The sequence below is a fragment of the Kitasatospora sp. NPDC034035 genome (assembly GCF_055575755.1).
Genome location: NZ_JBVISA010000052.1, coordinates 1 through 41,616, shown reverse-complemented (window position 1 = coordinate 41,616; position 41,616 = coordinate 1). Strand labels below are relative to the sequence as shown.

At 73.4% G+C, this 41,616-nt stretch carries 32 protein-coding genes and 2 pseudogenes; 9 read left to right on the top strand and 25 right to left on the bottom strand.

Annotation, left to right across the window (positions count from 1 at the left end):
* The coding region (locus ACZ52J_RS40100) for a hypothetical protein (protein ID WP_465626072.1) at positions 1–180 on the top strand (180 nt) is incomplete at its 5' end.
* On the opposite strand, the pseudogene ACZ52J_RS40095 reads toward ACZ52J_RS40100, so the two are convergent.
* The 24 genes and pseudogenes from ACZ52J_RS40095 to ACZ52J_RS39980 form a co-directional block, all read right to left on the bottom strand.
* A pseudogene (locus tag ACZ52J_RS40095) lies at positions 175–995 on the bottom strand (IS5 family transposase); the annotation flags it as partial. The gene ACZ52J_RS40100 and the pseudogene ACZ52J_RS40095 overlap by 6 nt on opposite strands.
* Positions 985–1,086, bottom strand: a pseudogene (locus ACZ52J_RS40090) (aminotransferase class I/II-fold pyridoxal phosphate-dependent enzyme); the annotation flags it as partial. The pseudogenes ACZ52J_RS40090 and ACZ52J_RS40095, both read right to left, overlap by 11 nt.
* Positions 1,087–1,191: 105 nt before the next feature.
* Entirely contained in the window at positions 1,192–2,607 is a 1,416-nt protein-coding gene (locus tag ACZ52J_RS40085; RefSeq protein ID WP_465626070.1) for a DUF6519 domain-containing protein, read from the bottom strand.
* Between the two features lie 56 nt (positions 2,608–2,663).
* Positions 2,664–4,883: a hypothetical protein gene (locus ACZ52J_RS40080; RefSeq protein ID WP_465626068.1), complete on the bottom strand. Its 2,220-nt coding sequence runs from the start codon at positions 4,881–4,883 to the stop codon at positions 2,664–2,666.
* Between the two features lie 100 nt (positions 4,884–4,983).
* A complete protein-coding gene (locus ACZ52J_RS40075; protein ID WP_465626066.1) occupies positions 4,984–8,757 on the bottom strand; it encodes a putative baseplate assembly protein in 3,774 nt (1,257 codons plus the stop codon).
* Complete coding sequence (locus ACZ52J_RS40070) at positions 8,754–11,963, bottom strand: putative baseplate assembly protein (protein ID WP_465626064.1); 3,210 nt, start codon at positions 11,961–11,963, stop codon at positions 8,754–8,756. Before ACZ52J_RS40070 ends, ACZ52J_RS40075 begins: the two co-directional genes overlap by 4 nt.
* Entirely contained in the window at positions 11,960–12,433 is a 474-nt protein-coding gene (locus ACZ52J_RS40065; protein ID WP_465626062.1) for a GPW/gp25 family protein, read from the bottom strand. The genes ACZ52J_RS40070 and ACZ52J_RS40065 overlap by 4 nt, the downstream gene beginning before the upstream one ends.
* Positions 12,434–12,444: 11 nt before the next feature.
* Positions 12,445–12,777, bottom strand: coding sequence for a hypothetical protein (locus ACZ52J_RS40060; protein WP_465626060.1), 333 nt, complete (start codon positions 12,775–12,777; stop codon positions 12,445–12,447).
* A gap of 14 nt (positions 12,778–12,791) precedes the next feature.
* Positions 12,792–13,301 carry a phage baseplate assembly protein V gene (locus ACZ52J_RS40055; protein WP_360262629.1) on the bottom strand — a complete coding sequence of 170 codons (510 nt, stop codon included), beginning with the start codon at positions 13,299–13,301 and terminating at the stop codon, positions 12,792–12,794.
* 22 nt (positions 13,302–13,323) lie between these two features.
* Entirely contained in the window at positions 13,324–14,481 is a 1,158-nt protein-coding gene (locus ACZ52J_RS40050; protein WP_465626058.1) for a hypothetical protein, read from the bottom strand.
* Positions 14,474–14,827: a LysM peptidoglycan-binding domain-containing protein gene (locus ACZ52J_RS40045; RefSeq protein WP_465626056.1), complete on the bottom strand. Its 354-nt coding sequence runs from the start codon at positions 14,825–14,827 to the stop codon at positions 14,474–14,476. The genes ACZ52J_RS40050 and ACZ52J_RS40045 overlap by 8 nt, the downstream gene beginning before the upstream one ends.
* Positions 14,824–15,471, bottom strand: a complete 648-nt coding sequence (locus tag ACZ52J_RS40040) for a CIS tube protein (RefSeq protein ID WP_465626074.1) — start codon at positions 15,469–15,471, stop codon at positions 14,824–14,826. The genes ACZ52J_RS40045 and ACZ52J_RS40040 overlap by 4 nt, the downstream gene beginning before the upstream one ends.
* A complete protein-coding gene (locus ACZ52J_RS40035; RefSeq protein WP_465626054.1) occupies positions 15,468–16,040 on the bottom strand; it encodes a HEAT repeat domain-containing protein in 573 nt (190 codons plus the stop codon). The genes ACZ52J_RS40040 and ACZ52J_RS40035 overlap by 4 nt, the downstream gene beginning before the upstream one ends.
* Positions 16,041–16,053: 13 nt before the next feature.
* Complete coding sequence (locus ACZ52J_RS40030) at positions 16,054–22,185, bottom strand: eCIS core domain-containing protein (protein ID WP_465626052.1); 6,132 nt, start codon at positions 22,183–22,185, stop codon at positions 16,054–16,056.
* Positions 22,182–22,517, bottom strand: coding sequence for a hypothetical protein (locus ACZ52J_RS40025; RefSeq protein ID WP_465626050.1), 336 nt, complete (start codon positions 22,515–22,517; stop codon positions 22,182–22,184). The genes ACZ52J_RS40030 and ACZ52J_RS40025 overlap by 4 nt, the downstream gene beginning before the upstream one ends.
* Positions 22,508–24,529 (bottom strand): ATP-binding protein, encoded by a 2,022-nt coding sequence (locus tag ACZ52J_RS40020; RefSeq protein ID WP_465626048.1) that lies wholly within the window; start codon positions 24,527–24,529, stop codon positions 22,508–22,510. The genes ACZ52J_RS40025 and ACZ52J_RS40020 overlap by 10 nt, the downstream gene beginning before the upstream one ends.
* Before the next feature lie 21 nt (positions 24,530–24,550).
* Positions 24,551–25,819 (bottom strand): Pvc16 family protein, encoded by a 1,269-nt coding sequence (locus ACZ52J_RS40015; protein ID WP_465626046.1) that lies wholly within the window; start codon positions 25,817–25,819, stop codon positions 24,551–24,553.
* Between the two features lie 27 nt (positions 25,820–25,846).
* The gene (locus tag ACZ52J_RS40010) at positions 25,847–26,539 is read right to left on the bottom strand and encodes a hypothetical protein (protein WP_465626044.1); all 693 of its coding nucleotides are present in this window, start codon (positions 26,537–26,539) and stop codon (positions 25,847–25,849) included.
* Positions 26,532–27,263: a T4 family baseplate hub assembly chaperone gene (locus ACZ52J_RS40005; protein WP_465626042.1), complete on the bottom strand. Its 732-nt coding sequence runs from the start codon at positions 27,261–27,263 to the stop codon at positions 26,532–26,534. Before ACZ52J_RS40005 ends, ACZ52J_RS40010 begins: the two co-directional genes overlap by 8 nt.
* Positions 27,264–27,274: 11 nt before the next feature.
* Positions 27,275–27,799 carry a phage tail protein gene (locus tag ACZ52J_RS40000; protein ID WP_465626040.1) on the bottom strand — a complete coding sequence of 175 codons (525 nt, stop codon included), beginning with the start codon at positions 27,797–27,799 and terminating at the stop codon, positions 27,275–27,277.
* 7 nt (positions 27,800–27,806) lie between these two features.
* Complete coding sequence (locus ACZ52J_RS39995) at positions 27,807–29,666, bottom strand: phage tail sheath C-terminal domain-containing protein (RefSeq protein ID WP_465626038.1); 1,860 nt, start codon at positions 29,664–29,666, stop codon at positions 27,807–27,809.
* A gap of 175 nt (positions 29,667–29,841) precedes the next feature.
* Entirely contained in the window at positions 29,842–30,294 is a 453-nt protein-coding gene (locus ACZ52J_RS39990) for a hypothetical protein (RefSeq protein ID WP_465626036.1), read from the bottom strand.
* Positions 30,295–30,313: 19 nt separating this feature from the next.
* Complete coding sequence (locus ACZ52J_RS39985; RefSeq protein WP_465626034.1) at positions 30,314–32,053, bottom strand: peptidoglycan-binding protein; 1,740 nt, start codon at positions 32,051–32,053, stop codon at positions 30,314–30,316.
* Positions 32,054–32,999: 946 nt separating this feature from the next.
* A complete protein-coding gene (locus ACZ52J_RS39980; RefSeq protein ID WP_465626032.1) occupies positions 33,000–33,362 on the bottom strand; it encodes a hypothetical protein in 363 nt (120 codons plus the stop codon).
* 81 nt (positions 33,363–33,443) lie between these two features.
* On the opposite strand from ACZ52J_RS39980, the gene ACZ52J_RS39975 reads away from it, so the two are divergent.
* From ACZ52J_RS39975 to ACZ52J_RS39940, 8 genes are all read left to right on the top strand, one after another.
* Positions 33,444–33,947, top strand: coding sequence for a hypothetical protein (locus ACZ52J_RS39975; RefSeq protein WP_465626030.1), 504 nt, complete (start codon positions 33,444–33,446; stop codon positions 33,945–33,947).
* Between the two features lie 127 nt (positions 33,948–34,074).
* A complete protein-coding gene (locus ACZ52J_RS39970) occupies positions 34,075–34,356 on the top strand; it encodes a hypothetical protein (RefSeq protein ID WP_465626028.1) in 282 nt (93 codons plus the stop codon).
* Positions 34,310–34,837 (top strand): DUF6879 family protein, encoded by a 528-nt coding sequence (locus tag ACZ52J_RS39965; protein ID WP_465626027.1) that lies wholly within the window; start codon positions 34,310–34,312, stop codon positions 34,835–34,837. The genes ACZ52J_RS39970 and ACZ52J_RS39965 overlap by 47 nt, the downstream gene beginning before the upstream one ends.
* A 40-nt stretch (positions 34,838–34,877) precedes the next feature.
* On the top strand, positions 34,878–35,726 hold the full coding sequence (locus tag ACZ52J_RS39960) for a helix-turn-helix domain-containing protein (protein WP_465626026.1): 849 nt from the start codon (positions 34,878–34,880) through the stop codon (positions 35,724–35,726).
* A 153-nt stretch (positions 35,727–35,879) separates the two neighbouring features.
* Complete coding sequence (locus ACZ52J_RS39955; RefSeq protein ID WP_465626024.1) at positions 35,880–36,029, top strand: hypothetical protein; 150 nt, start codon at positions 35,880–35,882, stop codon at positions 36,027–36,029.
* Positions 36,030–36,907: 878 nt separating this feature from the next.
* Entirely contained in the window at positions 36,908–38,545 is a 1,638-nt protein-coding gene (locus ACZ52J_RS39950; protein WP_465626022.1) for a restriction endonuclease fold toxin-2 domain-containing protein, read from the top strand.
* A gap of 1 nt (position 38,546) precedes the next feature.
* Positions 38,547–38,936, top strand: a complete 390-nt coding sequence (locus ACZ52J_RS39945) for a hypothetical protein (protein WP_465626020.1) — start codon at positions 38,547–38,549, stop codon at positions 38,934–38,936.
* A gap of 484 nt (positions 38,937–39,420) precedes the next feature.
* Positions 39,421–39,918: a hypothetical protein gene (locus ACZ52J_RS39940; RefSeq protein ID WP_465626018.1), complete on the top strand. Its 498-nt coding sequence runs from the start codon at positions 39,421–39,423 to the stop codon at positions 39,916–39,918.
* Here the strand turns inward: ACZ52J_RS39940 and ACZ52J_RS39935 are convergent.
* On the bottom strand, positions 39,876–40,826 hold the full coding sequence (locus ACZ52J_RS39935; RefSeq protein ID WP_465626016.1) for a phosphotransferase family protein: 951 nt from the start codon (positions 40,824–40,826) through the stop codon (positions 39,876–39,878). The genes ACZ52J_RS39940 and ACZ52J_RS39935 overlap by 43 nt on opposite strands.
* Positions 40,827–41,616 lie beyond the last annotated feature (790 nt).

The window sequence follows — 41,616 nt, the reverse complement described above, 5'->3', positions numbered from 1 at the left end:
GGCAGGATCGCCAGCAGCATGCGGACATTTGAGACCAGATCCGGGAAGATCATGCCTCAGGGTCCTGTGCTGTACGACGTGCTTCCGCAGTACACCGACGACAAGAGCACCATTCCGAATGGGTGGGGGATGGGGTTTTACGGCTGGGACGCTAGGGAGTGTTCTGAGTTTGGATCATGATGTGGGTCTCAGGCTGCGGAGCCAGATGACGGCACCGCACAGGTGCAGGCCGGCTTCGTAGCTGGTCGGGGTCTTGTCGTAGCGGGTCGCCGGACCCCGCCAGTTCTTGATCTTGTTGATGGCGCGCTCGACGGTGTTGCGGTCGCGGTAGAGGTCCACGTCGTGGCTGACGGGCCGTCCGCCGCTACTGCCCTTCTTCTTGCGGTTGGCGGCCTGGTCGTCCTTCTCCGGGATCACCGCCTTGATGCGGCGTCTGCGCAGGTAGGCGCGGGTACCGCGGGCGGAGTACGCCTTGTCTGCGGCGACCGCGTCGGGGCGGGTGCGGGGCCGGCCGACCGGGCCGCGGACCTTGATCTTGTCCATGACGGCGGTGAACTGCGGATTGTCCGCGCTCTGGCCCGGCGTGACCACGAAGGACAGCGGACGGCAGCGCCGCTCGGCCGCCAGATGGGTCTTCGTGGTCAGCCCGCCCCGCGAACGCCCCAGCGCGGCTGCCTTGAGCCGCGCCCGGCGGCGCCGACGCATGCGGCGCTTTCCTTCTCGTGCGGCCTCGTCCGCAGCACTGCCCTGGTCGGCTACCGGCCCGGTTTGTCCCTTCGCAGGATCCCCTTTTCCTCTGCGACCGCCTTCTCCAACTCCTCCAGTAGCTCGGCGTCCACGACCATCCCGGCCGCGTGGTGGTGTGCTCGGGCGACGGTGGAGTCGACGCTGACCAGCGACAAGTCAACCTGGCCGCGCGCGGCGGCCTCAGCGATCATCCCGTCCATCAAGACCTGGAAGACGCCCTTGAGCGCCCAGGAGTAGCTGGGGCTCCACCCGGACCGGCCGGACGCCGGCGAGGACGAGGCCGGCGATGACGGACGTGTGCGCGTCCCGACCAACGAGCAGTTCCTCGTGCGGCCCGGTCGTAGGAGCGCTCGCCCTTTGGCGGGGTGTCCGGTGACGGCCTCGGCCAGGCCTGGGGCGGGGTCTGGCCGATGAGGTACTCGATGCGCGGGCCGTGGACACGCCCTACTGCGGGGTGGGGGCGGTCAGCGGGGCGAAGGTCTGCCGGAGGTCGACGACCGTGGTGGGGCCCTTCACCCAGGCGAGCGGGGCATGGTGCACCCGGACTCCGGCCGGTTCCCGGAGCAGCGCTTCGCCGGCCGCGTTCTGCGGCCACTCCACCGAGCCGGTGGCGGTCCGCGCGGGGATGAGCCAGTAGTCGCCCCGGGTGTATTCGCCGCCCGGCCGGAAGTACACCTGGACGCCGTCCTCCAGGTCGAGCCAGGCGCCCTCCTGGAGCTGCAGGGCGCCGCCGGCCAGCGGCAGGGCGTCCCGGCCGCGGGGCGCCCGGTGGTCCCAGCGGCGCAGGAACGGGTGGCGCTCGGCCAGCCGCCCGACCTCCGGCACCGGTTCGGCGGACAGCCGCACCCGGCGCCCCGGCAGGTCGGTCTCCTCCACCTGGAGCAGGTTCGCCGCCTCGCCCCGGCTGACGTACGCGCTGTCCGCGACCTCGACCCAGTCGCCGACCGAGAGGCTGAGCTTGTCGTCGTCGCCCAGTGTGGTGAGGTCGGCCCAGACGCCCTCGATCGAGGCGATCGGCAGGACGACCGAGCCGTTCTCCCGGGACCACTTGAACGTGGCGCAGCCCTCCGCCGAGCCGCCGTGGTGGACCTCCACCCGGTACAGCTGGTTCTCCGGGCCCCGGTAGCCGGCCTCGGGGTGGGCCAGGCACGGGTCCTCGCTCGCCCGCTCCGGCCGCCGGGCGCGCGCGGCCAGCAGCCCGCCCGGCCGCTCGTGCGCCTCGGCCCACGCGTCGAAGGCCTCCCGCACCCGGGACGCCCCGCCGTCCGGAACACTCAACTCCGAGGCGGGCAGGGCGAGTACCTGCCAGACGAGCTTGGCCCGGGCCGCCGTGTCGGGCATCGCCGCACCGAGCGCGACCTCGCGGATCTCCGGGTCCTCGACGGCGGTGACGCTGCGCTCCCAGACCTTCAGGTAGACCAGGAACGGGAATTCGCCGGGCAGCCGGTCGCCGTCGCGCTCCTGGTCCCGGTAGGCGTCCGGCTGGTCCCAGTACGTCCAGCCGGCGGGTGCCTCCCGGGCGTCGCCGCCGTCGCCCTGGCCGCCGTCGTGGGGCACGGCGATGCCGGGCTCGGGCCGGTCGGCCTCGCACAGGATGCCGTCCACGTAGTAGCGGCCGCCGCCGATGGTGAGGTCGTCCACGTCGTGGTTGCCCGGCAGGTAGCCGATCGCGAATCCGGCCGCCGCGGCCGGTCCGCCGCGGCGGCCGATCAGGTCGGCGGCGAGCGTGCGCAGTTGGTACCGCTCGATTGCGGCCTGCTCGTTGGCGTCGGCGTCGAGCTGGACCCGGCCCTGCTGGGTCAGCACCGCGGAGTAGTGCTTGCCGGGCCGGAAGGTCAGGCGCGAGAAGTCTGCGTGCACGGTTTCCCTTTCGGATTCACTCGGGGCGGGTCGTCGGGGCGGGTCGTCGGAGCGGGTCAGGAGGCGTGGAAGATCCCGGCGTCGGTGCCGGCCGGGGTGTACTCGGCCAGCCGGGCCCGCAGGTTGTCCTCGCGCTGGGGCTGGAACAGGTCGTGGAAGGCCCCGAGTTCGGAGCGGTCCTCGGCGCCGCGGGTGATCTCTGGCGCGCACCCGGCGGCCAACTGGCCGTAGCCGGGCGTGCCGTACCGCAGGCTGGTGAACAGCGGGCGGACCCGCTCGGCCTCCAGCTCGCGCAGCCGGGCGGCCTGCGCCGGGTCCAGCTCGCCGCGCTCGACCAGCTCGGTCACCGCCGAGCGCACCAGGTCCGGCTGGCACTCGTACCGGCGCGGGGTGCGCGAGCACGGCGGGACGTAGCAGAACCGCAGGCAGCCGAGCGAGCGGCGGGCCACCCGCAGCCGCCCGGTGAACACGCAGTCCTCGGCGATCGGCACCGCGTGGGTGTGCACCTCGCCGACCACCGTGGACCGGTGGGCGTGCAGCAGGGCGTAGGCGTGCTCGCAGTCGGGCCCGGAGAGCGCCGGGCGCTCGGGCCCGGTGGCGTCCAGGATGCTGTCGGCGAGGTGGATCTCCAGCGGGTCGGTGTCGACCTCGTCGCCGACGACCTGGATCGTGCCCAGGATGCTGCGCTCGATCGTCACGCAGGCGGTGGTGTGGTCCAGCACGAGGCTGGGCTCCTGCGGCGAGTGCGGTTCGCAGTGCGGCTCCAGCGACCAGCCCGGCACCAGGGTGCAGTGCCGCAGGGTGACGGAGGCCAGCGGTCCGGTGACGTTGACGCCGCGACCGGTGATCAGCAGCCCGTCCAGGACCAGCCGCCCGCCCGGGCGGACGCCCCGGACGTTGAGCGCGTCCGGCCGGTTGCTGTACCAGTCGAGCAGCCGGATCACCGGCCGGGTGCCCTCGGCGGCGCGCAGTTCGAGGCGGTCGTCGGCCGTCAGGTCGAAGTCCAGCTGTTCCTGGTAGGCGCCGCTGTGGGTGATCTCGATGATGGCGGCGCCGCCCGCGCTGCCGGACTCCTGGTCGGCGCGCCACTTCTCGTAGGCGTCGTTGATCCGCTCGTACGGCCCGCCGGGGCCGACCCGGTAGACCGTCCGGTGCCGGGCCTCCGGGCGGTCGCGCGGGTACTCCCCGCCGCCGGTGTCGTCGCCGGACGCGTAGTGGTAGTCGACCCAGACGCCGCGGCGCGGGGCGGAGCGGGCGCCGAATGCGATCCGGCCGAGCAGCGGGTCGACGGCGACCTGCCCGCGCTTGGGCCGGTACGTCCAGCCGCTCAGGTCGGCCACCGTGATCTCGGCGGGCGGGACCGGCTCCTGGGCGCCGTCGCGCCAGATGGCGAAGCTCTTGCCCGGCCCGTAGTAGTCGGCCAGGCGCTCGGAGAGCTGCCGGCGCCGGATCGGGGCCGGCACGTTGTCGATCGTCGCGAGGTGGGTGGTCGACGGCTCCGGCTCGGGTTCGGTGACCAGCTGGGCGTCGTTGCCGAGGACCGAGAAGGTGAAGAGGTTCCTGGCCCGGTCGATGCAGTACGCGGGCGCCCGGGTGACCGGGTACGGCTTCAGCCGCCAGACGTACAGGGCGACACCGGCCGGCGTGTAGCCGCCCTGGCGGCGGGTGGAGGCGGCCCGGCGGACGTCGGCGGTGTGCGCCTGCCCGTCGAAGGGCCCGCCGAGCAGGTCCAGCTCGGCGCCGCGCCGCACGTCGACCAGCCGGCCCCGGCTCAGCCGCTGACGGTCGGCCGGCTCCTCGTCCGGGCGCAGCAGCCGCACCGGCTGGGTGCCGCCGAGCAGCCGGGAGAGCTCCACGGCCCGGGCCGGCCAGTCGGCGACCGAGGCGGACAGTTCCTCCAGCAGGGCGAGCGTGCCCTTGCGCCGGCGGTTGGCGACGGTGTTCGCGACGTCGTGCCGCGGCGCCAGCCGGGCGGCGAGCCGGTCGCGGGCCGCGGCCCGCTCCGGGGAGGCCCCGCCGTGCAGGCCGGTGGCGAGCACCTCCTCGTAGCCGGGCAGGATCCGGTAGCCGACCAGGTCGCCGAGGTAGGCGACGGCCCAGTCGGCGGCGGTCTCCACGAACCAGTCCTGGTAGCCCTGTTCGACGCCGCTGCGGACGACGTCGACCTGCTCGGCGATGACGGCCAGCAGGGCGCGCAGCGGCTCGCCGGCCTCGGCGTCCCGCAGCCGGTGCCACTGCGGCAGCAGCTCCACCAGTTCGTCCGGATCACGACTCATGCGCCCACCTCGCTTCGCTCGGCAGGGGCATTCGCCCACACGCGCCTCTTGACGGTTCGCTCTCCCCCGGCCTCCGGCCGGGGGGACCCCCACCGCTCGCTCATCGGAGCACCTCCTTGAGGATCAACGTGTCGGGCAGGTTCGGTGACAGCAGGGCGAGTTGGGCCGGGCGGATGCCGCGGAACACCGTCACCACGCGGCCGGGCGGCAGCGGCCGGGTGTCGGTGACGGACGGGTTGAGGCGCAGCAGCTCGGCGACCGAGACGCCGTTGCGGGCGGCGATCTCGGTGAGGGTCTCCGCTTCGGGGCCCCGCACCCGGTACCGCTGTTCGTCGAAGCGGGCGAGTCGGGCCGGGACGGTCGGCTGCGGCTGGGCGAGCCGCTCGGACAGGTGTTCCAGGCCCTCCGGGGTGAGGCTGCCGGGCACGCCCGTGAAGGCGTCGGCCTCGACCCAGTCCACGCCGGGGACGGCCTGGGCGGCGGTGAGCACCTCGGACAGGTGGGCGCTCTGGCCGAGTCGGCGCCCGGCGTAGCCGAGCCGGTCGAGCAGGGCGCGGCGCAGCGCCGGTTCGACCAGGTCCCAGGAGTGGTCCGGGTCGACCTTGACGCTCAGGGCGACGACCAGCAGGACGAGTTCGCGCGGCGCGACCTCGACCGGCAGCTTCGGGTCGCCGTAGGTGGTGAGCGAGGACCGCAGGGTGCGGATCAGGTCGGAGTCGGCGGTGAGCGGGATGTCGTCCACCCCGGCCACTGTGACGTGGACGAGCTCCCGCCTGCCGTCCGAGAGCCGGGTGGCGCTCGCGCGCCCGATGCCGGCCCGCGAGCGGGTGAAGTCCTCGTAGTCGGGCACCGAGACCAGCCGGTCCAGGGCGGTGACGGCGAGCGGGATGGTGCGCCTGGCCAGGCCCGGGCCGTCCGGTCCGGCGCCGCCGGTGGCGGGCAGCGGGTTGACGACGGCGGAGACGCCGAGCGGGCGGGTGGTGAGCTGGGTGATCCGTCCGGCGCCGACGTTGCCGCTCTCGCCGATGCCGATCCGGTAGCGGGCGCGGACGTTCTCCCGGCCGGTGGGCAGGCGTGAACCGTGCACGCCGTCGCCGAAGGTGACGGTGGTGCGGCCGTCGGTCGTGGTCGCGCTGACGTAGACCTGTTCGTCCGGGCCGCGCCCGGCGAGGCTGTCGACCTCGTGCCAGCGCACCCCGTCGACCCGGACCTCCAGGGTGCTGCGCGCGCCCCTGGGGGTGTCGGCGGCGAGCCAGGTGAGCGGCGACTGCCAGAGCGTGAAGCGCTGGCCGGGGATGCCGGCGTCGCCGCTGCCGATGGCCTCGTCGCGGGTGGCGCCCTGGGTGGCGCGGACCACGTTGCCGAGGACCTGGACGGTGTCGCGCCGGTAGCGGAAGGCGAGGCGGGCGCTGAGCGTGATGGCGGTGCGGACGGTGTCCCCGGGCAGGCGCGGGTCGACGCTCTGCCCGACGCCGGCGATCATGGCGAGTTCGGTGCCCCGGACCCCGGTGGTGTTCGGGATGTCGGTCCGCTCGCCGCTGACCGCGATCCACCGGCCGGGGGTCAGCCCGTCGTAGAGCCGGGCGAGTTCGATCCGGTCGCCGTGGACCTCCTCGGTGACGGGCTCGTCGGCGAGTCGCAGCGACTCGCCGCGGGCGTAGACGGTGGCGTCCCGGATGTCCGAGAGCTGGGTGTCCTTCTCGTCCAACCACGGCTGCTGCAGGGACAGTTCGGTCACCTTTCCGGTGATGCCGAAGTCGGCGCGGGAGATCACGCGTACGTCGGTCACCCGGGTGATGACCTCGGCGAGGTCGCGGCTGCCCGGGATGCCGCCGTCGATCCCCTTGCGCGGGCGCTGGATGACCACCCAGCTGCCGGGCGCGATCTGGTCGTACACGGCGTCGAGGGCGAGGACCGTGCCGGAGACCGGCTGCAGCTTGGTGGTGAACACCACCTCGACCGCGGGCGGCGACTCGTCGGTCGCGGTGTAGCGGTGGACCCGGACGTTCAGCTCGCCGGACTCGCCGGTCTTCTCCTGGCCCGGGTCGAGCTGGTAGTCGAGCGCGGCGCCGGGCCCGCCGTCGACCTTCACGTGGATGCGGCCGTCGGCCTGCGGGCGGGACACGACGACGGTGCGCTCGGGCAGCTTGGCCAGGAACTTGGCGCTGACCCCGGCCTCCTGGTCGGGAGCGGGCACGGCGGCGCGCACGGCGGCGGCGTGCGGATTCGGCGCCGGCGGCTCGGTGGTGACCACCTTGACCTGTCCGGGCCCGAAGGGGAAGGTGTGGTCCCACGGCAGCGAGAAGGCGTTGTGCGTCAGGCTGCCGGCTTCGACGTACGTGAAGTCGGCGGTCTTCGGGACGGTGCCGGCGGTGTCGAAGCCGACCCGGACGCCGATCAGCGTGCTGCCGGAGAGCGGCCAGTCCACGTAGCGGTCGATCCGGCCGTCGTTGCCGTAGACGGGCTTGAGCGGCGCGGTGGCGCCGAACGGGGTGGCGACCACCCGCATCGCCTGGATCTCGTGCACGGCGAGCGGCGCCGTCAGGTCGACCCGCCGCCAGGCGGGGTAGAGGCCGTCGCGCAGCCGGGGGTCGAGCGCGGACAGCAGCTGCACGCCGAGGTCCGAGCCGGGCGCGAACAGGCGCTGCGGGTCGCGGGCGAGGTCCCGGGCGCTCAGCGGGGGCCGGGTGGGGGCGGTGCGCAGCGCCGCCAGCACCGAGCCGAGTCCGCGGACGGCCGGGTCGGCGGTGCCGATGCCGGGAGGGTGCGGTCCGGGCTTGTCGGGAGCCTGCGGCGGCTCCAGCTGGTGGGCGCGGTCGCGCAGGCCGGACAGCTCCTCGCCGAGGCGTCCGAACCAGTCGGCCACCGGCTGCTGGGAGCGCGCCAGTTCGGCGGCCTCGGCCGACCGGGAGATCACCGGGGCGAGCCGCTCGGCGAAGTCCGCGGGGGTGCTCAGCGGGCCGGACGGCCGGTCGAGGTCGGCGCGCAGCGGGGCCAGCACCTGGTCGTCGAAGTCCCGGACGATCCGGCTGTGCCCGGGCCTGGGGTTCGGAGCGTTCTCGGTGACGGTGATCCAGTCCGCCAGCTCGGCGCGCAGGTCCTTGAGGGTGCGCAGGTCCCGGGGCAGCCCGATCACCGTGACGTCGTTCTCGCGGTCGAGCCGCACCTCGGGCACCAGCCGCAGCACCCGGTGGACCGGGTCGGCTGCCTTGTCGGCGCTGAACACGAACAGCAGCCGGTCGCCGGGCTTGATGTTGTTGGCGGTGCCGGCGGCGAACAGCTCGGCCCGGCCGCCGGGGTTCAGCTGTCCGGGCGTCAGCTGGTACGGGCGGCGGCGCAGCACCGCCAGTTCGTTCCAGGCGGAGCGGGCGGCGAGGTCCTCGGCGGTCTCGAAGGACTGCGGGTCCTCGCCGGGGCCGGGGACGCTCTGGCTGCGGGCGCCGCGCGGGATGGTCACGGTCGGGTCCTCGGCGGCCCGCGGGTCGTGGTCGAGCGTGTAGGCGAGGTAGGTGTCGGCGGCGACGCCGGGCCGGGGCCGGTGCCCGACCAGCCGGCCGAGCAGGGTGAGCGAGCCCTCCTCGGTGGCGGTGCGCAGGTAGCCCTCGTTGGCGATCCGCTCCGAGTAGAAGGTGAGCACGTCGGCGAGCACGGCCCAGGAGTCCAGCAGCGCGATCGCCGGGTCGTCCGGGGTGCGGACGGTCAGGTCGCGCAGCGCCGGGTAGGCGGGTCCGGACAGCCGGGCGAGCAGGCTGTCGAGGAACTCCCCGTAGCCGCCGACCCGGTAGCCGATGGCGTCGAGCCCGGGCGGGTTGAACAGCGGTACCGGCGTCGCGGTGGCGGTGCCCGCGCAGCCGCAGGTGCACTGGCCGCTCATCGGCCACCTCCGATCACGATCGAGAGCCGGCCGTTCTCCGGCCAGTCGGAGTCGTTGTCGCAGCCGGCGATCTCCAGCCCGCCGAGCCGCAGCAGCCCTTCGGCCAGCTCGCCGTCGTCCCGCCCGAACTGCCGCCGCAGCCGGGTGACCCGGGCACTGACCACGCCCGGTACGGCGGCGGCCGCGGCCACCAGCCGGGAGACCCGCACCGGCTCGCCGAAGCCCAGCGCGTCCGGGTGGAAGAAGCCGAGGCGGCCGTCCGGCAGGGCGCGGTTGCTCAAGCCCCGCCGCAACTCGGCGAGCACGTGGCCGCGTTGGTAGCCCGGGGCGGCGCAGACCTGCAGTTCGAGGTCGAGCGGCACCACCAGGGCGGGGCGGACGACCAGGTCGTGGCCGATCCGGCGGTACGCCTCCAGGCCGTGTCCGACCGCTTCGAGCAGGGCGGTGTCCGCGGTGGCGTGCCCGTACGGCTCGACGGCGACGTGGACCTCCTGGACGCTGCCGGTCCAGCGGAGTTCGGCGGCGGCCCGCCGGACGCCCGGCAGGGTTGCGGCCAGCTCCGCGTAGTCGGCGGCGGTGACGGCGCGCAGCCGGGTGCGGCTCAGCGCGAGCGGGGCCGACTGCCGTACCTGGTCGAGCGGTTCGGGATCGGTGCCGCCGCTCGCGGGCATCGGGTTGCGGACCCGGAGCAGCGCGTCCTGCGGCGGTACGACGGTGCTGCGCCCCCTCGGGTGGGGCGGCTGGTCCTGGCAGACCACCAGGTGGTTGATGGCCTCCGCGCCGACGTTGCCGGCCGTGCCGTTGCCGATCCGGTAGGCGACCCGCAACTCCGCGCCGGGCCGGGGCGGCTGACCGTGCCGCCCGTCGCCGAACCGCAGCGCGAGGTGGCCGTCGTCCTCCGGCTCGCCGACGAAGTGCCGGTCGCGCGGGCCGTCGGCGAGCAGGTCCCGGCGGGGCGTCCACTCCTGGCCCCCGGCGGTGGCCCGGACGGCCGGCAGTGCGGCACGAGGGTCCTGGACGGCGATCCCGGACGCCGGGCCGGCCAGCGCGGGGGAGTCGGGGTCGAGCCCGGAGGCGTACCGGCCGCCCCAGCTCTGCGCCACCTCCCAGACGCCGGGCCGCCGGAGCACCCCGCCGGAGCGGGCCCGGGCGGTGAGCACCTCGAGGCGGCGCAGTTTGGCGGCGAGCAGGCGGGTGCGGCGGGCCAGCAGTTCACGCAGCCCGGCGGCGGGCCGTTCGGCGAGGTGCAGCTCATGGACCACCTGGGCCCCGAACAGCAGGGTCAGTTCGGCGAGTTCGGCGCGGGAGAGGGGGTGGCCGCAGTCCGCCCGGTGCCACAGCTCCTCCAGCCGCCGGCGGACCCGTTCGGGGATGCCGGCGAGCAGGGCGGCCTGCCGGGCGCAGACGTGCGCCCGGTCGGGGTAGGCGGCCGCCTGGGTGACCGGCGCGTAGCGCAGCACCGGCCGGAAAGGCTGCGGCAGGACGGGGTAGCGGGTCTGGTCGAGCAGCGTCTCCAGCGTCGCCGCCTGGGCGTCGGCCGTGGGCGGCTCGACCACGCTGCCCTGGCCGTCCTCGCCCTCCGCGCTCGCGCCCGGCGCGAGCTGGATGCTCAGCCCGGCCCGCCGGACCGCCGCCTCGCCGAGCAGCGCGTACAGCTCGCGGACCTGCTGCGGGCCGAGCTGGCGGCCGGTCCTGGTCCGGTCGAGCAGTTCGTGGATCGCCTCCGCGGCGGGGCTGCCCCCGGTGCGGTCCGCGCAGCCGGATCCGTCCGGCCCGCAGGGTGCCACCCGGACCGGCTCCGGCGGCACCGCGAAGGTCTCCGGGGCTCCGCCGCAGAAGGTGAGCGAGCGGCCGTGGTCGACCAGGACGACGTTGCCGCGGGCGACGCTCACGTCGGTGATCGGGCCGCAGTCGCTCCCGCCGTGTGCGGACAGGCAGACCGGGAAGGAGAGGGCGTCCTCCGGTGCCCACTCGACCTCGACCACGGGCTGCCGGTACAGCTCGTCGACCAGGTGGGTGACCGAGGTGAGCCGGACGGCCTGGCGGTGCGCGGGGTCGGCGTCGGCGGCGGCGCCGGTGCGCGGGCCGAGCACCTCCTCGACGACCAGCAGGTCGCCGGGGCGCAGCGCCAGGTGCCGGGTGCGGTCCTCGGGCCGGTCGGCCTCGTGCCAGTCGTCGCGCAGGGTGGCGGAGGTCGCGCCCTTCGGCAGGACGCAGTCCTGGTCGCCCCAGGTCCAGAACCGGATGGTGTTGTGCTCGGGGCGCAGCACCAGGTCCGTTCCGCCGAGCGGCTCGAACACCTCGACCGCCGCGGTCCGGCTGAGCGCGTCCAGTTGCTCGTCGGGGATCACCGTGGACAGCTCCGGGCGTTCCTGCGGGCCGAGCCGGCTGACGTCGACGGCGGCGAAGCGGAAGCCGCCGGGGTGGAGGGTGAGCGGGCGGTCCGTCGCCAGGGCGACGAACGCCCGGGCGTTGCAGCCGTCGTGCACGGCGTAGTCGATCAGCCGGACGTGCCGGCGTACCGAGACCCGGCGTCGGGCGGTGTCGAGGTACGCCTCGGTGGCCACCGCGTCCTGCTGGTAGGAGAGCTGGTCGGCGGTGTGGGCGAGCAGCTCGACCAGGGTGATGCCGAGGTCGGGCAGGTGCCGCTCGGTCCAGCCGGGGGTGGTCAGGCTCATCCGGTCCAGCACGAGCCGGCGCAGGCTCTCGTAGTCGCGGGCGGTGTAGTCGATGACGGCGGACGCCGGGGCGGAGGGCGGGCAGCTCTCCTCGGTGCGGCAGTCGTAGGGCGAGGGGCAGTCGGCGCCGAAGGAGAACCCGGTGCTCGCGTACCTCGGGTCGAAGCCCGGGTACGGTCGGGTGCCCGGCCGGCCGTAGGCGTCCGCCTCGACCACGGTCAGCCGGTAGCGGGAGGTGTCGCCGGCCCGGTCGAGGGTGACGTGCATCCGGTCGTCCAGCTCCGGGTCGTCCGCGCGCTCGATATCGACCGCGAGGGCGCGCAGTCCGGTGATCCGGCGGCCGCCGTCGACGCGGATGTTCTCCAGGCCGAGCTCGCCCGGCGCCCGGCCGAGGAAGGTCACGGTCAGCGTGCGTCCGTCGTCCTCCGGCTCGGCGCCGTCCAGGCCCAGCAGGTGCGCCGCGCGCACGTCGGCGCGCCGCGGGTCCGCCCCGCACTGTGCCGTCGGGCGTTCGGATCGCCCGGTCATGCCGCCACCCCGCCCTCGAACACGTCGTGCCGCTGCGTACCGGTCCGGCGGACCACGTAGGCCAGCTCGACCCGCACCACGTTGTCCTCGCTCTCCACGTCGAGCCCGGCGACCTCGATGACGTCGCCGAGCCACCGCTGCAGCGCCGCCTGGACGGACAGCTGCAGGGTGGCCGCCAGCTCCGGGCTGTTCGGCGCGAAGACCAGGTCGAGCAGCCCGCAGCCGAAGTCCGGGTGCATGACCCGCTCACCGGGGCTGGTGAACAGCAACTGCTCGATCAGGTCGCGCACATGGTCGTCGTACGCCGCCTCGGCGGTGCGCCCGCGGCTGTCGATCCGGAACGGGAACGCGAGGTCCGTCCGGGCCGGACCGGGCAGCGGAGCCGTCGGCCCGGCGCCGGGCCCGGGCTGCTGTGCGGCGTGCGCACCCCCGGTGTTCATGGGCCCGGTGTCCATGGGCCTGGTGTTCATGGGCCTGGTGTTCATACGCCCTCCGCCCGCTGCTGGACGACGGTCACGACCGGCGGCCCCTGCGGGACCTGCTCGGCGCTCTGGCACAGCCCGATGGCGGACTGCGGCAGCGCGGGGGAGCCGTTCACCCGGATCCGGGCGGACGGCAGCACCCAGCGGACCGTCACACAGGGCTGCGGCTTGCCGGCCACGTTGAACGGGCAGCCGGTCACGGTGTACGGGTCGGCCGTACTGGTGACGGCCTGGCCGGCGACCAGCACCCGCGCCTGGGCGGGCCGGGCCGTCGCCTGGGCGCCGTGCGGGCAGGTCACCGTCGCATTGACGTGCAGCAGATTTCCGGTCATGACGTTCTCCCCCGTCAGGTCACGCTCAGGGCGTCCTGGTTGATGGAAACGGTGGCGCCGACGAGCGAGATCGAGGCGCCCTGGCCGTTGCTGATCTGGATGCCCGAGTCGTTGATCACGATCGAGGCCCCGCTCGGGGTGCGGAGCGTGATCCCCGTGGTCGGGTCGTCGGACAGGACGATCACCCGCCGCCCGGTGGTCTCCAGCACCGTGTTCGGCGCCCCCGGCGGGCCGGTCGTGGCCTCCACCGGGACCTCCGAGGCGGAGCCGTACCAGCAGCCCGTCCAGATCGGGTAGCTCTGGTCGCCCTGCTCGAACTCCACCCACACGCCCGCCCCGACCGGCGGGACCGCGTAGTGCCCCATGCCCGGACCGGCCACCGGGAAGCAGGGCATCGCCCAGGTCGACACGGCCTCGCCCAGCACGTCGGGCACCTGGGCCTGGATGCGGCCGATCCCGAGCGGGTCGGCGTTGTTCACCACCGTCCCCCGGAACTTGCCGAGGTAGCGGGTCGGTTCGGCCATGCGGGCAACTCCTGCTGCGGTGTTAGGGGATGACGGTCGGCTGGAGGGCGATCAGGCCCTCGCGGGTCAGGGTGAAGTTCTGGGTGTACGAGCCGCGCTTGAGGTTGTGGGTGACGCTCTTGACGAAGTAGAGGCCGTCGTAGGTGAGCCCGGCGCCGCGGACGCCGACCAGCTCGCGCGGGCGCAGCACGTGCCCGTAGCGGACGACGTCGAGCTGGCCGGAGCCGGAGACGGCGTCCGCCGACTGCATCGCCTTGGCGATGGTCTCGGCGACGGCCTGGGTGGTGTCCTTCTTGGCGGTGTCGGCGATGACCTTCTTCTTCAGCGCCGGCGCGGGCTTGAGCGCCAGCGGCGGGCGCAGGACGCTGACCTCCGGCACCGGCAGGACGGAGGACACCTTGGTCGCCGGGAGCTGGATGCGGGCCTCCGGCTCCTCGCGGGCCGTGCCGTCGAAGGCGAAGGTCAGCTGGTCGACGTTGGACAGCGCGTCCATGTTCACGTTCAGCGCGTGCTGCGGGACGCCGAGCCGGTTCTCCGGCCCCCAGTAGGCCCGGCTCATCCCGGGGACCGGGCCCGGGTCGAGGTAGAACACGTAACCGTTGGCCTTCGCCAGCTCGCTGACGTACCCGAGGTCGGTGCCCTTCTGGAAGTCGATCCGCCGGGTGGGCATCGGCGTCTGCGGCACCAGCTCGGGGACGACCAGCGGCAGGATGCCGTACTGCCCGTACTTTCCGATGATCGCGGCGACCCGGGCCGCCGGGGACATCGCGGGGAAGGGCACCCCGGCCTGCTCCTCCAGGTCCATCAGCACCGTCAGGTCCTCGCCGGTGACGGTGAGCGTGGACTGGCCGGGCTGGTTGCTGATGCCCACCTCCTGGCGGATGATCACACCGTCCATCAGCACGGTCGGGGTGCCCGTGACGGTCACCATCAGCACGACCCTGATCTTCGGGTCGAAGAAGCCGCCCGGCAGCAGCGCGGTGTTGATCAGACCCTGCTTCGACAGGTCGAAGGCGAGCTGGAACCCACTGCGCTGCCCGGACGCCACCGTGACCTGCGCCGACAGCAGGGCGTCCGTCACCGGCTGCGGCACCGGCACCGGGATCTGCGGACCCATCAGCAGGCTGAGGTGGATCGACCCGACCGGCCCGCCTCCCGTGACGGCCGAGAGGTCAGGCATTGCCCACCCCCGGCACCGCACCGGGCAGCGCGATGGTGATCCGCCGGCCCGGCGTCGCGGTCAACTCCCGCGGATCGACCACCGGGTTGGCGTCGGCGATCCGCCACCACTGGTCGGCGCTGCCGAGGTAGCGGTTCGCGAGCAGGTCGAGGCGGTCGCCGGCGCTCACGGTGTGCTCGGCCAGCGGGGTCAGACCGTCCGCGCTCGGCAGCAGCCTCCGCCGCAGGTACGGCACCTGCCGCCCGTCCGGCGTCGTGTGCAGGGCCACCGGGACGCCGTGGTACCGGCTGGTCAGCGGGTACGGCGAGGGCGCGGGCAGCGCGCCGGACGCGGGGTCGACGGTCATCGGAGTCCCCCTCCCAGGCCGAGCACACTCAACCGGCCGTCGGCCGCGGCGCCGACCAACCGCTCCTTCTGCGCCAGGTGCGCCAGGTACAGCTCGGCCCCGCGGTGGCCGGTCGGCAGATCGGTGACGGTCAGCACGCGCAGGCCGATCGCGACGGCGGCCCTGATCGGATTCAGTTCGATGTCGAACGCCTCTTCGGTGATGGTGAGTTCGGTCAGCCGCACCGGCAGGATCCGCTTGCTGCCCCAGGTGAACAGCGTCAGCGGCGCCTCGACCGGCGTGATCTCCAGGGTCCCCGCCGCGGCGAGCGCCTGATTGGTCCTCAGCTGTGCACTGGCCGGCTGCACCAGCAACTCCAGCGTCGCCAGCTGCGGATGGATCCCGTTCGGCGACGGCACGTCCAACTGGTCCGTCGCGTCCAGCTCCGCGGTGAACTTCCACGTCTCCACGGCCGGCCCCTTCAGCCGCAGCGCCTCCGTCCGGTCCCCGCTCCCGTCCGCCCCCGCCACCTGCGGCGCCAACGACCGCTCCAGGCTGTCCGGATTGAACTGCAGCACGATGACCCGCTGCGGCGTCCCCCGCTGCGGATCCACGATGACCAGCCCGGACCGCACGGGCCTGGGAATGTCCGCGTAGGGCATCAGGAGTCGCCTTCCGTTCGGGCCAGACCCTCCAGCAGGACCCGGGCGTTGTGCCGGACGTGGTCCACCGGGTCCGTCCGGCTCAGCTCCTCCACCACGGCCACCAGGCCGGGCCAGGGCAGGTACCCGGTGGCGAGCACCACCGCCTGTCGGACCGCCGGATCGTCGTCCCGGGCGGTGTCGGCGAGCGCCTCGACCACCGACCGGTCCTCCGGGCCGTCGGCGGTCAGCGCGGCGGCGTAGAGGGCGATGAGCTTGTCGTTCCGGTCGGCAGCCTGACGCAGGGCGGTCAAGGCCTCGTCCAGGGCCCAGACCCGGCAGCGGGACCGGAGCTCCGCCTCGGTGTCGGCCGTGCCGTCGCCCCGGATCGTGACGTACCGCATGCCGATGATCCCGTCGTCGACGTAGTGCACCTCGGCTCCGCCGCCCGGGGTGAGCCAGCTGTCGACGACGGCGCCGTCCTCCTTCCGTCCGAGGTCGAGGAGGTCCCAGAAGAGGTCCCAGACGACCAGCTTGAAGTCGTGCTCGCTGAAATCGGGCGTGAGGACCAGGCGGGTGAACGATCGGGACATGCGAGTCTTCCTCTTATCTCAGGCCGTAGAACTGCAGCAGGAACTGTTGGACGAGGTTCTCGCCCTTCTTGACGGTGTCCGCCTCCGTCGTGGCGGCGATCCCCACGCCGCCGGTCTTGGCGAGTGCCCAGGCTTCGCCGAGCTGCAGTTCGCGGAACCTCAGCTCGTTGCGATCGGCCGCCGTGCTCTCCAGGTTGGTGAGCAGGCCCGCCTCCTCCTGCTTGAGACCGCGCGCCGCGGCTGCGGCGCCCCTCATCGACATCGGGAACTGCCCCCGGTCACCCCGGCGGTTGCCCTCGTACTGGGCGAACGCCTGGTTCCGGTCCAGCCCGCCGGCCTGCGGTCCGCGCGCCAGCAGATCGGTCGTCATGGCCGCGTAGCCGAGGTTCGCGGGGCTCCGGACGGATTCCCGGACGAACATCAGCCAGTGAGCGTTGCGCACCAGGGCCTGCTGCTCCGGCGTGAAGGAGGGGGGCAGGTGGCTGTTCGTGCTGTAGGCCCTCAGCGCCATGGCGAAGTTCATGTCGGTCAGCCCGACGCGGGACAGGTCGGCCGCGATCTCCGGGTACTTGCCGACCCCCTTGGTGACCGCGTTGCTGCCGGCGCCCCGGTTCTGCTCCCTGACCGCTCCCCCCTCCGGGCCGACCGTGTAGTGCTCCATCTTCCCCCAACCGACCTTGTAGGGCGGGACGATGAGAGGACCGCCCTGCGCGGTCGAGACGTCGAGGTCCGTGCCGCGGTTCCGCAGGTAGTGGACGACGCCGGGTATGTCCTGTGCCCCCTGTGTCCGCAGCGCTTGGTTCACGGCATCGGCACCGGCCTGGTGCTTGAGAATCCGCATGTGCGTCGCGACCGCGATGACGTCGGCCCGGTCCAACAGGCCCTCCGCCTGCTTGCGGATGATCCCGCGGATCTCCTCGGCCGTCAGCTCGAAGCCGCCTGCGGCCCTGGCCGTCGGGTTGAGCTGGGCATCGATGGTGAAGGCCGGACTGCCGACCTCCGCCAGCCCGGTGAGCCGGTACCAGGCCCGCATCCCGGCCAGGAGGGGCCGGAGCACCACCTGCCGGACCCCGCGTGCCAGCAGGCGCTCGATCCGCGGCCGGATGCGGGCCACGATCAGTTCGAGGCGTTGCTTCTTCGCGTCCGGGGAGTTCTCGTGCTTGCGGCGGTCCGCGCGCTGCTGCTGGCGCTTCTGGTGCCAGGCGCGCAGACGGTCGCGCTGTTTGCGGTAGGCGTCGCGGATCTTGTGGGCGCCGTTGGTGAGGGCGCGGCCGAGCTTGCTGTCGAGGAGCTTGCGGCCGAGGGTGCGGGCGGCGACCCGGACGCGGTTGAGGGCGGCCTTGACGGTCTGGCGGGAGGAGTTGAGCGCGCGGCCGACCGCCGAGACGGGGCGGCGGGGTGCGGAGGACTTCGGGCGGGTGACCTCGCGGCGCGGGCGTCCGAGGGTGGCCGAGGGGTGGCGCTCGGCCTGCCGGACGGTGTGCCGGGCGGGGCCGGTACGGGCCGGGCGGGCGGGGCGGGCGCGGCCGGGGAAGGGCGGCTTGCGCAGTGACCGGGTGGCCCGGCGCAGGCTCGCGCGGGCCTTGTTGACGGCGGTTCCGGCGGCCTTGCGGGCACCGCGACCAGCCTTGGCCAGGCCCTTGAGGATCTTCTGGGCGATCCCCTTGAGCTTGGTGCCGACGGCTTTGCCCGCGCCCTTGAGCTTGCTGAGCAGGAAGTTGGAGATGAAGTCGAGCAGCGCGACCACGCCCGCCGCGACCGCGTCGGCGAACAGGCAGGCGGCCGAGCCGGATTTGACCGCCTTCAGGAAGGTGACGAACTTCCCGATCGCGGCGACGATCTTGCTGATGGTGTTCCACGCCGCCACCAGGCCCTGGATGATCGCCATGATCGCGCCCGCCGCCGGCACGATCAGTGACACCAGCTTCTCGACGACGATCGAGACGATCATGCCGGGCAGCGAGGCGACGATCGCCTGCCAGGCCATCCGTCCGATCTGGGCCATCGAGATGCAGCCCTTGACCAGCACGTTGACGATCGTGGAGGTCAGGCCGACCACCGACTCGACCTTCTCGTTGAACCAGGTCCGCACCGCGCTCTTGATCGCACCCCACAGGTAGTGCTGGATGCCGTCGATCGCGGCGGTGCCGAGCTTCTTGAGCCAGCCGCCCGGGTCGGAGGCGATGTCGCCGATCAGGACCGCGAACTCGCCGAAGATCGCGATCGCCTTCTGCACGAAGTCGATCGCGTCCATGACGGCCTTGCGGACCGCCTCGATGGCGGCCTTGAGCCCGGCCTCCAGCGCGTTCAGCAGGGCGTTCAGTCCGGCCGCGAGCAGGTCGAGCAGCTTGTTCACGGCGTTCTTGAGCCTGTCCGCCCACTCGTTGACCTTGGCGACGGCCTTGTCGCGCCACTCCTCGATCTTCTTGCGGAACCTGTCCCGCAGTTCGGGGAAGGCCGCCAGCAGGACATCGCAGATCTTGATCAGCGCGTCCGCGAGCTTGTCGATCAGGTCGACGGCGAACTTCCGTGCCTGGTCGATCGCCCAGTCCGCGAACTTGCGGAAGCCGTCGATGATGTCGTTGACCAGGCCGCGGAAGTAGTCGAAGACCTTGGTGACCGCCTCGACCAGCGCGTCGAAGGCCGCCTTGACCTTGGACTTGACCCAGCCCCACCAGCCCTCGGACTCCTCCTTCTTGCGGTCCTTCTCCTTCTGCGCCTTCTCCTCGGCCTCCTTCCGCTTGTCCTGGATCTTCTGGTTGTCCTGCTGCTGACGGTCCTGGACGTCCTTGTCGGCCTCGGTGCGCTTCTTGCCGATCCGGCCGCTCTTGTCCTGGTGCTCCGCGTCGGAGTCCTGGTCCGCGGTGGTGACCTTCCGGTCCTGCTCGGTGCGCCACTGCTCGCGCTCGGCCTTGACCTTCTCGGTGGCCTCACCCCGTTCGCCGGCCTGGGCCTGGGCGTTGTCGGCCACCGCCTGGTCGACCTCGGCCTGGTTCTGCCGGCGCGCATCGGCCTCGCCCTGCTTCTGCTCGGCCTGTTCGGAGCCCAGCCGGCTCTGGCCCTGGCCGACCGCGGCCTGGATCTGCGGGCCGCGCTCCTGCTGGGTCACGATGCCGATGCCCGGCTGGGTGTCGACCGCGCCGCCGGCCCTGGCGCCCCCGCCCTTGCCCCCGCCGCCCGGTACGGAGGCGGTGAGGGTCTCCTTCGGCACGTCCGGGTAGATCCGGTCCTCGCCCATCGGCTTGGCGGCGTCCTCCCGGCCGACGCCGAGGATCTTTGTGGAACTGTCCTTGAGCTTCGCCGCCTGCTGGTCGGTGCGCGCCGGGTCGCTCTCCCCGGTCAGTTCGACCCTCGGCGCGGGGCCGACGGTGGTGTTCAACGCCGGGTCGGTCGTGGGCACGTCGCCGACCGCGCCCTGCACCTGCTGCACTTCCTGCGGCGAGACCTGGTTGCTCGCGTCGTCGGCGACGTGGGGCGCGGCGACCCGGTCGCCGGGGTTCCGGCCCCCGACCTTCTTCTGCTCGGCCTTCTGCTGCTTGCCGTCCGCGGCCTGCGGGCCGACCCGCTCCAGCCGCTCCGTCACCGCCTCGGCGGGCGGCGCGGCTTCGGGCGGGCCGGACTGGGTCTGCGGGGCGCCGGACGGGCGCTGGACGGCCGGTGGGGCGGCCTGCAGCCGGGCGTGCTGCTCGCCGACCGTACGGTCCACCGAACCGTCCACGCCGTCCAGGGTGGCGGCCATCCGGTCGGGCGGCAGGCTCGCGGCGGTGGCGAGCGCGCTCTGCGGGTCCTGGGCGGAGACGTCGGGCGGGGGCGGCTGCTCCTCCCGCTTGGGCGGGGCGCCCCCGGCTGCGCCGCCCGCCGCGCAGCCGCCACCGGCGCCTCCGCCGTTGCCACCGGCACCGTCCGGCTCCGCCTCGGTGGTGGGCTGCTGCGGGCCCGCGCAGGCACCGCCGCCGGACTCCAGTGAGGCGTCCGGGGCGGGCTGGGTGGCGAGTCCGGCGGGCGCGTCGGCCTGCTCGGCCGCCGGGCCGGGGGCGGCGCCGGCGTCGCGGCCGGTGTCGGGAGTGGCGCCGGGGCCGTCCGGGCCGTCGCCGCCGAGCGGACCTGCCGTGGTGGGGGCGGCAGCGGTGAGCTCCGGGCCAGGGCCCTGCGGCTCGGGTGTGGCCGCGGGCTCGGCCTCGCGTGCCTCATCGGCGGGGGCTTCCGGCTGCTGCGGCTCCGCAGGGGCGGGCGCGGCGGCGGCCGGTGCCGCGGGTGCGGTCGGGTTCGTGGTCGGGTCGGGGCCGATCTCCTGCTCGACCGGCTGCTCCGGCTGGAGGTCACGGGCGCTCCGGTCCTCGGCCTCGGCGGCGGGGCCCGGCGCGGGGGCAGCCACGGGCTGTGCCGGTTCGGGCTGGGCCGGGTCGGGCCGGGCCTGCTCGGGCCGGGCCTGCTCGGGAGCCGTCGGCTCCGTCTCGTCCTCGGGCCGGCTCTCCCGCTCGGCCTGCACCTGGTCGGCCTTGGTCGCGGGCGGCGCGGGGAACTCCGGCGCCTCGGCATACACGGGGGGCGCGCCGTCCGCAGCCACCTGGACCTGATCGGTGGTCGGCACACCGGACACGTCGAGGTCGGCCGAGGGCAGGAAGTCCCCCGGGTTGAGCTCCGGCCCGGGGGCGGCCGACTGCGACTGCCGGTCCTCGCCGGCGCCGGGCGAGTCGTGGACCTCCGCGTCCGCGCCGGGCTCCATGCCCAACGGCCGTTCCTCGTCCCGGATTTCGCGCTGCTGCTGGTCGCCCTCCAGCAGTCCGTGCCGGGCGAGCGGGCTGTCCTCGGCCCGCGCGATCGCGTCCAGGCGCTCGGGTTTGACGGGTGCCGGCTGCGGCAGCGGCGCGGCGGCGGGCTCCTGCGGCTTCGTGCCGGCCGAGGGCTGGGCGGCGGCGTCCGTCGGTCCGGCTTCGGGCGAGCCGGGTACGGAGACGGCAGTCGGCTGGGCGCCCTCCTCCGTCGTGGCGGCCTGCTCCGGCCCCGCGTCGGCGGTCGTCCCGGGCGCCTCCTCGACGGCCGGAGGCTGTGCGTCGGCGGCGGGCCGGGCCTGACCGGCCTCCGGCTGCGGAGCCGGCTGCGCGCCCGGCGGAGTCTGCGCGGCCTCGTCCTCCGCGGGCTGGGCCTGCTGCTCGTCCTGCTGCTCCGGGCGCTCCTGGCCGTCCTCGCCGTCCTTGCCGCCGTGCCCCTTGCGGCGCTTGCGCCGGCCCTTCGGGTCGTCCGACTGCCGAGCCTCCTCGTCGAGTCGACGCTTCCGGTCCTGCTTGTCGCGGTCCTGCTCGTCCGTCTGCTCGCGCTCGTCGGTGGCTCGGTCGGAAGCAGTCACCGGATCGGTGACCGGCTCGGGCGTCTGCGCGCCGTCCACGTCGGCCGGGCGGTGCTCGGCGGCCTCGACCAGCTCCAGCACCCGAGTGTAGTCCGACGAAGGCAGCCGGTCCGCCAGTCGGGCGAGTACGGAGGCCTGCAACTCCGGTGCGAAGCGGGCGAGTTGCAGGCGGACCCGGCCGGAGGAGTCGGTCGGGTCCCCGCGCAGCGAGCGCAGGATGCCGGCTGCCAGCCGGTCGACCAGGGTGGCCGGGTCGAGCCGCTCGGTGCGGAACCGGTCGGCGTCGACGGTCGCGTAGCGGAGCCAGCCCGGCGTGGCACCCGGCGTCGCCGCCGCCGGCCGGTCCTCGCGCGCGCCGTGCTCCGCCTCCCGTTCGATTGCGTCCTGCGGCAGGCTGACCGCGCCCAGATCGCGGCCGGCCCGCAGCGCGCCGAGCGGGTTCGGGGCCTGGACGGTGTGCAGCAGCTCGTGGGTGAGCAGCCGCCTGCCGTCCTCGCCGGCCGGGCGGTACTTGCCCTCGCCGAAGAAGAGGTCCGGACCGACGGCGACGGCGTCCGCGCCGATCAGTTCGGTCAGCGCGGCGGAGTCCCGGTCGGTGTGCACCCGGACCCGGCTGAGGTCGTGCCCGAGCCGCGCCTCCAGCTCCCGCCGCAGGCCCGGGTCCAGCGGCTGGCCCGCGCCGGAGACGATCTCCTTCGGCTCGGGCGTACGGGCCTTCGGCGCCCGCGTCTTGCGCCGGCCCTCGCCCTGCTTGGCGTTCGGCCCGGAGTCCCGGGCGGGAGCGTTGAGTCGACTCATGTCCGCCCCCGCTCCGGCGCCCGGCCACCGCCGGACAGCCCGGTGTGCACGGCGCGGGCGAGTGCCTCGCCGAGCCGCTGCGCCGAGGCGCCCGCGGGCAGTGGCGGCAGTCCGGAGAGCAGGTCCAGCGCACGGTCGCCGTCGACCGCGATCGGCACCCCGCGCGCCTCGACCAGGCGGGCCAGCTCGCCCCGGAACGCCGCCGTCAGCCGGTCGTGGTCGATCCGCGCGAAGCCGTCGAGGACCAGCTCGCCGATCTCGACCTCGATCCGCCCGGCACCGCCCGTTCCCGCACTGCCCCGCCCGGCCCCTGGCCCCTCGGTCAGATCCATCCGGAGACCTCCGAAGGCGACAGCGAGCGCTCCAGCTTGAGGTACTCGGTGCGCGCGGCGGCCAGCAGGTGCCGCATCTGCATCGGGCAGTCCTCGTCGGCGGCCAGGAAGGCGGCGGACAGCGCGATGTTGCGGATGGAGCCGCCCGCCACGGTGAGCTGGGCGAGCCGCTCCGGATCGACACCCCGGCTGGGGGTCTGCGCGGGGATGACCCGCCGCCAGATCTCGGCGCGCTCCGGCACTCCGGGGAACGGGAAGTCGGCCACGAACCTGATCCGCCGCATGAACGCGGGGTCCAGCGCCTTCTTCATGTTGGTGGTGAGCACGGCCAGGCCCCGATAGGACTCCATCCGCATCAGCAGGTAGCTGACCTCCAGGTTGGCGTAACGGTCGTGGCTGTCCTTGATCTCGCTGCGCTTGCCGAACAGCGCGTCGGCCTCGTCGAACAGCAGCAGCGCGCCACCGCGCTCGGCCGCGTCGAAGACCCGCCGGAGGTTCTTCTCGGTCTCGCCGATGTACTTGCTGACGACCTGGGAGAGGTCGATGACGAACAGGTCCACGCCGAGCTGCCCGGCCACGACTTCGGCTGCCAGCGTCTTCCCGGTGCCCGACCCGCCAGCGAACAGCGCGGTCACGCCGAGGCCGCGGCGCAGCACCGACTCGAAGCCCCACTCCTGGTAGACGGTGCCGCGCCGGCGGACGTGGGCGACGATCTCGCGCAGCGTCGCGCGCTGGCGCTCCTCCAGGACCAGGTCGTCCCAGCCGGCGCGCGGCTCGACCCGCCGGCCCAGCTCGTCCAGGGACATCCGGGCTTCCACGAGTCCGGCGTGCCAGGCCAGTCGGCTGACGTCCGCACCCTCCCCGCCGGCCGCACCCTCCCCGCCGTCCCCGCCGTTGCCGGTGGACTCGGCGGCCCGCCGGGCGGTCGCCGCGGCCGAGCGGATCACATGGCCGGGCAGCGAGAACTGCGCGGCCAGCGCGCGGAGTCCGCCCTCGGTGACCCCCGGCGCACCGTCCAGCGCCTCGGCCCAGATCCCCAGCTGCTCCTCGGGGCCGAGCGGGGGCACGGTCAGCCTGGTACGGTCCGAGGCCCCGGCGGGCGGGGGCTCGTCGCCGGACACGACCAGCGGCACCGCGAGGCTGGCGAGGAAGGCCTCCGCGCCGTTCGGGGCCTGCGGACGCTCCCGGCCCGGTTCCCCGCTCTCCACCAGCAGCGCGGCCGGGATCAGGATCGCCTCGCGCTGCCACAGCCGGGCGAGTTGCTCGCGCTCGGCGGGCTCGGTGGGCAGGTCCTCGCGGTGCGCGGCGTAGAGGCCGAGTCCGGCGCGGTGGGCCGCCTCCGCCGCGATCTCCCAGCGGGTGCGGCGGTCGGCGCCGGTCAGCTCGGTGTGCGGCGGGCCGGACAGCGCGGCCGAGGTCCACCCCCGCGCCAGCTCGGCGGCGCACCGCTCGTGTGGGCCGGGTAGCTCGCCGAGCGGTCCTACCCGGGTGAGCAGGCCGTGCAGCCGCACGTCCAGGTACGGCACGCCGACCAGGAAGTGCAGCACCCGCTCGTCGATCCGCAGCCGGGAGGCGGTGAGCGCCGTCTCATCGTCCAGTTCGACCAGCCGGAAGCGGCGCAGCGGGCCCACCGGGGTGAGCGCGCTCCAGTGCGGCTGGTCCAGGGCGGCGAGGGCGAGGGAGAAGGTCGGGTACGCGCGCCCCGGGTCGCCGCCCGCCGCGGCGCACCGGGCGGCGGCCGTGGGGTCGATCGCGGGGGCGGCGGCCAGCACGAGGACGTCGCGCTCGAACGGGGTGAGCCCGAAGGAAGCGGTGACTGCGTCCAGGGCTGTGGCGGGCTGGCGGCGCCCGCCCCGGCGGGTGCCGGGGGCCGAGGGGACGGCGGGCTCTGCCGTACGGCCGGCCGCGTGCGCGTCGACCCGTTCGAGCACGGCGGCGACCGCGGCGGACATCGACTCCCGGTGCGAGTCGTCCGCCGAGCCGTCGCGGCCCTGTCTCCGGCGCGTGCTCATCTCCAACCCCCTGTCCTGCGGTCAGTGCGTCAGGTCCACGACCGGGCCGGTGAAGGCCCCGTCGCCGGACACCGTCAACTCGCTCGGCACGCCGTCCACCTGGATCCGGGCCAGGTACGCCGTCGGGCGGACGCCGACGACCGGCACCCGGACCTCGAACGGGTCGGTGCGCGGCAGTGGCGGCGCGGGTGCGCGGAACTGGTGGCTCGCCCCGGGCCGCCCGGCGGGCGGGCGCAACTCGTCCAGTAGCAGCAGGACTTGCTGGTCGTCCCGGAGCGGCAGGTCCAGCCGGACATCCAGCCGGGCCGAGACCCCGGCCGGTACGTCGCTGCGGTCCGCGGTGCCGATCGGCGCGACGATCCGCGGCTGCCGGGCGAAGGTCTGCACGTTGGACTCCACGGCGAGGTGCTCGGCGGCCGGTCGGCCGTCCAGTGCCAGCCCGTGCAGCACCTGCACCCGGAACACACCGGGCGGCAGGTCCTCCGGTACGGCGACCACCAGACGGTCGTCCCGGACACCGCCCGGGTCGACCGGCACCCGGCGCTCGCCGAGCCGGGCCACCACCAGGTCCGCGCGCAGGCCGGAGCCGTCCACCACCAGCTCCCGGTCCTTGGTCACCGGCCCTTCCGCGGGGGCGCCCTGGGACCCGGCGGGCCGGGAGAGCACCCGCTCGACGACCGGTCCGCGGGAGGGCACGGCCCGAACGGAACGGCGCAGCACCGGCTTGCCGGCCACCGGATCGGCCTTGCCCTCCACGAAGACGGCGGTGGCCTGGTAGGCGACGGACAGCGCGTACGGCGTCTGGAACAGCGTCATCCACAGCTTGGACATCTCGTCCACGTCCATCGGCGTGGGCGTGAAGCGCACCCGCTGCGGCGAGGCGGCCAGGTCCGTCCCCACCAGGTACGGCTGGGTGGCCGCCTCCTCGACCAACTGCCGGGACAGCAGCGGCTGTTCGGTCAGCGCCCGGACCACGCAGCCGAGCAGCCGCTGGCCGACCAGCTGGGTCTCCTCGCCGTAGCAGCTGATCAGGTAGTGCAGGTCCAGGGCGGCGGCCGGCCGGGTCAGCACGGTGCCGTCGGTCGCGCGGGTGGGCGCGTCGCGGTTGCGCAGCGAGGCGTTGGGCGTGACCTGGTAGAGGAAGACGGTGATGGTCGGGTCGGTGGGCGGCTCGGTCGGCGGCTTGCGGGCGCTGACCTCGACCGCGAACGGGATGTCGGGCGAGAGCGCTCGGGTGATGAGCAGCCGCAGCGCCTCGCTCACGGTGGCGATCGCGAGGTGGTTACTCATGGGCCCACCACCTGACTCGATCGGTCATCAGCGCTCCCGGTTGAGGTACGTGTCCAGGTTCAGGGCGGGCGAGGGGCGGGCGGCCGCGGGCTTGCGCGGTCCGGCCGGGGTGGGCTGGGCGGCCTTGACCTCGACCCGCCCGATCCGGACCCGTACCACCCGCTCGACCGGCCGCTGCTGGCGGCGGGTCCCGGTCCCGTGCGCCTGGCCCGGGGCAGCCGCCACGGCGGCCCGCCGTACGGACGCCGGCGCGGTGGCCGGTCGGACCGGTGCGGGCGGTGCCGCGGTCGGCAGCTCGGGGGCAGCCGCCCGGTGCGGTGCGGTGACGGGCGTCGGTACGGCCGCCGGGCGGGCGGTCTCCCCCCGCACCGTCGGCTCGACGGCCGGTGCGGCAACGGGCGTGACCGGCGGCGCGATCAGCAGCGGCGTGCGCGGCAGCGGAAGGACGGGTGCGACAGCCGGCCGGTCCTCGCCGACCACCGCCCGCAGCGCCCTCTCGACGGGCGTCGCGGGCGGTGCCGGCGGCCGGAGGAGTGGTATGGGAGCGGGTAGCCCGACCGAGCGGCCCGGCCCGAACGACTCCCCGTCCACGGCCGGCAGCGCCGGAGCGAGCGCGTCGAGTCGTTCGAACGGCCCCGGCAGGCGCGGGCGCACCCGTACCCCGGCCCGGAACCCGTCCGGGCCGCCCTTCGTCACCAGGCGGTCGAAGTGGTCAGGCATCTGCACACAGCTCCAGGTAGTAGCGGCGCCGCAGCGGGCTGAGCGCCAGGATCTCCGCCTCGCTCCAGCCGTAGGCGGTGGCCAGGAGGTGGACGTCGAGCAGGGTCGACCGGGCCCAGTCGTCCAGCTCCTCCCAGAGGTAGGAGGCGATGTCCAGTTCGGCGAGGGCCTGTTCGCCGCACTCGGGGCAGCTGAGGTTCAGCCGGACGTCCGCGCAGGGGTCGGCTGCGGCGGCGGCCTCGGCCACGCGCCGCTGGACCGGTTCGGGGAGCTGCCGGGCGGGGACCGGCTCCCCGCCGTGCTCGGCGGTCAGCACGCAACGCTCCAGCACGACGGCCCTGGCCTGGCCTGCGGGGGCCTGTTCGGCGGCGGCCAGGTCGCCGGGGGTGGGCAGCCGGAAGCCGACCTGCCAGCCGTCCAGCTCCACCCGCAGCGGGCCGTCCGCCGGCCGCGCGGCACCGACCAGCTGCCCGGCGTCGAAGGCGAACTCCATCTCCTCCGCGCAACTCGGGCAGCCGACCCGCATGTTGAGCCGTTCGCCGAACAACTCGGCGCGCAGGACGAACAGTTCGGCGTCCCGTCGGCCGAGCGGCAAGGCCAGCAGCTCCTCCGTCCCGGCGCCCGGACGGGCGACGGTGTGCAGTAGCAGGGCCCGCCCGGTGCGGCCGGCCGCCAGCCCGGCCTCCCAGGCGGCCAACAGGGCGGCCTCCCCGGCGAGTTCCATCGGTCGGCCGCTCAGGCCGGCTGCTGGAACGACGGCTCTTCCGGCTCGGGCGTCTCCTCGTCCCGCTCCCAGCCCTCCACCTCCAGCTTGAGGCTCTGGATCGCCACCGCGTTGGCGTTGGAGTCCAGTTCGCCGAGCACCTGGTACTCACTCGGCCAGGCGCGGTACAGCTTGTGGGCGACCGCCACCTGACCGGACTCGTTGAGCACCTGGATCACCAGGTCCTTGCGGAAGTCCCGCAACGAGACCTCCGCCCCGCGGCCCGCGCCGACCATCCAGACCTTGTTGGCCCAGCGGTCGAACTCCGGGTCGTGGGTGACCCCGCGCTCCAGGGTGACCGCCTCGAAGTCGGTGCGCCCCGGCGACTTGCGCGGCGCGCTCGGATCGCCCCCGCTGCGGTGCTTCACCACCTCGGTGGTGCGCTTGAGCGGGCTGATCTTGCTGACTCCGGCGACGACCCGGCCGTCCCAGACGACCAGGAACTTGAAGTTCTTGTACGGATCGAACCGGTGCGGATTGACGGTGAACTCGACCATGGAGATCCTAAACCTCGAATTGTCCGGCGAGCTGCTCGATCTTGACGATCACGAATTCCGCGGGCTTGAGGGGCGCGAACCCGACCACGACGTTCACCACACCGCGATTGATGTCGTCCTGCGTGGTGGTGTCCTTGTCGCACTTGACGAAATAGGCCGAGCGCGCCGACGTGCCCTGGAACGCGCCCTGCTGGAACAGCGAGTGCAGGAACGCGCCCACGTTCAGCCGGATCTGCGCCCACAGCCGCTCGTCGTTGGGCTCGAACACGACCCATTTGGTACCGCGGTAGAGGCTCTCCTCCAGCATCAGCGCCAGCCGCCGCACCGGGACGTACTTCCACTGCGAGCTGAGCGCGTCGGCGCCCGCCATGGTCCGCGCGCCCCACGCCACCGGGCCCACCACCGGGAACGTCCGCAGGCAGTTCACCGCGAGCGGGTTCAGCAGGCCGTTCTCCCGGTCCGTCAGCGGGACGGTCAGCGCGCGCACCCCGGGCAGCCCGGCCTCGGTGCCGGCGGGGGCCTTCCACACCCCCCGCTGGCCGTCGGTGCGCGCCATCACGCCGGCGATGGTGCCCGACGGCGGGAAGCTGCGCAGCCGGCCGGTGAGCGGGTCGACCAGCTCCAGGTGCGGGAAGTACAGCGCGGCGTGGTCGTTGCGCACCGAGTCGAAGGCGGACAGGCCCGCCCGGGCGGCGTCCAGTGTCGTCCACGCCTGCGGCGAGTCGACGATCAGGAACATCCGCTGCTCCGCGCAGAGTGCCTGGGCGGCCGAGACGACCGTGACGGCGTCGTCCACGCTGGCGTAGCCGGCCAGTTCCGGCAGCACCAGCAGGTTGACGTCCGGCACGTCGCGCAGGGCCTGGATGCCGGTCTTGCCGGCCTCGCTGCCGATCAGGTCCGTCATGCCGGGGGCTCCGCCGTCCTGGCCGCCGGCGAGGGCGAGGACCGGCGGGTTGACCGAGCCCTCCAGCCCGAGGTTGTTGGCGGCCTCACCGAGGAAGCGCACCACGTCGGCCGGGTCGGTGGAGCCGGCGACGACCTGGAGCTGCCGCCCGAACACGCTCACCCGGGTGCCCGCGAAGGCCCGCTTGCCCGGGGCGTCGGGCAGGGCCCGCAGCTTGCGCTCCAGCAGCAGGGCGAGTTCGGGGACGGTGGTGGGCGCGGTGCCGTCCGCGGCGGGGTCGTAGATCTTGACGGTCCGCGAGACGTCGGCGATCTTCACCTGGATCTCGTGGGTGAGGTCCGGCAGGGCGGCCGCGAAGGGCTTGGAGACGGTGCCCACCGGGTCCGGTCGGCTCTCCGCCAGCACCTTGACCCGGACGACACCCGAGCCGCTGTTCACCACCGTCTCGGCGAACCGGGGGCTGGCGGCCCGGACCGACAGGTCCGCGAAGGACTCCCGGACGGCGCCGGAGGTGTCGAAGACCTGGAGGTTGAAGGTCTCGTCCGGGGTCGGCGTCCGGTAGTCCACGGCGACCCGCAGCCCCCCGCCCCAGAGCCCCGGCTCGACGGCCGTGACCTCCAGGGCCGGGGTGGCGGTGGAGGTCTGCGTCGAGTTGAGCGTGACGCCCGCGGCGGCGCCGGTGCCGGCCGCCGCGACCCGGACCACGATCCCGACCGAGCCCCCGTTGAGGAAGAACTGCTGGACGGCGTAGCTGACCGGGCTCTGACTCGCGAGTCCGCCGAAGCGGCGTTCGAAGTCCGCGAAACTGGTGATGGTGACCGGCTGGTTGAGCGGGCCGCGCCGGGTGGCCCCGACGAAGGCGGTCACCGAGGTGCTCACCGCGGTGATGGTACGGACGCCGCTGGGAAGCTCTTCGATGTAGACGCCCGGGTAGGTCGGTGTCGTCGGCAATTCCCCCTCCATTCACTTCGTGCATCAAGAGGCCGGTAAATGGGGTCCGGATGCATTGGTGGCAGGGTCAGTTTCGGGTTCAGGTGACAATTCGTCAAGACCTGAACGGGAAATGCTTGTTGTATTACTGGGCCTTTTCGGGGGTTGCGGAATTGGGTATTCCGCAACCCCCCTGTGCCGGTGCCCGTCAGCCGCCTTCGGGCAGGTTCCGGTAGTCGGGTCGGGCCGGCGTGGGGTCCGGCGGCGTGGCTGCGGGTGCGGGTGCGGGTGCGGGTGCCGGCGCGGGCTCCGGAGACGGCTCCGGCGCGGGCGTAGGCGTGGGTGCAGGTGTGGCCGGCGCGGGCGTGGGTGCGGCGGGCGTAGGTGCAGGTGCGGCCGGCGTGGGCGTGGGCGTGGGCGCGGGGGCCGGCGGCTGGTAGGACGGCGGCCGTGCGGCCCCCAGGAACCAGCCCCAGCTCGCGCCGAACCGGTGCTCCAGGAACCGGAACGCGGCGTAGTAGACCGTGCCGAAGCCGGTGACCAGGGCGGAGGTGACGGAGGCGTTGTCCAGGTGGATGCCGAGCCGTGCGGCCTGCACCAGGAGGAACGCGACGATGTAGGGCACGCACGTGCGCCACAGGGACAGGGCGAGTTGGTACATCTGTCCTCCTCGGCCGACGTCAGCCGACGACGGTGAAGCCGTGCGCCTGGCCGAGCCGGGTCAGCGAGTTGATGCCGGGTATGCCGTCCGCCTGCTGCCCGCTGTACCCGTACCGGCGCTGCAGCGCGGAGTAGGCGGCGATGGTCTGGGTGCCGAACGAGCCGTCGGCCCACTTCCGGTCGAGCAGCTCCTCGGTGACGAGGGCCCGCTCCACCGTGTACACGTCGTCGGCGTGCGTGGTGGCGCCCTGGGGCGCGTCCGGGTCCTGGCGGGCCGCCGCGACCACCCGCGACTTCGACACCTCGGCCAGCAGGATCGGCCCGCCGAGCAGCCGGCGCAGCGAGGACTCGCCGGGCACGCCGTCCGCGTCCCCGCCGGAGTAGCCCAGACTGCGCTGGTAGTCGGCGTAGTTGAGGGTGTCGGCGTCGGTCCAGTCCGGTCCCGGGCCCTGGCCGTAGTGCGAGCCGAAGCCCGCCGCCACCAGCGCCTCGCCGACGACGGTGACCTGCGGACCGTGCGCGCCGTAGCCGTACGACAGGCCGCCGACGTCCTTCCGGTACCGGGCCGGGGTCGGGTCCGGTACCGGGTCCGGCTGGGGCGCGGGCTGTTGCGGCGGGGTGACCACCGTGCCGGAGGGGCGCGGCGCACCCGACGTCACCCAGGCGTACAGCGCCGGGCCGGGGCAGTCGGTGGAGTAGCCGTCCTGGTGCCCCTTGATCTCCGGGCCCGCCGGGCCCTGCTGCTCGCAGTACTCGATCGCGTCCCGCAGCCCGTTGAGCTGTTCCGGGGTGGGCACGGTCGAGCCGGAGGAGCCGACCAGCCCGCACACCGCGTAGTGCGCCTCGTTGAGCGGGACGTCGCCGTTGGCGCTGTTGCGCCGGTTCAGCCCGCGGCCCTCGAACACGTGGCCGTGCTCGCAGACCACGAAGCTGTAGCCGATGTCCGACCAGCCGTCGTCGTCCATGTGCGAGGCCTGGAGGCGCCGCACGTAGGCCGGGCAGGTGTCGTGGCTGTCGAAGGTGTACGCCGTGCCGAGGTAGTGCACCTTCACTCCGGCGCGCGGACCGGCGTACGGGATCGAACCATTGGGCTCGCGCCAGGGTCGCGCGCCCCACTGGTCCCGGTCCACCAGCCGCAGCCCCGGCCAGCCGGGCGACTGCGGCTCCGGGGTCGGCGCGGGTGGCTCGGGGTCCGGGGCCCGGCCGGCGCCGGCCCACGCCCGCAGTTCGTCCAGCGAGCCGTTGAACACGTCCGCGTCGAGCGGGTCGTCGCTGTACTGGTGGAAGCGCCAGGACGCCTGGATGCGCGGCGAACCCGCGGACACGTAGTCCGCTATCCACAGGAAGTCACCGGCGTTGTCGTCCGTCCGGAACCAGTAGTCCCGGTTGGTGTAGAGCCCGACCAGGCGGTCCGGGTAACGCTGCTTGACCGCCGCCAGCCACCGGTTCTTCGCCTCGGTCGCGTCGCCGTCGCCGACCGACTGTCCGTACGGCTCGAAGTCCAGCACCAGCAGCTCGCCCGCGGGCACCTGCCCCACGACCCGGCAGAAGTGCTCCACCTCACCCTCGACCGGGTTCTCCGCGTGCAGGAAGTGGTAGTGCCCGACCACCAGCCCGCGCCCCCGGGCGTCCGCGAGCTTGTCGGCGTACCCCGACTGGCCGGTGTGGCCGCCTTCGGTGGCCTTGATGAAGACGAACTCCGCGTCCCCCGGAATGCCCGACTGGAAGTCGGAGACGTCATAACCCTTCGCGTATGCCATCAGGATGCTCCCCCTTTGCGCCGATGGCAGCCACGGCCGACCGGCCCCAGCCCCCGGGGCCCCCGACGCCGGCCAGGGCGCCATGTTCACTCCACAGTACAACTGACTTAACGTCAACTCCCGTGATTTGAAGGTGTTCTGTTGGTTCTGCGTGCCTCCTGCGGCGGCCTGTGCCGTAGGCCTGTGCCACTGGCACATCCACCGGACGACACGCCGCGGCGAGGGTGTTCGGGGTCCTGTCCGGTGGCCAGGGGGCCATGGTCCGGCCCGCCGGGGCGGCGCCCCGGCCTCGACCGCTGCGGCCTCACCGTCATCTGTGAAGTCCGCACCCCGTGGCTGGACGACCCGGCCGGTCCCGACCGGGGTTCGTCGTCGGTCAGGCGTCGAGCGCGCCCAGGGTGTCCCAGAACAGGTGCTCGTAGGACTGGAGCAGCAGCCCGTACTCGCGCGCGGCGGCCAGGGTCGGCTCGTCCAGCGGGTCCGGTCCGAGCGCGTCGGCGGCCTGCTGCTCCAGCTCGGTCGCGGGCTGGGCGAAGAAGTCGAAGAACGCGCAGGCCTCGTCGGAGAAGCCGTAGTGGCGGCGCAGCGACTGCCCGATGGTGGCGCAGTAGCCTCCCCAGAGCGCGTAGTCAGGCGCCTACCTCTGGATGCGGGCGCGCTCCGTTTGAAGGAGCGCGCCGCGGAGAGACCGTACGAGTGGCGAGCGTCGTCGCTCACAGACTGGCCGACCTGGTCGTAGCGGACTACCGCTACGACCAGCTGGCCGCTGCCTCCCACGCTGTCGACGCGACCGCGTACCCGTCGTTGCCACTGCTTCGCTGGAAGAACGGGAAGGCCGCGCGGCCCAGGTGCGGGCAGTCGCAGGTCGCCGTGGGCTTCAGGACGTCCTGGACCGGCGTCCGGGCCGGGGGTTTGACGGCCGCCTGGCGGCGGTGCCGCCTGTGGGTCAGGCCCCCAGGAAGCAGACCGCGTAGACGTAGAGCGTCTGGTTTCCGGTGCCGGTGTTCCTGGCGATCGCTGACCACCCGCCGTCGCCGCTCCCCGGGGTCACGGGAAATTCCACGACACTGGAAGCCTTGATGTCCCAGGAGGAGTCGGGCTCCGTGGAAAAGCCACCGCCCGTGACCACCGTCCCCGCCGGGCACCTCACGGCTGCCTCGACGAGTTCTCCAGGCCCGCCGGTGGCATTCGAGTTCACGACCTGGCGGCCGGTCAGGCCGTCGTTGCCGGACGGCGTGGTGCCTGTGGCGGAAGCGGACTGACTGCAGCCGACGTTCTGGGTGCCGGTCGAGGTGTTGCCCTGGCCCACCTGTCCCGAGGGGAAGCACGCGAGGGTGATGGAAGGCGTGTTGAGCAGGCCGAGGCCGAGCAGTCCTCCGTCGCCCTGGGCGTGGGCGGGGGTACCGCCCAGGAGAGCGGCTACGGCGACGGCGGCGCACAGGGCGCTGAAGCGTTGTCGGCAGCTCAAGGTGGCCACGGCGAGGCGGCGCTGACGCTGGTCTCCGCCATACTCGATCAAATCGTCCGCAAGTATGCCGAGCGCCTCGAGAGTAACTATGCAAGCTCGATGCCGCCGAACAAGGGGAGGCGCGGTCCTGGACTGGTCCTGCTGTCGACATGGCAGGCCGCGAAGCCCACGCCCAAGACCTTCCGCAGCTGGCAGTTCATCGAGTGGCTGATCATCGCGGGCATGCAGTACGTGTTCGCCCCGAGCGACGAGGCTCCCAGCCACTACAACCGTCACAGGGTCGCTCACCTGTTGGACGGGGGGGCTCTGAATGAGTCGTACGTCGTGCCAGCCCTGCTTGTGGCCCAGGGCATCCTCCGGCACTGGGAGGATGTGCTGTCCGTGGAGGAGAGCGAAGACGAGGAAACCGATCTGGCCGACTCGTAGCCGGATCCACAGATGGTCCCGTGGGCCCGCCCGGGTCTCCTGCTTCCGCGCGCCCTTGACGGGCTGTCAGTGGAGGGGAACGGTGAAGGCGCAAGGATCCGCAACGGGCTTGGCAGGAGGAGCGGTCATGGCACTACGGTTCAGGGGCATCGATCCGGACACGCCCAACGGTGGTTCTCCGACCGTGTGGTTGGAGGACGAGAAGGCGGAGATCGTCATTCAGGGCTGGCTGCCCGAGATGGAGATGTACCGCGTGATCAGCGAGACCGAGTGGGTGGAGGGCCACGCCACCGGCGTCCCGGACCACGAGGGCGTCGTCCGGATCCCGGTCCGGATGATCCCGTTCCTGCGAAAGGTGTGCGATGAAGCCGAGCGTGCCGGACTTTGGCGCCCTGCTGAGGAGTGCTGAGCGTTCCGCGTGCCACCTGGAGATGCGCGACTCCTACATGGACGACCCGGTGTTCGCCGACTGGCGCGCCGGCCTGCCGGTCGAGCGGCCCGAGGCGTACGACCTGCCCGAGGAGTACACGCAGTGGGCGGCCTTGGTGCGGGAGACGGTCGGCCGCGGGGTGGTGATGCGCCGGGCCCGGATCGTCTCGGAGCCGGTGACCGCCTACATCCGGTGGGAGCACGCGATCACCGAGCGGCACAACGTCGCGCTGGGCGAGCAGGTCCGTTGGCTGCCCCGGTCGAAGGCCTCGGACCTTGCGCTGCCGGGTAACGACCTGTGGCTGGTGGACGAGCGCCTGGTGCTTTTCCACTGGTTCACCGGTGACGGCGAGTGGGCCGGCCACGAGGTCACCGAGGACCCCGCGGTGGTGAAGATGGTGACGGGCGCCTTCGAAGCGGTGTGGGAACGGGCCGTCCCGCACGCCCGGTACACCGTCTGACCGACACCGTCCATCACCACCCCGCCGGGCAGCCAGCACCATGTCGTCGTCCCCGTCGTCCAGCGTCATCGAGGCCCGCAAGGCGCTCGCCGGCCGCCTGGTCGGCCTGCGCAAGGACGCAGGCCTGACCGGCGCCGAGCTGTCGGCCCGCTGCGGGTGGCACCCGGCGAAGACCTCCCGGATCCAGAGCGGCAAGTCCGCCCCCTCCGAGGACGACCTGCGCGCCTGGTGCACCGCCTGCGCCGTCGGCGACCAGGCCCCGGACCTGATCGCCGCCGCCCGCGCGGTCGACTCGATGTACACCGAGTGGCGCCGCATGGAGCGCACCGGGCTGCGCGCCGCCCAGGAGTCCGTCGCCGCCCTCTACCGCCGCACCCACCACTTCCGCGTCTACGCCAGCCGCGTCATGCCCGGCATGGTGCAGACCCCCGAGTACACCACCGCCGTCCTGCGCTCGATCCAGCGCGCCCGCGTCGAGGTCGACGACGTCACCGACGCCGTGGAGGCCCGGCTGGAACGCCAGCGGATGCTGTTCTCCGGCCGGCACCGCTTCGGCCTGCTCATCGAGGAGTGGGTGCTGCGCGCGGCGGTGTGCGACCCGGAGACGATGGCGGGCCAGCTCGGGCACCTGCTCGCGGCCTCGGCCAGCCCGTTCGTCAGCGTCGGCATCATCCCCACAGGACCCGGGCGGCCGCACCTGCCGGTCGAGGACTTTTACATGTTCGACGAGGCCGAGGTGGCGGTCGAGCTGACCTCCGGCTATCTGCGGATCACCCAGCCTCGCGAGATCGCCGACTACGCGCGTACCTTCAACGGCCTGGCGTCCACCGCGGTCCGCGGGGCGCGAGCCCGTCAGCTGATCACCGCCGCCATCACCGCTCTCGGGTGAAGAGGCGCAAGATGGCACAACCTGATTGAGGGCCAGCCCCGTTACTTCTTACCGTCGTTGATGCCGCCCAGCGCGGGGAACCGACCGAACCCCGTCGGCACCGTGGACGCCCCGGGCGGCGCCCAATCCCCCCGCACGCGCTGGAGTACCGCCATGCCCGCGAGCAGACCGCATCTGAGACACCCCGGCGGCGACCTGGTGGTGACGGTCGACGGCAGGACGGTGGTCCACATCGCCAACCACAGCGTCGCCTACCGCCGAGCCTGGCTGTTCCGCGAGCTGCGCAGCCGGGCCGCGCGGTGAACAGCGCCGACTTCGTCCCTCCGGAGAAGCGCCGGCGGGGCCTGACCATCCGCACCTACCGCCTCGGCCCTGACGGTACCCGGTCCCACGACACCGGCCAGGTCACCCTCGACCCCGACGACGTGAGCCCCGACGCCCACCATCCGTCAGCCACCTGGCCGATCTGCGAGTGCCACATCCATGGAGGAGACCGTGCTCACTCAGGTTGACGGCCTCCTCGGCCAGCGCGGCATGAGCTCGCCCATCGAGTGGTCGACGCCCGGCGCGGCGCGCGGCCGAGCTCGTGGCCTGCCTGCCGTAGGACGGCGGGCAGGGTGACCAAGTCGATCAGCCCGGTCACCTCCGGGCGCACGCTCTCCACGTCGAGCAGCACCACCTCGCCTTCCGGGCGCCGGCGCAGGTTCTCGGGCTTGAGGTCGAGGTGGGCCCAGCCGCACCAGGTCGGGGCTGTAGGCGTCCGCGTGCGCGGCCAGCACCACCAGCGGCGTCGACAAGTGGGGTCTGGGGGGACCGGTACCGCGGCGACGCGGACAAGCTGACCGGAGGGGACGAGGTGCCCGGTGACCGCCGCCGTGGAGACCCTGCCGCGCCCCGAGGCTGCCGACCACGCGCGAGCGCTGCTGCCCTACGAACCGCAGTCCGCTGGCGCGGCCCGCCGCCTGCTGCGCGCCACCCTTCCGGGTGGGGGCTGGACGACTTGGTCGAGCCCGGTGAACTCATCGTCAGCGAGCTGGTCGACAATGCCGCGAGCCCCAGCGGCTCCTGCTCGCGATGACGCGGACCGGCGAGGACATGCCCCTGATTCCATGCCCAAGTACATGAGGCTGAGGATCATCTACCCCTCCACGTGGATAGGCTGAGGGTCGGGGGAGGTAGAGGTGGCAGACACAGCATCAGGGGGAGAGTTCTCGGTCGATCCGGACGTGGTGTTCCGGGCATCACTGAGCTTTCTCGGATCGAAGGACTTCGTCTACAACATCGCTTCCGGGGTGGCGGGCGATCTGGTGTCATCGGCGGGGATGGCCGGCGACGACACCATCGCCCACAGCTTCGCCCAGAAGTACGAGCCGGCGGCCAAAAGCGTGGTCAAGGCCATCGGGACTGCCGGGCAGGGCATGGCAACGATCTCCAGCCGACTGCTGACGATGGCCGCCAACTACCTGGCGGTCCTGGATTCGGTGGCCGCAGCATTCACCGGGAAGATCAACACATCGTCGCCGCTGGCCAAGGGCGCCCAGCAGTGCGACGAGAGCGAGGCGCACACCACTCTGCCGATGGTCACCGGCTCGAAAGAAGTCCACGAGATCCCAGTGATCGGAAAGTTCTGCCCCCAGGGAGACCCGAAGCGCCTGCGCAGCGCGGCCCAGGTGTGGGCGGAGTGCGCGTCGGTGATCGATACGGCCCAGCGCAACGCCGGCCAGCATGCCGCGGGTGTGATGGCGAAGTGCACCGGGGCGGCGTTCGAGGGCTTCAAGTCGTACGCCGCCACGGTGTACGACGCGTGCCCGCCGGGAGGTACGGCGGTGTCGGCCTCACAGCCGCTGATGGTGAACATCTCGGCGGCGTGCCGGGAGCTGCAGGCGATCTGCGAGCAGTACGCGCAGGCGATCGAGGCCTGCCAGGACAAGCTGATCGAGCTCGGGGTCGCCGCGGGCGTCATCACCGCGGCCGGACTGATCTTCACTTTCTTCACCTTCGGCGGGTCGGACGCAGCCGCCGCTGCCGCGGACGCGGCCCTGGCGGCGGACGCCGCGCTCGCGGCCGAGGCACTCGCCGCTGCGGAGGCGGAGCTGGCCGCAGCGACAGCCGTGGCGGAGGCTGAAGCGATCGTGTCGTCTCTGGCCTCACGTCTGGTCGTGCTCGCCGGGACGGCCGCGGCGGCGACCGCGGTGGCGGGTGTTGATTCGGCGAGTGCGGCGACTGCGCCCGACCCAGCCGGGCAGCAGCCGGGCGGGGCGCCTGGCGCAGCTGGGCAGAGCCCGTTCGCCAACCCCCTGGTGGGTCCGGTTCCCCCACCCAAGCCGCCGGCATACCCGCTGTACGACGCGGCGCAGCAGATGGCGGCGAAGACATGGATTGAGGGGCTGCCCGAACGTCCGCCGAACTACGGCACGGCGGAGGACCGGGCATACCAGGTGTACGCAGCGGGCAAGCCTGAGCGAAACGCCAAGAGCGCTGACGGGACCGAGAGTGTCTGGGCGGACGGCTTCCGGCCGGCCGACGGCGCGTTCATCGATGCCAAGAACGTCCGCAAAAAGGGTTGCAGCCCGCGGTCACTGAAGGGCATCCAGGAGGACGACTTCCGTACCGGGTGGATGCTGGAGGGGGACGACGACGAGATCAGGCGTTACAAGCTCGCCATCGACAACCCGGCCAATCACGCCCAGTATCTGGAGATCGATACCCCTGACGACGCGACGGTCGGCTACTGGCAGTACCTGGCCGCCAAGAACCACGTGAAGAGCAACGTACGTGTCGTTACGATGCCCCCGCCGCCTCCAACCCAAGAAGGCTGATTTGGACACCATCCACCTCGGCGCCGCGCCGGGGACTGCCTGGGCTCTGTCGCCGCTGGACGCCGAAGACCACCTTCGTGCCCGCTTCCCGGACCTGCAGGCCGGGCAGGAGCACTCGCCGTCCACCGGCAAGAACTACGTCTCTTTCTATGTCGAGCTCGACGGCGAGAGCCGGCACGGGGCGTACTTCGAGCGCGGCCACTTGGTGTTGCGGGATGGTGACGCGGACATCTGGGCAGATACGGCAGCCTGGTTCCTCGGCCTCCTGCCCGCTGACGCAAGAACGGTGGCCATGATCGAATCGAATCCTGACAGCCTGCGAACCATCCCGCCGGGCGCTGACGCCTCAGACCTTCGCGAGATCCTCCAGTCGCTCTTCGACGTCGAGTAGCCGGCATATTCGAGGTCCATCCGTACGACACACGCCCGCACGACGGCGGGCCTGTCCTGCCGTCAGCCAGGCGTCATGCCCAGGGCCTTCGTCGGCGTCGGGCCCAGCCGCCAGCGCCCCTGCGCCGGGCCGGAAACGGCCTCCGGGGCCGCCGGGACGGCCGTCCCACCGCGCCCGTCCCGCGTCGCTGCCGGGCTGTCTGCTGTTCGTCCGCGCTGTCCCGGGGACCGGTCCACAGCGGGCGCCGCTGATGTTCTGTCACCGCCCCAGCATTCCGGGGCCCGGCCCGCGCCGTCGCCTCCGGCGGACTGCCTGCCCCGGCCGGGCCGGTTGTGGTAGGCAGGGCAGTCGAGCAGCGAGGAGGCCTTCATGACGACCACCACGGCCGAGGGGCCGCCCACCGGAGACGCCGCCCAGCTATGGCGGGTGGGCATCGACACGGTGTACGTCCCCCACACGACGTCTGGCCGGCCTGGTGGAGCAGGTGAAGCTGCTCCACCGGCGGCACGGGCTCGACCTCGACGAGGAGGTCCCCTACGAGACGAAGCTGTACACCACGCTCCACCAGGCCGAGCAGGCCGCCGACGGCGAAGGCTTCACCCCCGGTGAGGGTGCACCGGCCACCGTCCGCGAGGCCGCGTTCCTGACCACCGACTCGTTCCGGCTCCGGCTGGTGTTCAACGCGCTCACCACGCCGAACGTCTTCCTCGCCGGGAACGCGGTCGCCTTCCGGCGGCACACCGCCCGGGCGGAGTGCACCGCCGCCCGCCTCGCCCGCACCCTCCACGGCGCGCGGAAGGTGACGGTTGGCCAGGCCGCCGAGGCCCTGCTGCACGCCCCGGACGGCCGGACCGGCAAGGACTACCTCGGCTACCTGCACCCCGCGCACCTGTATGCGGTCCTGGCCCGGGGCTTCGCCGACCTGGCCGCCCGCGGCTCCTACAGGGCCACCGCGGCGGGGGAGTTCCAGCCCGCGCGGTGAGCGATCCACTCGCGACCCGCGGCGGCGGCCCGGGCCCGGTAGGCGCCGAGCGCGCCGCCGGGCCCGGTGCGCTGCTGCCACGCCCAGAACCCGGTGATGGCGACCGCGAACGCCGTCACCCCCTCCGCCGGGGCCTCCCGCCAGGCCGGCACCGCCTCGGCGAGCAGCCGCTCGGCACCGGCGGCAGTGTGACCGGCCAGGACCAGCTGCGGCAGCAGGAACGCGGCGTCGACCCAGGTGGCGCCGCGCGCGAACCACGACCAGTCGATCACCCTCACCCGACCGCGCGCGAGCAGCATGTTGTCCGCGCGCAGGTCGCAGTGCAGCAGGGTGTCGCCTTCGGTCGCCTGGCCCAGCGCGGCCGGATCGTCGAGCTCGGCAAGCTCGGCGGCGTGCTCCAGGTCCCAGCCGTCCATGCCGTCGCGGACCAGGCGCTCCCAGTGGCCAGCCAAGGTGTCGGCGAGTACGGAGAACGTCCCGGCCTCCTCGGCCGGACACGGGGTCAGCAGCTCACCGAGCTCCGCCACCGCGGCGAGCACCGCGCCGAGCTGCGACGATCCGGGCGCGAGATCGGGATTCGTGCCGTCGACATCCTCGAACCCGAGGACCAGCCAGCCCCCGGTTTCCACCGTCCACAACAGCGCAGGGGCGACCCTAGAGGGAAGGTGTGCTCCGACGGCGGCCTCCGCCCGGTACATCGTCGCGGCCCTGTCCGCTGTCGGAACGCCCTTGATGAACACCTGGGTGCCGTCGGCGAGCCGCAGGCGCGCGGCGATGCCCGGGGTGAACCCGCCCGACGGGTAGTCCACGCGCATCACCCGGGCCCGTGAACGCTCCTCGACAGCCGTACGGACAGCGGGCGGCAGATCGTCCCAACCGGGACGGCCGGCAGGCGGAGTGGACACCATGACGGCCTCCGGGGTCGACGGGTGGGCCGACCGTACCGCGCGCACCGCCGTGATCGCCGCGAATTCTGGGCCGGCGACGGCCCGCACGGGCGCCGTCAACCCTGACCGTCACCACCACCGCCACCGACCCGCGTGAACGCATGGCTTGTATCGCCCCGGCCCGGTCCGTGGTACGCACCGTCGCCACTGGCTGGGGCGTCACCGGCAGCACGCTGGACGGGGGCCCTGCCCGGCTGCAGGCTCGGCTGTGCTGGAGCCGGACGGGCACCGACGTCCAGGGCTGCCGCGGCCGCGAGCGGTGGGATCCGTACAGGCCGCTGCTCGCTGACCCGAACCGGTCGACCTACGGGATGTGCGATCAGGACGCAGAGCGCAGCCGCTTGCCCGCACGCGGTGTTGGGCCGGCGGGCGTCGCCGCCCTGCTGAGCCCCGCTCGGAGGCGACACGGCGACGCCCTACCGGGCGCCTGCGCAGCGGCCCGTCGACCCAAACCACGAGCGCCCGCGCGATCGCGGGTCAGCCGGCCCGGTCGTCGTCCTTCAGGGTCCGCAGCCGTATGGCCGCCTCCCGTGTGGCCTCGTGCGCCCGGGACGCCTGGGCGTGGGCGGAGTCGACGGCGTCCTCGACGGTCCGTACCCGGCTGTCGGCCCGGGCGAGGGTGTCCCGGGCCCGGTCGTCGCGTTCCTGCGCGTGGCTAAGGGCGTCCGCCAGTAGGTCATCGGATGCGGGGGCTTCGAGGCCGGGTATCCCAGCGGTAGAGGGTCCAAGCCCGTCTGATTAGGCAGCGGAC

Excerpts from the sequence above, each read along its gene's own strand:
- ACZ52J_RS40080 (WP_465626068.1), bottom strand. The coding sequence starts at position 4,883 with ATGAGTCGTGATCCGGACGAACTGGTGGAGCTGCTGCCGCAGTGGCAC.
- ACZ52J_RS40075 (WP_465626066.1), bottom strand. The coding sequence starts at position 8,757 with ATGAGCGGCCAGTGCACCTGCGGCTGCGCGGGCACCGCCACCGCGACG.
- ACZ52J_RS40070 (WP_465626064.1), bottom strand. The coding sequence starts at position 11,963 with ATGACCGGGCGATCCGAACGCCCGACGGCACAGTGCGGGGCGGACCCG.
- ACZ52J_RS40065 (WP_465626062.1), bottom strand. The coding sequence starts at position 12,433 with ATGAACACCAGGCCCATGGACACCGGGCCCATGAACACCGGGGGTGCG.
- ACZ52J_RS40060 (WP_465626060.1), bottom strand. The coding sequence starts at position 12,777 with ATGACCGGAAATCTGCTGCACGTCAATGCGACGGTGACCTGCCCGCAC.
- ACZ52J_RS40055 (WP_360262629.1), bottom strand. The coding sequence starts at position 13,301 with ATGGCCGAACCGACCCGCTACCTCGGCAAGTTCCGGGGGACGGTGGTG.
- ACZ52J_RS40050 (WP_465626058.1), bottom strand. The coding sequence starts at position 14,481 with ATGCCTGACCTCTCGGCCGTCACGGGAGGCGGGCCGGTCGGGTCGATC.
- ACZ52J_RS40045 (WP_465626056.1), bottom strand. The coding sequence starts at position 14,827 with ATGACCGTCGACCCCGCGTCCGGCGCGCTGCCCGCGCCCTCGCCGTAC.
- ACZ52J_RS40035 (WP_465626054.1), bottom strand. The coding sequence starts at position 16,040 with ATGTCCCGATCGTTCACCCGCCTGGTCCTCACGCCCGATTTCAGCGAG.
- ACZ52J_RS40030 (WP_465626052.1), bottom strand. The coding sequence starts at position 22,185 with ATGAGTCGACTCAACGCTCCCGCCCGGGACTCCGGGCCGAACGCCAAG.
- ACZ52J_RS40025 (WP_465626050.1), bottom strand. The coding sequence starts at position 22,517 with ATGGATCTGACCGAGGGGCCAGGGGCCGGGCGGGGCAGTGCGGGAACG.
- ACZ52J_RS40020 (WP_465626048.1), bottom strand. The coding sequence starts at position 24,529 with ATGAGCACGCGCCGGAGACAGGGCCGCGACGGCTCGGCGGACGACTCG.
- ACZ52J_RS40015 (WP_465626046.1), bottom strand. The coding sequence starts at position 25,819 with ATGAGTAACCACCTCGCGATCGCCACCGTGAGCGAGGCGCTGCGGCTG.
- ACZ52J_RS40010 (WP_465626044.1), bottom strand. The coding sequence starts at position 26,539 with ATGCCTGACCACTTCGACCGCCTGGTGACGAAGGGCGGCCCGGACGGG.
- ACZ52J_RS40005 (WP_465626042.1), bottom strand. The coding sequence starts at position 27,263 with ATGGAACTCGCCGGGGAGGCCGCCCTGTTGGCCGCCTGGGAGGCCGGG.
- ACZ52J_RS40000 (WP_465626040.1), bottom strand. The coding sequence starts at position 27,799 with ATGGTCGAGTTCACCGTCAATCCGCACCGGTTCGATCCGTACAAGAAC.
- ACZ52J_RS39995 (WP_465626038.1), bottom strand. The coding sequence starts at position 29,666 with ATGGAGGGGGAATTGCCGACGACACCGACCTACCCGGGCGTCTACATC.
- ACZ52J_RS39990 (WP_465626036.1), bottom strand. The coding sequence starts at position 30,294 with ATGTACCAACTCGCCCTGTCCCTGTGGCGCACGTGCGTGCCCTACATC.
- ACZ52J_RS39985 (WP_465626034.1), bottom strand. The coding sequence starts at position 32,053 with ATGGCATACGCGAAGGGTTATGACGTCTCCGACTTCCAGTCGGGCATT.
- ACZ52J_RS39970 (WP_465626028.1), top strand. The coding sequence starts at position 34,075 with ATGGCACTACGGTTCAGGGGCATCGATCCGGACACGCCCAACGGTGGT.
- ACZ52J_RS39965 (WP_465626027.1), top strand. The coding sequence starts at position 34,310 with ATGAAGCCGAGCGTGCCGGACTTTGGCGCCCTGCTGAGGAGTGCTGAG.
- ACZ52J_RS39960 (WP_465626026.1), top strand. The coding sequence starts at position 34,878 with ATGTCGTCGTCCCCGTCGTCCAGCGTCATCGAGGCCCGCAAGGCGCTC.
- ACZ52J_RS39955 (WP_465626024.1), top strand. The coding sequence starts at position 35,880 with ATGCCCGCGAGCAGACCGCATCTGAGACACCCCGGCGGCGACCTGGTG.
- ACZ52J_RS39935 (WP_465626016.1), bottom strand. The coding sequence starts at position 40,826 with ATGGTGTCCACTCCGCCTGCCGGCCGTCCCGGTTGGGACGATCTGCCG.